Origin of the sequence: Acinetobacter sp. 1130196, from assembly GCF_000588095.1 — a bacterium.
Taxonomy (GTDB): domain Bacteria; phylum Pseudomonadota; class Gammaproteobacteria; order Pseudomonadales; family Moraxellaceae; genus Acinetobacter; species Acinetobacter nosocomialis.
The window spans coordinates 1-53429 of the sequence record NZ_JFWX01000026.1 but is presented as its reverse complement, the minus strand read 5'-3'; the positions used below and the strand labels follow the sequence as shown (position 1 = coordinate 53429).

Annotated in this window: 43 protein-coding genes, 4 tRNA genes and 5 pseudogenes; 28 read left to right on the top strand and 24 right to left on the bottom strand. The window is 38.5% G+C overall.

Features of this window, described 5'->3' with window-relative positions; all coding sequences use genetic code 11:
* Positions 1-4: 4 nt before the first annotated feature.
* The 3 genes and pseudogenes from J671_RS17335 (at position 5) to J671_RS17330 (ending at position 2865) form a co-directional block, all read left to right on the top strand.
* Positions 5-937 (top strand): IS5-like element ISAha3 family transposase, encoded by a 933-nt coding sequence (locus J671_RS17335; RefSeq protein ID WP_004812228.1) that lies wholly within the window; start codon positions 5-7, stop codon positions 935-937.
* Between the two features lie 51 nt (positions 938-988).
* Positions 989-1144 (top strand): annotated as a pseudogene (locus J671_RS25820) (hypothetical protein); the annotation flags it as partial.
* Positions 1141-2865, top strand: a complete 1725-nt coding sequence (locus J671_RS17330; RefSeq protein ID WP_031982961.1) for a CapA family protein — start codon at positions 1141-1143, stop codon at positions 2863-2865. The pseudogene J671_RS25820 and the gene J671_RS17330, both read left to right, overlap by 4 nt.
* On the opposite strand, the gene J671_RS17325 is transcribed toward J671_RS17330, so the two are convergent.
* Positions 2862-3578: a metalloprotease gene (locus tag J671_RS17325; RefSeq protein WP_022575206.1), complete on the bottom strand. Its 717-nt coding sequence runs from the start codon at positions 3576-3578 to the stop codon at positions 2862-2864. The two genes, J671_RS17330 and J671_RS17325, sit on opposite strands and share 4 nt — an antisense overlap.
* 79 nt (positions 3579-3657) lie before the next feature.
* On the opposite strand from J671_RS17325, the gene J671_RS17320 reads away from it, so the two are divergent.
* Both J671_RS17320 and J671_RS17315 read left to right on the top strand, forming a co-directional pair.
* A complete protein-coding gene (locus J671_RS17320; RefSeq protein ID WP_004707331.1) occupies positions 3658-3987 on the top strand; it encodes an MGMT family protein in 330 nt (109 codons plus the stop codon).
* A 25-nt stretch (positions 3988-4012) separates the two neighbouring features.
* Positions 4013-4759 (top strand): hypothetical protein, encoded by a 747-nt coding sequence (locus tag J671_RS17315; RefSeq protein WP_031982959.1) that lies wholly within the window; start codon positions 4013-4015, stop codon positions 4757-4759.
* 37 nt (positions 4760-4796) lie between these two features.
* Here J671_RS17315 and J671_RS17310 read toward each other — a convergent pair whose 3' ends face one another.
* The 3 genes from J671_RS17310 to J671_RS17300 form a co-directional block, all read right to left on the bottom strand.
* The gene (locus J671_RS17310; RefSeq protein ID WP_004885516.1) at positions 4797-5234 is read right to left on the bottom strand and encodes a universal stress protein; all 438 of its coding nucleotides are present in this window, start codon (positions 5232-5234) and stop codon (positions 4797-4799) included.
* Between the two features lie 122 nt (positions 5235-5356).
* On the bottom strand, positions 5357-5989 hold the full coding sequence (locus J671_RS17305; RefSeq protein WP_031982957.1) for a CatB-related O-acetyltransferase: 633 nt from the start codon (positions 5987-5989) through the stop codon (positions 5357-5359).
* Between the two features lie 114 nt (positions 5990-6103).
* Entirely contained in the window at positions 6104-6493 is a 390-nt protein-coding gene (locus J671_RS17300; protein WP_081404922.1) for a RidA family protein, read from the bottom strand.
* Positions 6494-6632: 139 nt separating this feature from the next.
* Between J671_RS17300 and J671_RS17295 the strand changes: the two are divergent.
* Positions 6633-7230: pseudogene (locus tag J671_RS17295) on the top strand (TetR/AcrR family transcriptional regulator); the annotation flags it as partial.
* A gap of 69 nt (positions 7231-7299) precedes the next feature.
* Here J671_RS17295 and greA read toward each other — a convergent pair.
* From greA to carA, 3 genes are all read right to left on the bottom strand, one after another.
* A complete protein-coding gene (gene greA, locus J671_RS17290; protein ID WP_002048557.1) occupies positions 7300-7776 on the bottom strand; it encodes a transcription elongation factor GreA in 477 nt (158 codons plus the stop codon).
* 88 nt (positions 7777-7864) lie between these two features.
* The gene (gene carB, locus J671_RS17285; protein ID WP_004707343.1) at positions 7865-11095 is read right to left on the bottom strand and encodes a carbamoyl-phosphate synthase large subunit; all 3231 of its coding nucleotides are present in this window, start codon (positions 11093-11095) and stop codon (positions 7865-7867) included.
* 14 nt (positions 11096-11109) lie between these two features.
* A complete protein-coding gene (gene carA / locus J671_RS17280; protein WP_000106446.1) occupies positions 11110-12249 on the bottom strand; it encodes a glutamine-hydrolyzing carbamoyl-phosphate synthase small subunit in 1140 nt (379 codons plus the stop codon).
* A gap of 313 nt (positions 12250-12562) precedes the next feature.
* Here carA and J671_RS17275 point away from each other — a divergent pair, with 313 nt between their 5' ends.
* A complete protein-coding gene (locus tag J671_RS17275) occupies positions 12563-13150 on the top strand; it encodes a flagellar basal body-associated protein FliL (protein ID WP_002048572.1) in 588 nt (195 codons plus the stop codon).
* A gap of 59 nt (positions 13151-13209) precedes the next feature.
* Here J671_RS17275 and J671_RS17270 read toward each other — a convergent pair whose 3' ends face one another.
* Both J671_RS17270 and J671_RS17265 read right to left on the bottom strand, forming a co-directional pair.
* The gene (locus J671_RS17270) at positions 13210-13746 is read right to left on the bottom strand and encodes a DOMON-like domain-containing protein (protein WP_004707346.1); all 537 of its coding nucleotides are present in this window, start codon (positions 13744-13746) and stop codon (positions 13210-13212) included.
* 14 nt (positions 13747-13760) lie between these two features.
* Entirely contained in the window at positions 13761-14084 is a 324-nt protein-coding gene (locus tag J671_RS17265) for a YhbY family RNA-binding protein (RefSeq protein ID WP_031982952.1), read from the bottom strand.
* A gap of 199 nt (positions 14085-14283) precedes the next feature.
* On the opposite strand from J671_RS17265, the gene rlmE reads away from it, so the two are divergent.
* The 4 genes from rlmE (at position 14284) to J671_RS17245 (ending at position 18393) form a co-directional block, all read left to right on the top strand.
* Entirely contained in the window at positions 14284-14934 is a 651-nt protein-coding gene (gene rlmE / locus J671_RS17260) for a 23S rRNA (uridine(2552)-2'-O)-methyltransferase RlmE (protein ID WP_000235573.1), read from the top strand.
* Between the two features lie 134 nt (positions 14935-15068).
* Positions 15069-16964: an ATP-dependent zinc metalloprotease FtsH gene (gene ftsH / locus J671_RS17255; protein WP_031982950.1), complete on the top strand. Its 1896-nt coding sequence runs from the start codon at positions 15069-15071 to the stop codon at positions 16962-16964.
* Between the two features lie 130 nt (positions 16965-17094).
* Entirely contained in the window at positions 17095-17946 is an 852-nt protein-coding gene (folP, locus tag J671_RS17250; protein ID WP_031982949.1) for a dihydropteroate synthase, read from the top strand.
* A 132-nt stretch (positions 17947-18078) separates the two neighbouring features.
* The gene (locus J671_RS17245) at positions 18079-18393 is read left to right on the top strand and encodes a DUF5713 family protein (RefSeq protein ID WP_004707350.1); all 315 of its coding nucleotides are present in this window, start codon (positions 18079-18081) and stop codon (positions 18391-18393) included.
* Here the strand turns inward: J671_RS17245 and J671_RS17240 are convergent, their stop codons facing one another.
* Together J671_RS17240 and J671_RS17235 are read right to left on the bottom strand one after the other, a co-directional pair.
* Complete coding sequence (locus tag J671_RS17240; RefSeq protein ID WP_200004095.1) at positions 18394-18735, bottom strand: hypothetical protein; 342 nt, start codon at positions 18733-18735, stop codon at positions 18394-18396. It abuts the gene before it with no gap.
* A 75-nt stretch (positions 18736-18810) separates the two neighbouring features.
* Positions 18811-18896, bottom strand: a tRNA-Leu gene (locus tag J671_RS17235).
* 196 nt (positions 18897-19092) lie between these two features.
* Here J671_RS17235 and J671_RS17230 point away from each other — a divergent pair.
* Positions 19093-20856, top strand: coding sequence for an alkaline phosphatase D family protein (locus J671_RS17230; protein ID WP_031982945.1), 1764 nt, complete (start codon positions 19093-19095; stop codon positions 20854-20856).
* Positions 20857-20958: 102 nt separating this feature from the next.
* On the opposite strand, the gene J671_RS17225 is transcribed toward J671_RS17230, so the two are convergent.
* Positions 20959-21044, bottom strand: a tRNA-Leu gene (locus J671_RS17225).
* Positions 21045-21055: 11 nt separating this feature from the next.
* Positions 21056-21129 (bottom strand) — tRNA-Cys (locus J671_RS17220).
* Between the two features lie 152 nt (positions 21130-21281).
* Here J671_RS17220 and folD point away from each other — a divergent pair.
* Together folD and J671_RS17210 are read left to right on the top strand one after the other, a co-directional pair.
* Positions 21282-22130: a bifunctional methylenetetrahydrofolate dehydrogenase/methenyltetrahydrofolate cyclohydrolase FolD gene (folD, locus tag J671_RS17215; RefSeq protein WP_001229846.1), complete on the top strand. Its 849-nt coding sequence runs from the start codon at positions 21282-21284 to the stop codon at positions 22128-22130.
* 233 nt (positions 22131-22363) lie between these two features.
* On the top strand, positions 22364-23032 hold the full coding sequence (locus tag J671_RS17210; RefSeq protein WP_001278008.1) for a class I SAM-dependent methyltransferase: 669 nt from the start codon (positions 22364-22366) through the stop codon (positions 23030-23032).
* Positions 23033-23053: 21 nt separating this feature from the next.
* Here J671_RS17210 and J671_RS17205 read toward each other — a convergent pair whose 3' ends face one another.
* Positions 23054-23476: a hypothetical protein gene (locus J671_RS17205; RefSeq protein ID WP_001043188.1), complete on the bottom strand. Its 423-nt coding sequence runs from the start codon at positions 23474-23476 to the stop codon at positions 23054-23056.
* Between the two features lie 114 nt (positions 23477-23590).
* A complete protein-coding gene (locus J671_RS17200) occupies positions 23591-24922 on the bottom strand; it encodes an MFS transporter (RefSeq protein WP_080593569.1) in 1332 nt (443 codons plus the stop codon).
* A 373-nt stretch (positions 24923-25295) separates the two neighbouring features.
* On the opposite strand from J671_RS17200, the pseudogene glpK reads away from it, so the two are divergent.
* Positions 25296-26804 (top strand): annotated as a pseudogene (gene glpK, locus J671_RS0104755) (glycerol kinase GlpK).
* Positions 26805-26957: 153 nt separating this feature from the next.
* Positions 26958-28475: a glycerol-3-phosphate dehydrogenase gene (glpD, locus tag J671_RS17195; RefSeq protein ID WP_031982944.1), complete on the top strand. Its 1518-nt coding sequence runs from the start codon at positions 26958-26960 to the stop codon at positions 28473-28475.
* Positions 28476-28516: 41 nt separating this feature from the next.
* Here glpD and J671_RS17190 read toward each other — a convergent pair whose 3' ends face one another.
* Complete coding sequence (locus tag J671_RS17190) at positions 28517-30349, bottom strand: phosphoenolpyruvate carboxykinase (GTP) (protein ID WP_004707365.1); 1833 nt, start codon at positions 30347-30349, stop codon at positions 28517-28519.
* 391 nt (positions 30350-30740) lie between these two features.
* Between J671_RS17190 and J671_RS17185 the strand changes: the two genes are divergently transcribed.
* The 4 genes from J671_RS17185 to groL all read left to right on the top strand — a co-directional run bounded on the left by J671_RS17185 (position 30741) and on the right by groL (position 34587).
* Positions 30741-31679, top strand: coding sequence for a diacylglycerol/lipid kinase family protein (locus tag J671_RS17185; RefSeq protein ID WP_004885536.1), 939 nt, complete (start codon positions 30741-30743; stop codon positions 31677-31679).
* Positions 31660-32418: a metallophosphoesterase family protein gene (locus tag J671_RS17180; RefSeq protein WP_002048510.1), complete on the top strand. Its 759-nt coding sequence runs from the start codon at positions 31660-31662 to the stop codon at positions 32416-32418. Before J671_RS17185 ends, J671_RS17180 begins: the two co-directional genes overlap by 20 nt.
* Positions 32419-32603: 185 nt before the next feature.
* Positions 32604-32894 carry a co-chaperone GroES gene (locus J671_RS17175; RefSeq protein ID WP_000065579.1) on the top strand — a complete coding sequence of 97 codons (291 nt, stop codon included), beginning with the start codon at positions 32604-32606 and terminating at the stop codon, positions 32892-32894.
* 58 nt (positions 32895-32952) lie between these two features.
* Entirely contained in the window at positions 32953-34587 is a 1635-nt protein-coding gene (gene groL, locus J671_RS17170) for a chaperonin GroEL (protein ID WP_002048605.1), read from the top strand.
* Positions 34588-34758: 171 nt separating this feature from the next.
* On the opposite strand, the gene J671_RS17165 is transcribed toward groL, so the two are convergent.
* Positions 34759-35133 carry a diacylglycerol kinase gene (locus J671_RS17165; RefSeq protein WP_004707370.1) on the bottom strand — a complete coding sequence of 125 codons (375 nt, stop codon included), beginning with the start codon at positions 35131-35133 and terminating at the stop codon, positions 34759-34761.
* 107 nt (positions 35134-35240) lie between these two features.
* Between J671_RS17165 and J671_RS17160 the strand changes: the two genes are divergently transcribed.
* Positions 35241-36203: an MBL fold metallo-hydrolase gene (locus tag J671_RS17160; RefSeq protein WP_031982943.1), complete on the top strand. Its 963-nt coding sequence runs from the start codon at positions 35241-35243 to the stop codon at positions 36201-36203.
* Between the two features lie 44 nt (positions 36204-36247).
* On the opposite strand, the gene J671_RS17155 is transcribed toward J671_RS17160, so the two are convergent.
* Positions 36248-37387, bottom strand: coding sequence for a glycerophosphodiester phosphodiesterase (locus J671_RS17155; protein ID WP_022575218.1), 1140 nt, complete (start codon positions 37385-37387; stop codon positions 36248-36250).
* Between the two features lie 264 nt (positions 37388-37651).
* Between J671_RS17155 and J671_RS17150 the strand changes: the two genes are divergently transcribed.
* Both J671_RS17150 and J671_RS17145 read left to right on the top strand, forming a co-directional pair.
* Positions 37652-40747 carry a multidrug efflux RND transporter permease subunit gene (locus J671_RS17150; protein ID WP_031982941.1) on the top strand — a complete coding sequence of 1032 codons (3096 nt, stop codon included), beginning with the start codon at positions 37652-37654 and terminating at the stop codon, positions 40745-40747.
* Positions 40748-40819: 72 nt separating this feature from the next.
* On the top strand, positions 40820-41398 hold the full coding sequence (locus tag J671_RS17145; protein ID WP_004707378.1) for a DUF4112 domain-containing protein: 579 nt from the start codon (positions 40820-40822) through the stop codon (positions 41396-41398).
* A gap of 39 nt (positions 41399-41437) precedes the next feature.
* Here the strand turns inward: J671_RS17145 and htpX are convergent, their stop codons facing one another.
* Both htpX and J671_RS17135 read right to left on the bottom strand, forming a co-directional pair.
* Positions 41438-42343 (bottom strand): protease HtpX, encoded by a 906-nt coding sequence (gene htpX / locus J671_RS17140; protein WP_002048489.1) that lies wholly within the window; start codon positions 42341-42343, stop codon positions 41438-41440.
* A gap of 257 nt (positions 42344-42600) precedes the next feature.
* Complete coding sequence (locus J671_RS17135) at positions 42601-43467, bottom strand: lytic transglycosylase domain-containing protein (RefSeq protein WP_031982940.1); 867 nt, start codon at positions 43465-43467, stop codon at positions 42601-42603.
* Positions 43468-43971: 504 nt separating this feature from the next.
* Between J671_RS17135 and ttcA the strand changes: the two genes are divergently transcribed.
* Both ttcA and J671_RS17125 read left to right on the top strand, forming a co-directional pair.
* A complete protein-coding gene (gene ttcA / locus J671_RS17130; RefSeq protein ID WP_031982939.1) occupies positions 43972-44877 on the top strand; it encodes a tRNA 2-thiocytidine(32) synthetase TtcA in 906 nt (301 codons plus the stop codon).
* Positions 44878-45085: 208 nt separating this feature from the next.
* The gene (locus J671_RS17125; protein ID WP_001110719.1) at positions 45086-45469 is read left to right on the top strand and encodes an SCP2 sterol-binding domain-containing protein; all 384 of its coding nucleotides are present in this window, start codon (positions 45086-45088) and stop codon (positions 45467-45469) included.
* A 91-nt stretch (positions 45470-45560) separates the two neighbouring features.
* On the opposite strand, the gene J671_RS17120 is transcribed toward J671_RS17125, so the two are convergent.
* The gene (locus J671_RS17120; protein ID WP_004707379.1) at positions 45561-46673 is read right to left on the bottom strand and encodes a transglycosylase SLT domain-containing protein; all 1113 of its coding nucleotides are present in this window, start codon (positions 46671-46673) and stop codon (positions 45561-45563) included.
* Between the two features lie 372 nt (positions 46674-47045).
* On the opposite strand from J671_RS17120, the gene greB reads away from it, so the two are divergent.
* Positions 47046-47540: a transcription elongation factor GreB gene (greB, locus tag J671_RS17115; protein WP_002048569.1), complete on the top strand. Its 495-nt coding sequence runs from the start codon at positions 47046-47048 to the stop codon at positions 47538-47540.
* An 89-nt stretch (positions 47541-47629) separates the two neighbouring features.
* A tRNA-Ser gene (locus tag J671_RS17110) sits at positions 47630-47719 on the top strand.
* A gap of 78 nt (positions 47720-47797) precedes the next feature.
* On the opposite strand, the pseudogene J671_RS17105 reads toward J671_RS17110, so the two are convergent.
* A pseudogene (locus J671_RS17105) lies at positions 47798-48317 on the bottom strand (SgcJ/EcaC family oxidoreductase).
* 618 nt (positions 48318-48935) lie between these two features.
* Here J671_RS17105 and posA point away from each other — a divergent pair.
* Positions 48936-52934 (top strand): delta-poly-L-ornithine synthetase PosA, encoded by a 3999-nt coding sequence (gene posA, locus J671_RS17100; RefSeq protein ID WP_031982937.1) that lies wholly within the window; start codon positions 48936-48938, stop codon positions 52932-52934.
* A gap of 71 nt (positions 52935-53005) precedes the next feature.
* Here posA and J671_RS26315 read toward each other — a convergent pair.
* Positions 53006-53086, bottom strand: a pseudogene (locus J671_RS26315) (GNAT family N-acetyltransferase); the annotation flags it as partial.
* 8 nt (positions 53087-53094) lie between these two features.
* A partial coding sequence (locus J671_RS25220) for an IS30 family transposase (protein WP_000295858.1) occupies positions 53095-53429 on the bottom strand: 335 nt, incomplete at its 5' end.

The window sequence follows — 53429 nt, the reverse complement described above, 5'->3', positions numbered from 1 at the left end:
CCAGATGAAGAAGCCTACACCTAAAATCTATCGTACAACCAATTGGTCCTCGTATAACCAAGCTTTAATCAAGCGAGGAAATATTTCAATCTGGTTTGATCCTAAGACGCAATGGTATGCACAACCACAAGGCAAGCAAGGACGAAATCAAACTTATTCCGATACAGCGATTCAATGCTGTTTAATGATCAAATCTCTATTCCGTCTTTCTTTACGTATGGTTACTGGCTTTGTTCAAAGCCTGATTAAACTCTGTGGCTTGAATTGGACAGCACCAGATTACTCCACCCTTTGTAGACGACAAAAGCATATTGATATTGCGATAAGCTATCAGAAAAGTCATGATGGGTTACACCTACTTGTCGACTCTACGGGTTTAAAGTTTTTAGGTGAAGGCGAATGGAAGCGTAAAAAACATCAGCCTGAATACCGTCGGCAATGGCGTAAACTGCATATTGGTATAGATGCTGAAACACTGCAAATACGTGCCGTTCAGCTTACTACAAATAATGTCAGTGATTCACAAGTACTAGGTGATTTACTGGATCAAATTCCACTAGATGAGCGAATAGATTCTGTCTATACCGATGGCGCGTACGACACGAAGTGCTGCAGAAAAGTGATTTCAGATCGTCAAGCACATGCAGTAATTCCACCCAGAAAGAATGCCAAGCCCTGGAAAGATTCTAAAATAAGTTCAATAGAACGAAATGAGTTACTTCAAACGGTTAAACATTTAGGCAGAACCCTATGGAAAAAATGGTCGGGTTATCACCGTCGTAGTTTGGTGGAAACCAAGATGCATTGCATCAAATTATTAGGTGATAGGCTGACGGCAAGACATTTTCAAAGTCAGGTCAATGAAATTCATGCGCGTGTGGCAGTTCTGAATAGATTTACGGAATTAGGTAGACCTCGCACCCAAGTTGTGTCTTAAATTTGAATGGATTGGGGAGAACTCAGCTTTTGAATGTTTATGCAACAAAGCCATCCGGAAATAGCGATGTACATGGCGCGTCCAGATAAAATATTAAATGCTTTTTATGTACGACATGATCGCTTTAGAGTAAGAATTGATGATCAGGAACATAACTTGTCTGGCTACATTGCCTACGTAAAAGATTTCGAAGGAGAGGAGATATGACTGATCCTCTATTTGAAATTAAGCTGCTAGCCGCTCTTGATCATGCCCAATTTGAAGAGGCAATTTGGACATTTGAAATTGATGGAGACATTTCTACTTTATTATTGATTGATTATGCATTAGAACAATTCCATCAAAAAAAAGTTCAAGCTGATAAAGTCTATCGGGTTTCTGAACAAAAAAATAAGAAAATTGGTGAACAATATTTGGGCTTGGAAAAAAATGAATCTTATACATTTGCCCAGCTTTTACAATTCTTAATTTTTACTCAGGCAAATGATGTTAAAGATGCCTTAAGCAATATACTGTTTGATTCCGTTGAGCAAGCTCAATTGATCTTGTCTAAAAGAGCGGAAAACTACAAATTAACTTTAAAAGCACCTAATCAATTAAAAAATCTATTTTTGTTGGCAAAAAATATTTATAGCTATCCAGCCGAGTTAAAGAACCTTTTCTTTATCAAAACACTTTTTTTTAAAAATAAAGTATATCAACCGATTACGCCTTTGCTTGCTCATCCAGTACTCACCTCGGTTTTATATCTCTCACATACCTTTAGACAGATTTATATCACTTATTCTGAACAGAATCAGAGCATTGGAATTTTCTCTTTTTTAGATGATATTCACCGTCTTGAGCATTTGGTTCCGTACTACCATTTTTTTCAAGAAAAGTATGTCGAGGCAAAAAAATGTTCTTCTCAAACAGGCATTATCAATATTCTGGGAGATACCTATTTCGGTGAAATGTACACTGAAAAGCGTAAGTCTAGAGGACAAACAGATGCTTTACAGCAGTATGGATATCACTATTCATTTGAAAAAATACAGCCATTTTTAGGTAAAAATGACATAAACATAGCTAACTTTGAAGCAGTCTTTTCTTTAGAAAATCAATCGCCGTTAAAAGATAAAAAGCCATTCATTCTAAAAGCCGACGCTAAAAAAACATTAGAAGAGTTTAAGAGCATTCATTTGAATTATTTGGTGTTGGCGAACAATCATCTGAAGGATTATGGCGATGAAGGAGTAGCCCATACATTACAACAGTTGGATCAGGCGAGTATTGCTTATATTGGCGCTGGACTGAACCAAAAAGTTGCTCACAATTACTTTGAAATAGCTTTTGAAGCTAAGCACTATGCGATTTTTAATGGTTATTGGCATAGAGACAGTGCTTATCTGGATTATGACTTTTATGCACTAGGTGCAAAAAGTGGAGTAGCTTGTTTAAATGGTGTTTTACTTGAACAAATAATGCGTTATAAGCAGAATCATCCAGAGCGCAAAATTATTGTTATTTGTCATTGGGGTATCGACTTTAAGCCTATTACAAAAGACCAAACTAAACTCGCGACTATTCTTACTCAAGCAGGAGCTGATCTTATAGTTGGTCATGGCGCTCATACTATTCAGCCAATCCAGATCATCAATCAAAAGCCTGTTGTGTTTGGTATTGGTAATGCTGTGTTTAATAGTGATGGAGAATATGAACAGCAAAATGCTTTGCCATTTGGTTGTATAGCCAAACTCGATTTGGCAAATGACTTACTTCGTCTTTATCCAATTTATACGGATAACTTAAAAACTTTTTGGCAACCGTATCCAGTAGATATTGAAGATTTCTCAAAGGCCAGTACTTATATGACATCTTTACTGACCCATGAGAATTACATGGCATCCCAAGATAACTTGGGGAGATATGTTGAAATTAAATTTTAAGAATATTGTTTATAAGTTGATAAGATGGTTTGAAGCTGTGTTTGAGTAAACCCCAAATTTCTTAAGCCGCCACTGCCTAATTTACACTCAGCACTGGCCATAATATTGGTGGGGGTGGTTTTAGTTGCATTAGGTACACATACATGTTTTAAGCCGAAAGCATGGCCCATTTCATGAATACTACCCGCTTGAATATTGTAATTTAATCGATTCCAGTCTAATAAAATAAAGGGTTTTCCATTATTACGGAATGTACGACTAGTAACATCATCAAATTCTAAGTTTTTTGAATACGCATCGTATATAAAGACTATGACCTCTTTACGTGCTGTTCGTTTAGGAAAGCATGCATTCACACTTGCAGGGATCGAGCCTATGGAAATAGGACGAGCTTGGTTTATTTCATTACCAAGTTCGCAATGCATTTTTGAAAAATCTTGGTAAGAAATATAACGGTTTAATTTGAAATTAAAGATTTTATTGCCTTGGTCATCTAAATAATATTTATTTAAGATGCGGACTTCTTTTCGCATTTGTGTAAGGTTATCAAAGCGTGCAGCAGAAGGATTGTCTGTAGTAAAAACGAAAGTAACTGGAACTACAGGTCTATTATTGGCAGGTTCCTCTGATAAATCTGGCGTTTGTAGAGGAGGGCGGGTCGTACAAGAAACACACAGAAGTGTCCCTGTAATCATCAGTAAGGTTTTTTTCATATTCATCGCAATGTCTCTGCATATTCTTTTAAAGAGATTTAAAGTAAATTTTTATATGATATGAACGATGTCAATTTTTATGGATTCCATTTTGACAACTCAGTATGAACTACATCGACAGATTTTAGAAGTGATTGCTCTAATTCCATATGGAAAAGTAGCAACTTACGGACAAATAGCACGTATGGCAGGGTTACCCAAACACGCCAGATTAGTAGGTTATGTTCTTAAGCATCTTGATGCAGATCATCAAGTTCCTTGGTACCGTGTTATTAACTCACAAGGTAAAATTAGCCTAAGTAAGTTTAATGAAAAAGGTGAAAATGTTCAGCAGTTAAAGCTTGAAGCTGAAGGAGTCTATTTGTTGAATGGCAAAGTGAACTTAAAGCAGTTCGCATGGCAACCTTAAAATTATTAATAGAGAACAAATACAAATGCAGAATTATAAATGGCAGAGTCTAGCCATATTATTACTAGGTTTAACAGTGCAATCGAGTTTTGCAGAGCAGGCTATTTCAGCTCAACCTTTTATAAATGTAAAAGTCTCATTACAAGATATACATTCGATTTGTCAGCAGTTAAGTCATAAATGTAGCGATGAAGCTAAGCTATGGAAAGCCAAAAACACACAAGATCAGATTTATTATTTAATAGATGGAACTCCACAACTTGCTGAAGTTAAAAAGCAAAATAATCAATATACAGTGCTGAATCAGTGGAATTTTAAAAATTATGAACATAGTAATAAAGAGCCACATTCTGATGATTTAGGCCCTAATGGACTCAAAATCTTTCCAGCACTATATCCACTCAATAAAAATGAGCATGCGATAGCAGTGCTAAACACATGGTTTACTGGTTATTCTGGAGGAGGACGCTTTGAGGAAAACGCTGATTTTATTGAGCTTAAGTCTAAAGGGCAGTATCAAGTTGCCTTAAAAGATATTAATTTTTCTTCGAGTAAAATGATTCGGGCATGTTTTTCAGAACGAGAGTATAAGAAGTCACAGCATTGCCATGATGAAACATGGATGACATTAAATATTAGGTTTAAAGATATCGGTCAATCTTACTATTTATGGCAGTTAAATTATAAAAATTATTCTTGGGATGCTTTTAAAAGTAAAAAAACAATAACAGTTGAGCAATCAAGAGAAGACGTTATTCCTTTTAAAAAATAGGTGCCTATCTGGCCGAATTGAGCCAGACAGGCATTTTTTAGCGAACAATTAAAACAGGAATATGGCTTTCACCTAAAACTTTTTGTGCAACACTTCCTAATACAAGTTTTCTTACGCCTGTACGGCCATGAGAGCCCATTATAATCAAGTCAGCATTAAGCTCTTGTGCAGCTTGAATAATTTCTTCATGCACAACGAAACCTTCAAGTAATTTGGTTTCTACGCTAAGACCTTCTTGTAAAAACTGTTGTTTGGCTTGTTCTAAAATATCAAGTAAGTATGTTCTAGTCCGCTCAATTAGTTCATTGGTTTGGCCAGTCTTTACATAAAGATCTGCAATAATTGGATCAAGTGCCATGACCTGTACGATAGTAATTTTACTATTTAATGCTTTGCCAAGTTTGATTGCTTCTTTCATCGCAACCATAGAAGTTTCAGAACCGTCAATTGGTACAAGAATATGTTGGTATAACATGAGAATGTTCCTTATTGTAATGATACTTATTTATTCAATACTTTATACTTCTTTTCTTACGATTTAAATTCGGCCACGTAATCATTTGTGATTTTTAAACAAGAAAAACTTGAGAATATATTTTACTTATCTCTTAAATTTTCAATATGGATTGTTAAAGCGTCAATATCATCAGTTTGCAAATATTCACGCATTTTTAAAACTTGTTTTTCATCTAAATCATAAAGTTTTAAAGCAAGTAGTTTGTCGATTTGTTCTTGAGGAAAACGGTATTTAATAACTTTTGCCGGAACTCCACCTACAATTGCATAGGGTGGGACGTCTTTTGTTACGATGGCTCCAGTTGCAATAACAGCACCTTCACCAATTTTTACACCTTGCATAATCATGGCACGGCTTCCAATCCAACAACCATCTGCAATGATGGTGTCGCCAGCTGCTAAAAAACTGCGGGTATCAAAAGGGAAAGTCGAAATCCAGTCTGGTCTATGAAGCTGATTACCACCCATCATAATCACACACTCAGCGCCAAAACATACAAAATTACCAATATAAAGCTGATCGATTGGTTTATCGGGAGTAGATGGTTTGTCGTGTAAATAGCGTACGACACAGCGTTCAAAACCTTGATCCCAATAGGCTGAGTAGTAAGAGTAATTACCTTTAATATGGATATTCGGATTTTTTACAGTTTTGGAAATAAATTCAAATTCGCACCAATGGCGGACAGGGGAGTTAATTAACTTTTCAGCCATAAGGAATATATAAAAAGGGAATAGGTCATTATACCGAATTGCGATTCAAGCTGAACCAATAATCTTAGTTCAGCTAGTGAATCGAATACTAAAGCACGTACTAATTTGTCTTCATTACTTATGAGGAATACGTGCAATGACTTTAATTTCAAAATCAAAACCTGCTAACCAAGTTACGCCAACAGCTGTCCAGTTGGGATAAGGCTTTTGTGTAAAGATTTGATTTTTAACCTTCATAATACTTTCAAACTGCCGTTCGGGATCCGTATGAAAGGTAGTGACATCAATAATATCATCGAAAGTGCAACCTGCTGCTTTTAATGTCTCTTCTAAGTTTTTAAAAGCTTGTGTTACCTGTTTTTCAAAATCAGGTACAGGCGAGCCATCTTCAAGGCTACCAACCTGCCCTGAAACAAAGAGTAAATCTTTCGATTGAATTGCGGCTGAATAGCCATGCTGTTGATATAAGGCATGACGATTTTGGGGAAATATTGCAGTTCTCATCAGGTTTGTTCTCCTTCAGTATTTAACTTCTAATCAATAAATGTCGGTTAATTTTCACATACGCCTCGTATGTAAACTTAATTGACATACGAGGCGTATGTCAATTAATATTTTTTGTGATGATTAGCTGGTGAAATATATGTCTGTTCGTGAAAGAAAAATGGCGGAAACCCGCAAAAAACTAATTGAAGTAGCACGTCATGCATTTGCGGAATATGGCTATACCGATACTTCAATGGATAAACTCACGGCCGAGGCAGGATTGACTCGTGGGGCGCTTTATCATCATTTTGGCGATAAGCGTGGTTTATTTGCAGCAGTTGTAGAACAAATTGATTCACAGATGGCCGAATATGCCCAGCAGCATCGAGAGCAGCTTGATGATCTTTGGGAAGGATTACTAGTTGAAGGGCAGACTTATATTCAAAATGCTTTGAAGCCTGAATTTCAGCGTATTGTGCTACGTGATGGCCCTGCAGTGTTGGGTGATCCGGCGCATTGGCCAAGTCAAAATAGATGTTTGCAGTCTACTCGTGAGTGCGTTGAACAGCTTTTGATAGAGGAACGAATTAAAATTGTAGATCCAGAAGCAGCAGCAGTGCTTTTAAATGGTGCTGCCATGAATGCAGCCTTATGGGTGGCTTCTAGTGAATATCCTGAACAGGTACTTCCTGAAGCATTAAATGCTTTTCAAATCTTTGCATCAGGTTTTTTAAAAGACGCATAGTGAATTTTTTACTATTTGTCTTAAATGTAAAAACCCCTCAATTGAGGGGTCTTATAGCCTAAGTATATCTAATTAAAAATTAAAGATATTCTACACTTACAACTTCGTATTCAACTTCGCCTTGAGGAGTGGTAATTTTTACTTCATCACCTTCATTTTTACCCAAAAGGCCACGTGCAATTGGTGAATTTACTGAAATTTTATTGATTTTAAAATCAGCCTCATCATCACCAACAATCTTATAAGTCTTACGTTCTTCAGTATCAAGGTTTTCAATCGTTACCGTAACACCGAATACAACACGACCGTTTTGTTCTAAGTCTTTAACATCGATGACTTGTGCAGCACCCAATTTCCCTTCGATATCTTGGATACGGCCTTCACAGAAACCTTGCTGTTCACGAGCAGCATGGTATTCTGCGTTTTCTTTTAAGTCCCCATGTTCACGTGCTTCAGCAATCGCTTGAGTAATACGTGGACGTTCAACAGATTTCAGATGTTGTAATTCTTTCTCTAAGGCGATTTTACCTTCAGGGGTCATTGGATAACGTTGCATTTCGGTCCCTCTTAAGTTGAAAAAAAAAAAAAAAAAAAAAAAAAAAACCCCCCCCCCCGAGAGGGGGGCGGGACTTATCGGAAAAAAATTAACCTACAGTTAAATCTTGCAAGCGGTATACATCCATTGGCAATTTCACAGCAAAGGCTTGGCAAACTGCTTCTGCACCATTGATAGTCGTTGTGTAATAAACTTTGCCTTGGAGGGCAGCACGACGAATCATTGCAGAATCATATTGAGCTTGTTTGCCTTCAGTAGTGTTGACAATAAGGTGTATTTCACCATTTTTCAAGCGGTCAACAATATGTGGACGTCCTTCAGTTACTTTATTTACAGATTCACATTCCAAACCTGCTTCTTTAAGTACTTTATACGTTCCACCTGTTGCTACCAGTTTGAAGCCATAAGCTACGAACTTTTTAGCGATATCAGCAATATATTTCTTATCAGATTCACGAACAGATAAGAAAGCAATCTTTTCTTCGCCTTCAGTTGGTAGACCAGGTAAACGATCATTTGAACCTAGAACGGCTTTATAGAACGCTTCGCCAAATGTCTTACCAACGCCCATTACTTCACCTGTAGATTTCATCTCAGGCCCAAGCATTGGGTCTACGCCTTGGAACTTAGCAAATGGGAAAACAGCTTCCTTCACAGCAAAGTGAGTTGGAATGATTTCTTTAGTAAAGCCTTGAGATTCAAGAGATTGCCCCGCCATACAACGAGCAGCTACTTTTGCTAAAGATTCACCAATACATTTCGATACGAACGGAACAGTACGTGATGCACGTGGGTTTACTTCAAGAACGTAAATATCATCGCCTTTAACTGCGAACTGAACGTTCATCAAACCAACTACACCAAGTTCTTTCGCCATAGCAACTGTTTGACGACGCATTTCATCCTGTACTTCTTTAGAAAGAGAGTAAGGAGGAATAGAACATGCAGAGTCACCAGAGTGAATACCAGCTTGTTCGATGTGCTGCATGATACCGCCGATTACGACATCTTTACCGTCAGATACGCAGTCAACGTCAACTTCAGTTGCATCATCAAGGAAGTGATCAAGAAGAACAGGCGCTTCATTAGAAGCCTGTACTGCTTCGCGAAGGTAACGTTTAAGTTCATCTTCGTTATATACGATTTCCATTGCACGACCACCTAATACATAAGATGGACGAACAACTAACGGATAACCAACTTTCGCAGCTTCAGAGATACCTTCTTCAGCAGATTTTACGATGCTGTTGTTTGGTTGGCGAAGCTGTAAACGTTGAATCATTTGTTGGAAACGTTCACGGTCTTCTGCGCGGTCAATGGCATCTGGAGAAGTACCGATAATAGGAGTACCAGCTTCTTCTAAAGCACGTGCTAACTTAAGTGGAGTCTGACCACCGTATTGTACAATTACGCCTTTTGGCTTCTCAGTACGTACGATTTCAAGAACATCTTCAAGTGTTACAGGTTCGAAGTATAAACGGTCAGATGTGTCATAGTCGGTAGAAACAGTTTCAGGGTTACAGTTCACCATGATTGTTTCATAACCGTCTTCACGCATTGCTAAAGCAGCGTGTACACAGCAGTAGTCAAATTCGATACCTTGACCAATACGGTTTGGACCACCACCAATTACCATGATCTTGTCACGGTTTGATGGATTTGCTTCGCACTCTTCATCGTAAGTTGAATACATATATGCAGTACCGGATTCAAACTCGGCAGCACATGTATCAACACGTTTGTAAACTGGATAAACACCCAAGTTCCAACGTTGCTTACGGAATTGCTTTTGAGAAATACCCATAAGGTTCGCAATACGAAGGTCAGATAAACCTTTACGTTTGAACGAACGGATATTTTCAGCAGTTAGATCACCAAAACCTAAAGTTTTTACTTGAGCTTCTGTCTTAACGATATCTTGAATTTGGATCAAGAACCAACGGTCAATCTTAGTTGCTTCAAATACGTCATCTAAAGAGAAACCATGACGGAATGCATCTGCTACGTACCAAATACGCTCAGGACCCGGAACTTTAAGCTCTTTTAAAATGGTTTCTTTTACGTTTGTTGCACCAGCTTCGATTTTTTCATCAAAACCGCTTACACCAACTTCAAGACCACGTAATGCTTTTTGTACAGATTCTTGGAAGTTACGGCCAATTGCCATGACTTCACCAACAGATTTCATCTGAGTGGTAAGAACTGGTTCTGCTTGTGGGAATTTCTCGAAGTTAAAACGAGGAATCTTTGTTACAACATAGTCGATTGATGGTTCAAAGCTCGCAGGAGTTACGCCGCCAGTGATGTCATTTTTCAATTCATCAAGGGTATAACCAACAGCTAGTTTCGCAGCAATTTTTGCAATCGGGAAACCAGTTGCTTTAGAAGCAAGAGCAGACGAACGAGATACACGAGGGTTCATCTCGATCACAACCATACGGCCGTCTTTCGGGTTAATACCGAACTGAACGTTAGAACCACCTGTCTCAACACCAATTTCACGAAGAACCGCAACTGAAGCATTACGCATCAATTGGTATTCTTTGTCAGTTAATGTTTGAGCTGGTGCTACAGTGATTGAGTCACCTGTGTGAACACCCATTGGGTCAAAGTTTTCGATCGCACATACGATAATACAGTTGTCGTTTTTGTCACGAACAACTTCCATTTCGTATTCTTTCCAGCCAATTAAAGATTCATCAATCAATAACTGGTGAGTAGGAGAGAGGTCGAAACCGCGTTCACAAATTTCAAGGAATTCTTCACGGTTATATGCAATACCGCCGCCTGAACCGCCCATTGTAAATGATGGACGGATAATTACTGGGAAACCAAAGCGAGATTGGATTTCCAAAGCTTCTTCCATGGTTTCAGCAATAGCAGCTTTTGGACATTCCAAACCGATTTTGCGCATAGCGATGTCGAAGAGTTTACGGTCTTCAGCTTTTTCAATCGCTTCTTTCGTTGCACCAATAAGTTCTACGTTGTATTTCGCTAATACGCCGTTTTCATCCAGTGCAAGTGCGCAGTTCAATGCAGTTTGTCCACCCATAGTTGGAAGGACTGCATCTGGACGCTCTTTTTCAATGATTTGAGCAACAGTTTGCCAAGTAATTGGCTCAATGTAAGTTGCATCCGCCATTGAAGGGTCAGTCATAATGGTCGCTGGGTTAGAGTTAACCAAAATAACACGATAGCCTTCTTCACGAAGTGCTTTACATGCTTGAGCACCTGAGTAGTCAAACTCACATGCCTGTCCAATCACAATCGGGCCAGCACCAATAATTAAGATGCTTTTAATATCCGTACGTTTAGGCATTATTCGCTCCGTAATTACTGTTTAGATGCTTCGATAAGTTCGATGAAGTGATCGAACAAAGGTGCACAATCATGTGGACCAGGGCTTGCTTCAGGGTGACCTTGGAAGCTGAAAGCTGGTTTGTCAGTACGGTGGATACCTTGTAAGGTGCCATCGAACAATGATTTATGCGTTGCTTTTAAGTTAGCCGGTAATGTCTCTGCATCTACAGCAAAACCATGGTTTTGAGAGGTGATCATCACTGTACCATCTTCAAGATTTTGTACAGGATGGTTCGCACCGTGGTGACCATGATTCATTTTTACAGTTTTTGCACCAGAAGCGAGTGCCAAGATTTGGTGTCCTAAACAGATACCAAATACAGGTAATGTTGTGGTTTCAACAATAGTTTTTACAGCTTCGATAGCGTAATCACAAGCAGCTGGGTCGCCAGGGCCGTTTGAAAGGAATACGCCATCTGGATTAAGTGCTAATACTTTTTCAGCCGGAGTTTCAGCAGGAACAACAGTGAGTTTGCAACCGCGGTCTGCAAGCATACGCAAGATGTTGGTTTTGACACCATAATCGTATGCAACCACGTGGTATTTTAACTCAGGTTGAGTAAAGCCTTTACCTAATACCCATGAACCTTCAGACCATTCAAAGCCTGTTGGATCACAGCACTCTTTTGCAAGGTCTAAACCATTTAAACCACCAAAAGCGCGAGCTTTAGCAATTGCTTCTTCTTCAGTAATATTTTCGCCGGCAAGGATGCAACCATTTTGTGCACCTTTATCACGTAAAATACGAGTAAGTTTACGTGTGTCAATATCAGCAATTGCAACAACATTGTGTGCTTGCAGATATTCACTTAATGATTGCTCAGAACGGAAGTTGCTGTGTAATAGTGGAAGGTCACGAATAATTAAACCATTCGCCCATACTTTATGGATACGACCAGATTCAACGTCTTCTTCGTTGCAACCAGTGTTACCAATATGAGGGTAAGTTAATGTCACAATTTGTTGTGCATAACTTGGGTCAGTCAAAATTTCTTGATAGCCTGTCATGGCTGTGTTAAAAACGACTTCTCCAGTCGTACTTCCCGTTGCGCCGATTGACGTTCCTTTAAAGATCGTTCCATCTGCGAGGGCTAAAATGGCGGGGGTGCTCAAACCAAAGCTCCTGAATTTCGGCTGTAAAAAAGCGAGTAGACCTAAAAAAGATAGGCAATGTTCTAAAAAAACATGCCCCTCCCTATCGGTCTGCCCGCTTGTAACTTAACAGCGCATTATACGCATGGAACCCTAAAAAGTCTATTTATTTTCGATTAAAAAATATAATTCCTTGCTTGCTTTTTGCAAAAAAACTCATCCGCTTGTCTGAAATTGATACTTTTAGCAAATTGTCTAACAATCTGGTGCCTGAAATAAGCCAATTCCACTTATTGTAATACTAGCTAAAAAATAAACAATATGAGGAAATAGCATGAGCAATAATCAAGTTTCAAAAGATATAGCTGAGAATGCTTCGTCTGTAGCAGAGACGGTTAAAGCCGAAGTAACTGAAGCAAAAGAAGCTGTAGCGAAAACAACAACTCGAGCTAAAAAAGCAGTGAGTACAAAAGCAACACAGGTAAAAGAAGTTGTAGCTGAAAAAACAGAACAGGTGAAAGAAGTCGCTCATGAAGCAACTTCGCAAGTTAAAGAAGCTATTGCAGAAACTCAAGAACAAGTTAAAGCTGTAATTACCGAGACTGAAGAAAAAATTGAGGCTGAAACTCAAGAATTGAATCAGAATATTCAAAACCAGTTTGCTCAGATTAAACAAGATATTTTACAACGTCTTGATGTGATTAAAGCTCAGTTCAATACTTCTCAAGAAGGACTAAATGAACTGAAAAATACATTAAAAGCTGAAATTAATGCATTAATTGAAGATTTAACGAAAGTGACTAAAGAACTTAAGGGTGACATTAGTCAAATTTCTTTAAAACATAAAGATTCTTTAAGTGAAAGTTTAAAACGCACTAAAAATAATGCGGTTGAGGCTTGGAACAAAGCAAGAGATCACTAAGAATTGAAGAATAAAATTCAATAAAAAAGCGAGAATTAATTTCTCGCTTTTTTATTTTTTTAAAACTGATGCAGCCAATCACGTTTATTGTGAAAATCAGCATTTTTGCCACTATGCTGCATTGCATAGTACTGCATACCATCTTTTGTTTTTAAAACAGCAGTTAAACCTAAATAAAGGTTTGCCCATTTCAAACGGTGCTGTTGCATAAACTGACCTAAATCAAGACTTACATTTAAACCATAATGGGTACGCTTGAGATGATTTAGTTCGATATCGTAAGCAACGAGGGGAGGCATGCTTTCTGGATATCGATATTCTTCAAACTGGTAGGTCTGCCATGCTTGAGAAGGGGAAAGGTTAATTTCCCGGTAGAAATCTTCATCATGCACGCCGATAAAAATTTCAAAACAAGTATCTTCCCACAAAAAATCTTGACGAGGATGAGCCGCGACTTCTTGGGGCCAGATAATAAGTTGGTTTGGATCACGAATCCAAAAACCCACATTTAATGTATGCGGGGCTTGCTGTTCAATTGCGCCAACAACAGAAACAGCATGAAAACGATCAAAAGCTGAAAGTTCGTAACTTGCCATAAGTAGTCAATAAGTTAGTTTGCTAAGTGAGCGTGACGAACGAGGTTAGATAAGTGTTGGTTTTGCTTAGCTGCTTTTTTGTAGAGTAAAACGATTTTACCAATTTTCTGCACAGCTTCAGCGCCAGTTGCTTCTACAATTGCATCAATTACAGCTGCGCGAGCTTCACGGTCTTCACCAGCAATTTTTACTTTGATGAGTTCATGATCATTTAAAGCACGAAGCGTTTCTTCGATTACAGCATCTGTTAAGCTTTGTCCACCAATCATGACAACCGGATTAAGCACGTGACCAATTTGACGTAAACGTTTACGTTCATGAATAGATAAAGCGGCCATTAAAAATACCTGATTTTAAAAACGACTTAGTATAGCAAAAAACTTAAAATCAAATGTACGAAAAACTGTATAAATAATCGATCAACATTATTGGAAAAAAACTGTAAAAGTTATTGAGATTACGTTACATCCGTACTGTAATGAGAGTAATTTTCACGTACAATGAGCAATCAGAAGTTTTTTTGATATTTAGTGAGTTATGGCAACACGCATCACAAACCAAAAATTGTCTAAAAGTAGTCGTGCGTGGATGAGGGAACATCTAGACGATCCTTTTGTAAAAAAAGCACAAAAGGAAGGATATCGTGCACGAGCAGCCTATAAACTTCTTGAAATTCAAGAAAAATATAAGTTGATCAAGCCAGGCATGACAGTGGTTGATTTGGGAGCAGCTCCTGGGAGTTGGTCGCAAATTGCTGGGAAACTTGTTGGTAGCAAGGGTTTAGTTATTGCTTCCGATATTTTACCTATGGATGCTTTGCCGGATGTCACTTTCTTACAAGGCGACTTCAGAGAAGAAGCTGTATTTGAAAAATTGTTAAATATTTTAAACGGAAGACAAGTAGACATTGTAATTTCTGATATGGCCCCCAATACATCAGGTAATAGGGCTGTTGATCAACCTCGACAGATTTACTTGTGTGAACTTGCTTTAGACTTTGCTCAGAAAGTCTTGGGTCCAAATGGACAGTTTGTTGTTAAAGTGTTCCAAGGCGCAGGATTTGATGAGTTTCGTAAACAAGTCGTTGATAGTTTTGATGTGTTAAAAACAGCAAAACCAGCAGCTTCTCGGGCACGATCTAAAGAAGTTTTTTTGGTTGGACAAGGGCGTAAGAAAGCATTGCAATAAAGTTTACTTGCCAAGCTCCTAAAAATTGTGCATTTTGTATCTTTTAGGTTATCCGCAAGCAAGACAATTGCTGTTTTTAAGACGATCGGCCAAGATTGGGCATGATCAAATTAGATCGATATGGGAATAAAGCTTTGAGCGATTACTTCAAGAATGCCGTATTGTGGCTAATAATACTGGGTGTTCTGATTTTAATTTTCAGTAATATCAGTGACCGCAATAAGCCTACTGCAATGAAATATTCAGATTTTGTTGCAGCGGTGAATGCTGGCCAAATTAAGCAAGTCACGATTGACGGTTTAAATATTAGTGGTGAAAAAACTAACGGATCTCAGTTTGAAACTGTTCGTCCGCAAGTTGAAGACACTGAACTTATGCCAAGCTTAAACAAGCAAAATGTTGTTGTAGAGGGCACAGCACCACAACGTCAAGGCATTTTGATGCAACTTCTCATTGCTAGTTTCCCTGTACTGTTAATCATTCTGTTATTTATGTTCTTTATGCGTAACATGGGTGGTGGTGCAGGCGGTAAAAATGGTCCGATGAGTTTTGGTAAATCGAAAGCGAAAATGCTTTCAGAAGACCAAATCAAAGTGACTTTTGCTGACGTTGCTGGTTGTGATGAAGCCAAACAAGAAGTTGTGGAAATTGTAGATTTCTTAAAAGATCCTGCAAAATTCAAACGCTTGGGCGCTACGATTCCACGTGGTATACTTATGGTTGGTCCTCCAGGTACTGGTAAAACGTTATTAGCCAAAGCAATTGCTGGTGAAGCAAAAGTTCCATTCTTTAGCATTTCTGGTTCTGACTTTGTTGAAATGTTTGTGGGTGTGGGTGCGTCCCGTGTCCGTGACATGTTTGAACAAGCAAAACGTCATGCACCATGTATCATTTTTATCGATGAGATTGATGCAGTAGGCCGTCACCGTGGTTCGGGTACAGGTGGTGGACATGATGAGCGTGAGCAAACCTTGAACCAAATGCTCGTAGAGATGGATGGTTTTGAAGGTAATGAAGGCGTAATCGTTATTGCTGCGACTAACCGTGTTGACGTATTGGATAAAGCATTATTACGTCCAGGACGTTTCGACCGTCAAGTTATGGTTGGTTTACCTGACATCCGTGGTCGTGAACAAATACTGAATGTGCATTTGAAAAAATTGCCTTCAGTTACTGGTGTAGATGTTAAAGTTTTATCTCGTGGTACCCCTGGTTTCTCTGGTGCTCAGCTGGCAAACCTTGTAAATGAAGCTGCTTTGTTTGCTGCTCGCCGTAATAAGAACACTGTCGATATGCATGACTTTGAAGATGCAAAAGACAAGATCTATATGGGTCCTGAACGTAAATCAATGGTTTTACGTGAAGAAGAGCGTCGTGCAACTGCTTACCATGAAGCTGGACATGCAATTGTTGCTGAGATTTTACCGGGTACTGACCCTGTGCATAAGGTAACAATTATGCCGCGTGGTTGGGCTTTAGGTGTAACTTGGCAGTTACCTGAACAAGATCAGATTAGCCACTATAAAGACAAAATGTTGAATGAAATTGCAATTTTGTTTGGTGGACGTATTGCTGAAGAAGTTTTCATTCAGCAACAATCGACTGGTGCTTCAAATGACTTCGAACGTGCTACAAAAATGGCTCGTGCGATGGTAACGAAGTACGGTATGTCTGACAAAATGGGTGTTATGGTTTACGAAGATGAAAACCAAAATGGATTCTTCGGTAACGTAGGTAGCCGTACAATTTCTGAAGCTACTCAACAGCAAGTTGATCAGGAAGTACGCCGTATTTTAGATGAACAGTATAAAGTTGCTCGTGATATCTTGGAAAATAATAAAGATATCGCACATGCAATGGTTAAAGCTTTGATGGAATGGGAAACTATTGATCGCGATCAAATCCGTGACATCATGGAGGGTCGTGAGCCTCAACCACCTAAAGTTTATATTGCTGAAAATCCGGTATCTGCGTTTGAACCACCAAAAGATGGTCCATCTACTCCACCGCCATTACCAGCAATGAATTAAGTTAATTAATAAAAAAGCCACAATCATGTGGCTTTTTTATTTGTCTTAAATTTCGATAAAGCTGAAAGAAATCGACAGCATGTAAAGCATACTTGTTAAAATAGCTGCTGATTTCGAACCGGAGCTTTTTATGCAGTTAATTTCTTTACCTAAGCAGATTTTACAGTGTGGACAGCTTCAATTAGATTTATCTCAGCCTCATGTCATGGGTATCTTAAATGTTACCCCAGATTCTTTTAGTGATGGCGGTAAGCATAACCAATTAGACCAAGCGGTTGATTATGCACTGAGTATGATTGAGCAAGGTGCGACTATTATTGATATTGGGGGAGAATCTACCAGACCTGGTGCCTCAGAAGTTGCAGTAGAAGAAGAGGTGCGCCGTGTGGTACCTGTTGTGGAAGCTTTATCTCATCATAATATTATTTTATCGATCGACACGAGCCAGCCAGAAGTTATTCGCGCAGCAAAAGCAGTAGGCGCACATATCTGGAATGATGTTCGCGCCTTAACACGTCCTAATGCTTTAAAAACCGCTGTAGAGCTAGATATCCCTGTGGTGATTATGCATATGCGTGGTGAGCCAACCACAATGAATCAGTTGGATCAATACGCTGATGTAACACTTGATGTGATGCAAGAGTTGCAACAACGTATTGATGAGGCTTTGGCTGTTGGGGTAAAAAAGCACAACATTATTGTTGACCCCGGATTTGGTTTTGCAAAAAATGCTCAGCAAAATTTAAAACTATTAAAAGAATTTTGGAAACTTAATGAATTGGGCTATCCAATTTTATCTGGTCTTTCTCGTAAACGGTTTATCGGGGAAGCTTTAAAAGGTGCTGCCGCTGATCAACGTGCTGTCGGAAGTGTTACTGGGCATTTGCTTAGTATTCAACAAGGAGCATCCATTGTCAGAGCACATGATGTAAAAGCAATGCATGACGCTATCTCGGTTTGGCAAGCTATGCAACAAGCTTGAAATTCCCTTGTATAAATAGACTAGGGTATGGGTGTCTTAAATAAAGTGGATGAGTGAGTCGGGTAAAAATCTCGTGATTTTTGTGAAAATATGTTATAAGCGGCAAGTTTTTGCTGTTGTGTAATCTTTTGTATGTTCGAAGACCTACTTCTCCCGATGTTTGATGATGAATATTATCCAGATATTTTGGTCGCTGAACTTAAGCAGCTCATTGAACAATTTGCTAAAAAAGTTCAAAAGCCTGCTTTAGCTGATCAAGATGTTTATCGATATGCTCATCAGACTATAAGTGAAATTAATGAAATGAAACCCCAGTTTGAAGATCTAGATTCATCGCTTGATGATAGTGCTGCTGATTATATTGCGGAGGCAATGATGATGGTGGTGCAAGATGCAGGATTTTTAGATCTTGAAATGGAAGAGCTGGTTATGAATCGAGAGTGGTAATTACTCTCGATTTTCAAAGCTTTCAAGTGCATCTAATAAATGACATGAAGACCCTAAATGAACTTCATCTATTTTCTCAACTTCCAATATTAAATTTCCATTCTGCTGTACTTTGACATCTGCTAATAAGCTTACCCAATATTTTTTCTCTTTCTGCTGTAATGCTTTTAATTGAGTAATCACATCTTGAGAAGCTTCAATTAAATAGTCATCTTGAGTGATAGAGCAGCGTATAAAATGCCAATATTTATTTTTAAATAGGATAGTGCCGTTAAAAATATCTCCAGCATTTATAGAAGGTATAAAGAGTAGAGAGGATATAAATATTAATATTCTTATCATGGGATCATTTTCATTAGGCATAAAAAAACCAGCTTACGCTGGATTCATTGTAGCACCAAATTCAATAGTTGAAAATGGTGCCCGGGGCCGGACTCGAACCGGCACGCTTTGAGGGCGGGGGATTTTAAATCCCCTGTGTCTACCTATTTCACCACCCGGGCATGTGCGCAATAATAGAGGACAAGTGCGCGATTGGCAAGAGAAAATCGGAGAGTTTGCTTTATTTTCAATCAGTTCTTATCGGTATTTATATAAATTAACCAATTTTTGTCATGATTTGTTCATCAAACTGAGATCAGCTGTTCATGTTATGTACTTAAGTTTAAGGCACTCATTGCTTAAAACTTAGAGAATTTTATGTCAGAGAAAATTTCACGCCGAGAATTAATTCAAAAAAGTCTATTCGGTTTTGGGGCTTTATCTATACCTATTGCTTTTACAGGTTGTAACGATGGCTCAGATGATGAAAGTCCAGAAATACAAGCAGATTTTCTTCATGGTGTCGCAAGCGGGGACCCACTACAAGATAAAGTTATTTTGTGGACACGAGTAACACCGACAGACTCTGGGGTGCGCTTAAAAGTTGTATGGGAAATTTCAACCGATAATCAGTTTAAACAAAATTTAAAGACGGGAATGGTTGAAACAAGCAAGACTGATGACTTTACAGTGAAAGTTGATGCAGCTGGGTTACAAGCAGATACGGTGTACTACTACCGTTTTAAATTTGGTAGTAAAGTCTCACCAGTAGGACAGACGAAAACATTACCAACTTCTACGAATAAAGTGAGCTTTGCAGTATGTTCTTGCTCGAATTATCCTGCGGGTTACTTTTATGTCTATCGGGAAATGGCTAAACAGAATGTCGATGTCATTATCCATTTGGGGGACTATATCTATGAATATGGTGCAGATGGTTATGCGGCGGAAGATGCGATAAAGCTTGGGCGTATGCTACCTGCTGATAATAATAAAGAAATTATTAAATTAGAGGATTATCGCAAACGTTATGCACTTTATCGTCAGGATAAAGATTTGCAAGCTGCTCATCAGCGTCATCCTTTTATTGTAATTTGGGATGATCACGAACTAGCGAATGATGCTTGGCGTGAGGGTGCGGAAAATCATCAAAGCGATGAAGGGTCTTTTTCAGATAGAAAATTAGCTGCTCTACAAGCTTATTTTGAATGGATGCCAATTCGCCCAGTCTCTAGTTCTGACCATTTAAATATTTATCGTCAGTTTAACTTTGGTTCACTTGTCCAATTAACCATGCTAGATACGCGTATTATTGCGCGTGATAAGCAGCTTGAATACAAAGACTATATGACAGCCTCTGGTTTGGATATTGCCAAATTTCAGGCAGATTTAACTAATCCAGCGCGTACTTTAATGGGTTATACGCAAAGAGATTGGCTGGTCGATAAATTAAAGCAATCTACAGCTACATGGAATGTTGTTGGGCAGCAAGTCTTGATGAGTAAAATGTGGATTCCAGCTGAGCTATTGGCATCTTTAGGGCAAATTACTTCAGGGGGAACTTCGCCTGAAACACTTGCTAAAATGAATACACAAATCACCGAGTTGGTTACTTTAAAACTTCGTTTGCAACAAAATGATCCAACATTAACAGCTCAAGAAAAAGCAAGAATTATGACGGTGGCACCATACAATTTAGATGCTTGGGATGGTTACTATGCTGAGAGAGAGTTTGTATATGACAAATTGGCAGAGTTTAATAAAAAGATCATTGTGTTAGCGGGGGATACTCATAACGCATGGGCATCTTATTTATATAGCCAGAAAGGAAAGTATATTGGAGTTGAATTGGCGACTAGTTCTGTATCGTCTCCAGGTTTAGAAAAATATTTAAGTATTCCACTGGCTCAACTGCAACAGTTTGAATTTGCTTTTACTACATTAATTGATGAATTGGCCTACTGTAATTTAAATCAACGAGGATACTTATTGGTTACTCTAGATCAGGCACAAGTTCATTCTGAGTGGAGATTTGTAGATTCAATTAAAAATACCGAATATCAGATAGATTCAAGCCGACAAAACGATATTGTATTGGATCTAAATTTGATGCCGTTAAAACAAGATCAAAAGACTGCTTGAAACTATAGAAAAGTAGAGGGTTGCTGAGGTAACCCTTTTTTTAGGCATAAAAAAACCAGCTTACGCTGGATTCTTTATGACACCATATTCAGTACTTGAAGATGGTGCCCGGGGCCGGACTCGAACCGGCACGCTTTGAGGGCGGGGGATTTTAAATCCCCTGTGTCTACCTATTTCACCACCCGGGCTTTACCAAATTTGGAGGCGGAGGTCGGAATCGAACCGGCGTCCACGGAGTTGCAGTCCGCTGCATGACCACTCTGCCACCCCGCCTACATTTGGTGATGCACATATTAGCAACCTTTACAAAAAAAACAATACTGTTTTGAGCGAAGATGCACATAAAAACAACATCTAGAATAAAATTGTCGAAATTATCATGTATTATTGGCACATTAAATTCATGTCTACCTTGGAGATGTGCTGTGGCATTGGTTTTAGACGGTCGTGCATTAGCAAAGCAAATTGAAGAAAATTTGTTGGTACGTGTTGAAGCTTTGAAAGCAAAAACAGGTCGTACCCCGATTTTAGCGACTATTTTGGTTGGAGATGATGGTGCTTCTGCAACTTATGTACGTATGAAAGGAAATGCCTGCCGTCGAGTAGGTATGGATTCATTAAAAATCGAATTACCACAAGAAACCACAACAGAACAATTATTAGCTGAAATCGAAAAGCTTAATGCCAATCCAGATGTTCACGGTATTCTTTTACAACATCCAGTTCCTGCACAAATTGATGAGCGTGCGTGTTTTGATGCGATCTCATTAGCAAAAGATGTAGATGGTGTAACTTGCCTTGGTTTTGGCCGTATGGCGATGGGTGAGGCTGCATATGGTTCAGCAACTCCTGCGGGTATCATGACAATTCTTAAAGAAAACAACATCGAAATTGCTGGTAAACACGCGGTTGTGGTTGGCCGTTCAGCAATTTTAGGTAAACCAATGGCAATGATGTTGTTACAAGCAAATGCAACAGTAACGATTTGTCATTCACGTACACAAAACTTACCTGAGCTTGTGAAACAGGCTGACATTATTGTTGGTGCTGTAGGTAAAGCTGAACTTATTCAAAAAGACTGGATTAAACAGGGTGCAGTTGTTGTAGATGCTGGTTTCCACCCACGTGATGGAGGCGGTGTAGGCGATATTCAATTACAAGGTATTGAAGAAATTGCTTCTGCTTATACACCAGTACCGGGTGGTGTTGGTCCAATGACCATTACTACTTTGATTCGCCAAACTGTAGAAGCTGCTGAAAAAGCTTTAGGTTAATTTAATTTATTCACGACGGCGTCCTACCGTTTAACGCAAATGTTAGGAGCTCGTATGTTACTTTTCTTTCGGGAAAAGTAACCAAAACCATTTGTCATCCGCAAAACTCGTCAGCTACTGGTTAGCTATAGATGAGTCGCAGAAACATTTTAGTTTAATGTAGTCCTACCTCGAACAATTGCGGATGACGTTAACGCGTATCAAATAGTAATTGTAAATTGTTGAGCTTATTTATGAGCTGCACCTTTCAACTGTCTAAAGCCCCTGAACATTTACTTCAAGCCCTACATGAAGTCATTCCTCATTGTGAATTAATGGCACAACAGTTGCCAGAAACTCCAATTTCTTTATGGTTGATTCCTCCAGTTTTTCCAACTGATCGTTTAGATGACGAAGTTATTCGCCGTATCTGGAATGACACGCCGTATTGGATTTTCTGTTGGGCATCAGGTTTGGCGATGGCTCAGTGGATACTTGCAGAGCCGCACCATGTTAAAGATAAAGTGGTGTTAGATTTCGGAGCAGGTTCTGGTGTAGTGGCAATTGCTGCGAAAATGGCAGGAGCAAAACGCGTAATCTGCTGTGATATTGATCAGGTTAGTCTAAATGCTTGCCGTGAAAATGCTTTACTTAATGATGTAGAGCTCGAATATCTGGATGATTTATATAAAGCTGAGCAGGTTGATGTTTTACTCGCTGCTGATGTGTTATATGACCAATGTAACCGCTTTTTCTTAGACGAATTTTTAAAATTTGCACCAGAAGTATGGGTAGCCGATAGCCGTGTTAAAAATTTTAGTCATCCAAAATATGAAAAAATTGAAGAAAGAAGTGCGACAACGTGGCCAGATTTGGATGAAGCAAAAGAATTTAGAAATGTAAGTTTTTATAAGACGCTGTAAAAGAACAGCGTCTTTTTTATGTTATGAACAAGTATAACGAACAACTTTCAATGTACTTGGGCGTGCTTCAAGTGCTTGGCGTGTCGCATAATCTTCACCATTATTTAAGCTAGGTGTATTTGATAAGCCAAAAGACGCGCGAGTTTCACCGAGTTGAATTCCATAATGCTCATCTTTAGCTGGATTAGGAATTTCGTTGATGCTTAAAATTGATAATTTATAAACTTTCTGGGCACCTAACACATTCTGACAAGCACGTTGTAATTTGCGCTCATCAAGTTGCTGGTTACTACGGCCAGCTAAAGTATAAGCTAGAGTCGCTGAAGTTTTAGTTTGGTTTTCAATCTGATAGCCAGTTGAACCATTATATTGTCGAGGCGTAGTCTGACAAGCAGTTAAAATAAACATACTACTTAATGCCAAACATAAAATACTTTTATTCATCAGTATCGTCCTTATTTTCTTATACGCAGTATCTCATAAAATAGAAGCGTTGTTTGTGGTTATTCACTAGTTTAGAGCTAACATCGGCTCATGATATTAGCTCTAATAAAAATATTAATGTTCTTTGATTTTTGAATGATGTTTGGTGTCTTTCATAAAGATATAAATCAGCAATGAAATGAAAATCATAATACTGACATAAATGAAATACCAAGATTCATGACCAGCTTCTTTAAAACTTAATGCGAAGAATTCGGCTGTTCCTCCAAATAAAGTGTTTGCAATTGCATAAGGGAGAGCTACGCCCAAAGCACGAATATGTGCTGGGAAAAGTTCAGCTTTCACGACAGCATTAATTGAAGTGTAGCCAGTCACCATGATCAGGCCCCCAAAGCATAACCAGAATGCAGTCCAGTAGTTATGCGTGTTTGCGAGAGCATCAAATAAAATATATGTGAATAAAACACCTGTTACCCCGAAGAAAATCATCAGTGGTTTACGCCCAATTCGATCTGATAATGCCCCCGCCAATGGCTGTAAACACATAAAAATAAATAATGCTAAAGTAGTAATTTGAGTCGCTTCAGGTTTGGTAAAACCAGATGTATTGACTAAATATTTTTGTAGATAGGTGGTGTAAGTATAAAAAGCGAGTGTACCACCAGCAGTTAAGAACAATACTGTAAAAGCTTCTTTAGGATAATGCTTAAATAAAGCAAACATTCCTGATTTTGGCTGATCTGTCTCTGTTTGAGCATTTTTAAAAGATTGTGTTTCTAATAGCCCACGGCGAATACGGAATACCACAATTGCTAAAAGTGCACCAATGAAAAAGGGAATACGCCATCCCCAGTCATGCAATTGCTGCTCGGTGAGTACCATTTGCAAGATGAGTAGTACACATAAAGCTGTAAGTTGTCCTGCAATTAAGGTGACATATTGGAAGCTTGAGAAAAAACCACGACGGTTCTTTTCAGCCATCTCACTTAAATATGTCGCACTTGCACCGTATTCACCACCTACACTTAAGCCTTGAATTAAACGTGCAATAACCAAAAGTAATGGTGCAAATACGCCAATACTTTCGTAGGAAGGGGTAACCGCAATGAGTAGAGAGCCAACACACATTAAGGTGACAGAAAGCGTAAGGCCAGCTTTACGTCCTTTACGGTCTGAATAAATCCCCATTATCCATGCGCCAATCGGACGCATAAGGAAGCCTACTGCAAAAATTGCAGCTGCTTGAAGAAGTTGAGCAGTTTGGCTCCCTTTTGGGAAAAAAGCATGAGCAAAATAGAGCGTAAATGCGGCATATACATACCAGTCGTACCATTCGACAAGGTTGCCAGCAGAACCGCCCAAAATTGATTTTAGACGGGTTTTTGTATCTAAATTAGAATGTGGAGGTGTTGCGGTAGAAGGTTGATCAACCATGAGTCGCTCCATGTTTCGCTTGGGTTGAATGCTATAGAAGAGAAGATTTATTCCGTTTTTACATATTATCTAGAGGAGTATTTCACTTTATTTTTTTTATGTCTGTAAAACAATGTTTATTATTTAAGCAAAGGAATAAGTTGAATATTTATGTGATTTCAAATTAGCCGATCAGTTCATTTTTATAAGCTTACTCGGATTTTTAGAATATTATTTTTTCCCAAGTAGTAAAAACCGATAAAGAATGAGTAATGTTTGGGCGAAGAAAACCTATATCCCTTAAAAATAATGATATATTCCAAAGAAAATTTTAAATAAATACAGTTAGGCATAATGTCTTTGCATTGTGGACTAGATGTGTGTGGATAATGAAAGGGACATTCAGATGTCAAATTGCCCAAAGAAATATATTGTTGCTTTTGATCAGGGCACAACAAGCTCAAGAGCAATTGTTTTAGATCATAATGCAAATGTTGTCAGTATTGCTCAAAGAGAGTTTACTCAGATTTACCCTCAGCCGGGCTGGGTTGAACATGATCCAATGGAAATTTGGGCAACTCAAAGCGCTGTGTGGGTAGAGGCTTTGGCTCAAGCAGGCATCAAGAGTGAGCAAGTTGCAGCAATTGGGATTACAAACCAGCGAGAAACCACCATTGTCTGAGATAAAAAAACAGGTAAGCCGATTTACAATGCGATTGTTTGGCAGAGCCGACAGACGACTGAAATTTGTAATCAATTGCATAAAGCAGGTTGGCAAGAATATATTCGTAAAACCACAGGCTTAGTGATTGATCCATATTTTTCGGCCACAAAAATTAAATGGATTTTAGATCACGTGGAAGGCAGCCGTGAGCGTGCTGAGCGAGGAGAGTTGTTGTTTGGTACGGTGGATACGTGGCTCATTTGGAAACTAACCAATGGCGCTGTTCATGTCACTGATTTTACCAATGCTTCACGGACTATGCTGTTTGATATCGAAAAGCTTGAATGGGATGAAAAACTTTTACAAGCTTTAGATATTCCTAGAGCAATGCTACCTGCGGTACGTAGTTCATCTGAGGTCTATGGGTATACACATACCATTAGTGGCCAAGAAGTAGGTATTCCTATTGCGGGAATCGCGGGTGATCAACAGGCTGCACTTTTTGGTCAAATGTGTGTTGAGTCAGGACAGGCTAAAAATACCTATGGTACAGGCTGCTTTCTACTCATGAACACAGGTAAGAAGATTGTTCGTTCAGAGCATGGATTACTGACCACTATTGCATGCGGTGCAAGCGGTGAAGTGAATTATGCTTTAGAAGGTGCCGTGTTTAATGGTGGCTCTTGTGTACAGTGGTTACGCGATGAATTAAAGGTTATTAAGAACGCTAAAGATTCTGAGCATTATGCAACACGAGTAAAAGACAGTAATGGTGTATATGTCGTTCCAGCTTTTACCGGATTGGGGGCACCGTATTGGGACCCGACAGCACGCGGAGCAATTTTTGGTCTGACGCGTGGGGCTAGTATTGAACATATTATTCGTGCAACTTTAGAGTCCATTGCTTTTCAAACTCGAGATGTTTTAGATGCTATGCAGCAAGATGCAGAAGAAGAACTTCGTACGCTCCGTGTTGATGGTGGCGTAACGGAAAATAACTTCTTGATGCAATTTCAGTCTGATATTTTAGCAACCCCTGTAGAACGTCCAATAATGAAAGAAACCACTGCTTTGGGCGCAGCTTTCCTTGCAGGTTTAGCAACGGGTTTCTGGCAAGATCTGCACGAGTTAAGAAATAAATCTGCCATAGAAAAAGTTTTTGAACCCAAAATGTCTGCTGAACAATCTGAGTTTATTTATAAGGGTTGGTTGAAAGCAGTGAAACGCAGTCAAAGTTGGGCTGAGGATTGATTTGTTCTTTAATGAGTTAAATTAAAAGTAGAGTAATTAATTAGCGGCTCAATGTTTATTTATTCAAAATTGATTATTCTACTTTTTTGATTGTTGTTTCATCAATTTGATGTTTTAATTTTTATAAGATCAACAATAAAAAGAATATGAGAAATGACAGTACAAACTAATGATTATTCAAAAGTATATGATATTGCTGTAATTGGTGGCGGTATTAATGGAGTGGGTATTGCCAACGATGCAGCAGGCCGTGGACTATCGGTATTTTTGTGTGAAAAAGATGATTTAGCCAGTCACACCTCATCTGCTAGCAGTAAATTAATTCATGGTGGTCTACGCTATTTAGAACATAAAGAATTCAGGTTAGTCAGAGAAGCATTAGCAGAGCGAGAAGTGTTGTTGGCGAAAGCGCCACATATTATTGCACCAATGCGTTTTATTATGCCTCATAGACCGCATTTGCGTCCTGCATGGTTAATTCGAGCGGGCCTATTTTTTTATGATCATTTGGGAAAACGAGAAAAATTATTAGGTTCAAATCTGATTTATTTCAAAGAAGATAGTCCCTTAAAACCAGCGATAACGCGTGGCTTTGAATATTCTGACTGTACTGTAGATGATGCACGTCTTGTGGTGTTAAATGCGCTACAAGCTAAAGAGCAGGGTGCCAAAGTCGTGACACGAACACGATGTGTTAAGGCTTATAAAGAACAAGAACTTTGGTATTTGGAACTACAAAGTGGAGCAGAGGTTTATCAGATACGTGCAAGAGCTTTAGTAAATGCAGCTGGTCCTTGGGTTGAAGAAATTATTAGTGAAAATCTAAATTTAAGATCTCCTTATCAAGTCCGATTGATCCAAGGAAGCCATATTGTTGTGCCAAAGCTATATGACTGTCATAAGGCTTTTATTATGCAAAACGAAGACCGACGGATCGTTTTTGCAATTCCTTATTTAGAAAAATATACCCTCATTGGTACAACAGATCAGGAATACACAGGTGATCCACAAAAGGTAGAGATTACTGATGTAGAAATAGATTACCTTTTGACAGTGACAAATTCACATTTTAAAAACCAGTTAACGCGAGCAGATATTGTAAGTCAGTACTCAGGTGTACGTGCTTTATGTGATGATGAGTCTGATAACCCTTCGGCAATTACCCGCGACTATACTTTGGCACTACAGACGGAAGATAAAACGGCACCATTGTTATCGGTATTTGGTGGCAAGATTACGACTTATCGGAAACTGGCTGAGACCGCTTTAGAGCATTTGTCTCCGTTCTTTAGTGAAATGGCAGAGGAGTGGACTGCCAATGAACCATTACCCGGTGCTGAGAACTGGACTACATTAGATGATTTAATCAACCAGATTCAATTAAGTGTAAATGGAGTTTCAGAATCCCTTGCCAAACGTTGGGCACATGCATATGGCACAAGAGTTTGGAACATGCTTCATGAACGAAATAGTATAGAACAATTGGGGCAAAATTTTGGTCATGATTTATTTGAATGTGAAGTTAAATATTTATGCGAATATGAGTGGGCAAATACTGCAGAAGACATACTCTGGCGAAGATCTAAATTAGGTTTGGCGTTTAATGAAAAACAGGTAAAAGTGTTAGAAGCTTACTTATCTGAACGTCGACTAAAAGATGATGCCGCATAATAAAAAAGGCCGCATAAAGCGGCCTTTTTTATATTTAGCAATTAGAAGCCAGTTTTTACAGCTTCAAGTAATGCTGCTTGACGTTCTTTTAATGCTTTTGGTAAGCGCTCGCCAAGTTTATTGAATAACTCAGTGTGGCTTTCAATTTCAGTAACCCACTGGTCTTTATCTTGAGTAGTGATAAGGTCAAATTGTTCTTTACTGAACTCAGTGCCTTTCCAGTTCAAGTCTTCATATGTTGGAACAAAACCGATTGGTGTTTCAACAGCGTTTGCACGACCTTCACAGCGGTCAATGATCCACTCAAGAACACGCATGTTTTGACCGAAACCAGGCCATACAAAGTTGCCTTCAGCATCACGACGGAACCAGTTTACGTTGAAGATTTTCGGTAATTTGTTGCCAGAAGCTTCAGCTTTCTCGCTTACTTTTGCACCAAGGCTTAACCAGTGGTCAAAGTAGTCAGCCATGTTATAGCCAGCAAATGGAAGCATCGCGAATGGGTCACGACGAACGATACCTTGTTGACCAACAGCAGCAGCAGTAGTTTCAGAACCCATAGTTGCCGCTTTATATACACCGTCAACCCAGTCAAAAGCTTCAGAAACTAAAGGAACTGTATCTGCACGACGACCACCGAAGATGAATGCAGAAATTGGAACACCTGCTGGGTTTTCCCAGTCAGCATCGATAGATGGACATTGACCAGCTGCAACAGTGAAACGAGCATTTGGATGTGCTGCTTTTTCGCCGTTTACGTGAGGTTGACCTTTCCAGTTTGTTAAGTTTGATGGAACTTCTTTAGAAAGACCTTCCCACCATACTTGACCATCTTCAGTTACTGCTACGTTTGTATAGATAACATCTTTATGAAGTGTTGCCATACAGTTCGGGTTAGTCTTGGTATTTGTACCAGGAGCTACACCGAAGAAACCAGCTTCAGGGTTAATCGCATATAAACGCCCGTCTTCACCTGGTTTGATCCAAGCAATATCGTCACCTACAGTTTCGATTTTCCAACCTTCATAACCTGCTGGTGGAATTAACATTGCAAAGTTTGTCTTACCACAAGCAGATGGGAATGCAGCAGCGATGTAGTGTTTTTCACCTTGAGGGTTAGTCACACCAAGAATAAGCATGTGTTCAGCTAACCAACCTTGTTCGCGTCCCATGACAGAAGCGATACGAAGAGCTAAACATTTTTTACCAAGTAATGCGTTACCGCCGTAACCAGAACCGAAAGACCAGATTTCACGAGTTTCTGGGTAATGAACGATATATTTCTCTGGGTTACAAGGCCATGCAACGTCTTTTTGACCTTCAGCAAGTGGAGCACCTACTGTGTGTACACAAGGAACAAATTCGCCGTCTGTACCTAATACATCATAAACAGCTTTACCCATACGTGCCATTTTGCGCATGCTAACAGCAACATAAGGAGAATCAGTTAACTCGATACCGATATGAGCAATATGGCTACCTAAAGGACCCATAGAGAAAGGAACAACGTACATCGTACGGCCTTTCATTGAACCTTCAAATAAACCATTTAATTTTTCACGCATAACAGCTGGATCTTCCCAGTTGTTTGTCGCACCAGCATCTTCTTTATTTTGAGAGCAGATGTAAGTACGATCTTCAACACGCGCAACGTCAGATGGGTCAGAATTTGCAAGATAAGAACCAGGATGTTTTTCTTGGTTTAATTTCTGCATGGTGCCGTTAGCGATCATCAAGTCGATTAGACGTTGATACTCTTCTTCGCTTCCGTCACACCATTCGATTTTTGCTGGTTTGGTTAAGTTTGCAATTTCTTCAACCCATGCTATAAGCTTAGGATGACGAACGAATTCTGGTGCGTTCACTGTGGTCATGGTGAGGCCTATTCAAAATATGTACAACGTACAAGTCTATTCATTGGGGTACAATGAAAGATCAAATAAAAAAGTGGCTGTATTAAAGCATAAAATCATAAAAAAAATAAGACTAAAGACTAACAATTAGATATTTGGAATTCCGATTGTTTTTATTTAAAAATCATTTGCTTATGATATTTTATATGGTTTTTGCTTTTATATTTTTATGTTATATGTGTGTTATTTACTTAAGTTATTTTATTTAAAATCAATAAATTAACTCTTAAATTTTTTTTGAGAATTATTATTGATTAAACAAATGAAGATCATTCAAAATTTACATAAAGAGACTTTTAATAGGTGATTTTATATACAAAATAGAATAAACATCTTACTTTACGATAATAAAATGCGGCCCTTGAAACCTCTTTCGATCATCTATAACGAAAAATCAGGATTTCACGCTTCAAAACATGAAGATGTTTATGAGCAACTGATGACTGTATTTACTGAACATGGTTTTGAAATACAAGTATTTGAATTAAATGAAAATACATTGTTCGATGATCTGATGAATAATGTTATTCATCGGCATTCACAAAACGAAAATATAGGGGTGGTTGTTGCAGCTGGTGGGGATGGCACATTAAATGCTGTTGCATCTAAACTTAAGAATACTTCTATTCCAATGGGAATCTTGCCTTTAGGTACTTTTAACTATGTCGCTAAAGTTTTAGATATTCCGCTAGATCTTTTAGAAGCAGCAGAAGTGATTGCTACAGGCATTCCTCGGTCAGTACATATAGCAGCAATCAATGATCATATTTATTTAAATAATGCTAGTTTAGGACTATATCCACTCTTTATCAAAAAGCGCGAACTCTACAATAAATATTTAGGAAGGCTTCCTTTACATGCCTATACATCAGCTTTAGATGTTTTGTTAAGAGAAAATAAGTCAATGAAGCTATCTATAACCGTAGATGGTAAAAAATATCCCGTTAAAGCACCTCTTATTTTCTTTGGGAATAATCAATTACAACTATGTGATATGAAACTTAGAATTGCAGAATGTGCAGCACAGGGACGAGTTGCTGGAGTTGTAATTACAAAAAGTGATAAGCTGAGTTTACTGAATATGCTTTGGCAGTGGATTCAAGGTAAAGTTGAAGATGCCCAAGATGTATATAGTTTTTGTGCAGATCATGTTGTAGTCGAATGTGCAAAAAAATCGAAACTTACAGTTGCTTTAGATGGTGAAATCATAGAGATGAAACCACCTTTAAATTTCACTGTAGAAAAAAATGCTTTAAATATAATGGTGCCGAATGTTATTACATCTGTCTGATTTACACTTTGGAACGGAAAAACAAGAGTGTTTAGAGGCAATTAGGCACTTCTGTATTCAGCAACAGCCTGAAGTAATTGTTGTAAGTGGAGATATTACTCAACGTGCCAAATACGAACAATTTTTTAAATGTCGGCAATATTTAGATAGTCTCAATATTCCTTATTTAGTGGTGCCAGGCAACCACGACATTCCTTTGTATCATGTCTGGAATCGTTTTTTTTCTCCATTTACTCGTTATCGATATTTTTTTGGTGAACTGGAGCCAACTTTAGAAACCGAACATTTTTATATTGTTGGTGTAAATAGCATACGCCGTCGTTACCATACGCGTGGTCATATTTCGATTGAACAAATTCAAGATACTTATGAGCGTTTACAAAAAGGGCCTAAAGATAAATTAAAGCTAGTGGTTTTCCATCAACCTTTTTATACACCACCCGATAATAAGCATGGAATAAAGGATTGTCCGGTTTTAGGAAAAATCGCCTTAGAGAAGTGGAGTACAACTGGATTATTCGGAATGCTGCATGGTCATCTTCATAAAACGGCTATATATGATTTAACTCAAATTTACCATCTGGAAATAGATCATCCTATTTATGATATTCATGCGGGTACAGCAACTTCTACTCGTTTATATCATCATAATCCAAATAGCTTTAATACGGTTTCAAATACAGGAAAGATTCAGCATTATTGGTTTAATGAACAGCAGGCTGAATTCACTACAGATTGATTTGGCTTAGATGAGATTAAATATTTGATTGTTTAAAAAATATTCAAAAAACAGAAAAATTTTTCTTATTTCCCCTTGAAGCCATTTTTTTCATCCCCACAAAAGTGACATCTAAATATTTTGTTATTGCTCTGGATTAAAGCAATAACGATTAATCAAAAAGACTAAGTCTGATGGAGTTAATTATGAGCAACATTCGTCCATTACATGATCGCGTTGTGATTCGTCGCGTAGAAGAAGAAACCAAAACTGCTGGCGGTATTTTATTGCCAGGTTCTGCTGCTGAAAAGCCATCTCAAGGTGAAGTAATTGCAGTAGGTAATGGTCAAATCACTGATAACGGCGTACGTGCTTTGGATGTTAAAGTTGGTGACAAGGTGTTATTTGGTACTTATGCAGGTACAACAGTTAAAGTAAACGGTGAAGAACTCTTAATTATGAAAGAGTCAGACATCTTAGCTGTATTAGAAGGCTAATCGATCCATAACTCAATTCATTATCAGATTCAGTATTTAAAAAGATTCGGAGTTTAATATGTCAGCTAAAGACGTAAAATTTGGTGATTCAGCTCGCTCAAAAATGATTGCAGGGGTAAACGTACTTGCAGATGCGGTTAAAGTGACTTTAGGTCCTAAAGGCCGTAACGTTGTAATCGACCGTTCTTTCGGTGCGCCGCACATCACTAAAGACGGTGTAACTGTTGCTAAAGAAATTTCATTAAAAGACAAGTTTGAAAACATGGGTGCTCAACTTGTACGTGAAGTTTCAAGCAAAACTAACGACATCGCTGGTGACGGTACAACAACTGCGACTGTACTTGCTCAAGCAATTTTAAATGAAGGTATCAAATCAGTAACTGCTGGTATGAACCCAATGGATTTAAAACGCGGTATCGACATTGCAGTAAAAACTGTAGTTGAAAATATCCGTTCTATTGCTAAGCCAGCTGATGATTTCAAAGCAATTGAACAAGTGGGTTCTATCTCTGCTAACTCTGATACTACTGTTGGTAAACTTATCGCTCAAGCGATGGAAAAAGTAGGTAAAGAAGGCGTAATCACTGTAGAAGAAGGCTCTGGCTTTGAAGACGCATTAGACGTTGTAGAAGGTATGCAGTTTGACCGTGGTTATATCTCTCCATACTTTGCTAACAAGCAAGATACTTTGACTGCTGAACTTGAAAATCCGTTCATCCTTCTTGTTGATAAAAAAATCAGCAACATTCGTGAATTGATTTCTGTTTTAGAAGCAGTTGCTAAAACTGGTAAACCACTTCTTATCATCGCTGAAGATGTTGAAGGTGAAGCGCTTGCAACTCTTGTTGTAAACAACATGCGCGGTATTATCAAGGTATGTGCTGTTAAAGCTCCTGGTTTCGGTGACCGCCGTAAAGCAATGCTTCAAGACATCGCGATCTTGACTGGCGCAACTGTTATTTCTGAAGAAGTTGGTATGTCTTTAGAACAAGCGACTCTTCAAGATTTAGGTACAGCGCACAAAATCACTGTTTCTAAAGAAAATACAGTTATTGTTGATGGTGCTGGTGATGCTGCTGCTATCGCTGAGCGTGTTCAACAAATCCGTGCTCAAATCGAAGAATCTACTTCAGAGTATGACCGTGAAAAATTACAAGAACGCGTTGCTAAATTGGCAGGCGGTGTTGCTGTAATTAAAATCGGTGCAGCAACTGAAGTTGAAATGAAAGAGAAGAAAGACCGCGTTGACGACGCTCTTCACGCAACTCGTGCAGCAGTTGAAGAAGGTGTTGTTGCTGGTGGTGGTGTTGCGCTTGTACGTGCCGTAAATGCGCTTGAAGGCTTAAAAGGTGCTAACGAAGATCAAACTGCAGGTATCAACATTTTACGTCGTGCGATCGAAGCTCCACTTCGTCAAATCGTTGCGAACGCTGGTGATGAGCCATCTGTAGTAATCAATGCAGTTAAGAAAGGTGAAGGTAACTTCGGTTATAACGCTGCAACTGGTGAATATGGCGATATGTTAGAAATGGGTATCCTTGACCCAGCTAAAGTAACTCGTTCTGCACTTGAGCACGCTGCTTCTGTTGCTGGCTTAATGTTGACTACAGAATGTATGATTACTGACATTCCTGAAGACAAACCAGCTGCTCCAGACATGGGCGGTATGGGTGGAATGGGCGGCATGATGTAATAAACATCAACGTCTAAATAAAAAAATCCCTGCATTTGCAGGGATTTTTTTATTTCTTATATAAATTAAGAAAAAGTTAAGTTGATATTCTTAAACTTATAGTCAGGAACAGTAGCTGTAGTTCCTCTTTTTTGTTACACCATGCTTATCCTCTTATAAGCATGGTTTTTTTTAACCTAATAAAATGATAAGCCATGTTACTGCAATAATTGAAAGCGCGACAAATTGAGCAGCACTTCCCATATCTTTAGCATTTTTAGAGAGTTGGTGTTTTTCAAGTGATACACGGTCAACTACCGCTTCAATCGCAGAATTGAATAGTTCTACAATAATTGCAAATAAACACACAACCACCATAAGTGCATGTTCACCGCGAGTTACATCTAGAAAAAAGCTAGTAGGGATAAGCACAATATTAATTAAAACAATTTGTCGGAAAGCGGCTTCATTTTTATAAGCTGCTTTAAATCCTGAAATTGAATAACCTGTCGCATTCAAGATGCGCTTTAGTCCGCTTTTGCCTTTGTAGGGAGAATAACTATTCATTCACTTATATTTTTAACACTTTTCATGCATTATATATCGCGGCCCTTAAAAAAAATATTAAATCTTTTTTAAAGATTTTGACTTTATAACTTGATAGAGAAGAAGAGATGAAAAAATTATTTGTAGCATTAGGACTTGTCATGGGTGGGTTACATGTAAGCTATGCAGAGCCTGCCTCAGCTCAACAAGTACCGGGATATTATAAGCATCAATTTGGTAATTACCGCATCACCTCATTACTTGACGGTACCATCTATTTAGACCCTAAGTTATTTAAAAATTTGAGTCAGGCTGAGAAGACTAAAATTTTAACAAAATACGCCGCTGTTAATGAGAAAGGGGTTCAAACTTCGGTAAATGCATTCTTGGTAGATGACGGTAAAAGTTTAACTCTTGTTGATAGTGGTGCTTCAAGTTGTTTTGGCCCACAGTTGGGTTCAATTGCTAAAAATCTTGAATTGGCAGGCTATCAACTTGCTAACGTGAAAACGGTTTTATTAACCCATCTACATCCAGACCATGTTTGTGGTATTGCTCAAAATGGAAAAGCTGTATTTCCTAATGCAACTATTTATGCACATGAACGTGAAGCTGACTATTGGTTAAATCCAGCTTCTGAAAAAACTGTACCTGCAGATAAAAAAGAAAACTATTTAGGAACGGTTAAAAATATAAAAGCTGCGCTTGCACCGTATCAAGCGAAAAAAGCTTTCAAGACTTTTAAAGATGGCGATGTCATTCAAGGTTTTGAAGTAATCAATACACAAGGGCATACACCGGGTCACCATAGCTTCCGATTAAAGAGTAAAGGTCAACAAATTGTCTTTGTAGGAGACATTGTTCACTCACATTCTTTGCAGTTTGATGCTCCAAAAACCGGTGTAGATTTTGATGTAAATTCTGAGCAGGCAATTAACACTCGTTTGAAAATGTTTGCTGAAATCTCAAATAAACAGCAATGGGTAGCTGCTCCACATTTGCCATTCCCAGGAATTGGCCATGTGTATAAAGTAAATGCAGAGCAATACCAATGGATTCCTCTATATTTTAATAACAGTCTTGATAAGTAAAAAAAACAGGGCATTGAATGCCCTGTTTTTTATTAAGTCTTTAACTATTTAGTTGCTTTCTCAAAATTATTGACTGCTTCACGGCCGAGTGCTGGGTCATCTGTAAAGACGCCATCTACACCTGCTTTGAAATATGCTTCAAACTCTTTTAGAGCACCTGTCGGGCAACGCTCGGCAGGTTTGTCGCTACATTTTAAAGGCTGTGGTAAAAAGTTATTTTCTGGACGGAAAGTATATGGGTGTACTTTTAAGCCAGCGGCATGTGCATCGCTAATAAATGAAGTAGTTTGTACTGAACCATCATTATTGAAATTGAGAATATAGTTTTTGCTTGGGCCTACACCATTTGCATATTTAGCAACATCTTTTAAGCTTTGCGCTGTAGCTAAATCACCATATGTTTTAGAAACACCAGATTCAACAAAGTCTGCTGGTCGAGAGGTTTTTGCATCATATAACTGAATGATTTGTGCATGTTTAAGTGTTTTATGTAGATCAAGTTGATCTTTTAAATACTTTAAATTGCTGACTTCGAACGATTGCAAATAGATAGGGGCAATATCACGTGTATATTGATATTTGGCAAGAGTTTTAAGAAGTGTGTCTTCCATGGCCAAATTTTTGTTTTTAAAATAAGTTGGATGTTTGGTTTCAATATATAAGCCAATAATCTTTCCGGTTTTTTTATAATTTGCTTCGGCAAGTTCAATGACTTGTTCAAGTGTTGGAATTGAATACAGATCGTTATAAGCCGTATTTGCTGGTCGGAACTCAGGAATACGTTCACGTGCTTTAACTTGTTGTAATTCATTTAAAGTGAGGTCTTCCGTAAACCAACCCGTTAAATTGACACCATCAATATTTTTTGTGGTTTTACGGTCTGCAAATTGGGCAAGAGTACTGATATTGGTAGTACCACCAATTTCGTTTTCATGACGAGTAACCAATACACCGTCTTTTGTTGAAACCAGATCAGGTTCAATAAAGTCAGCACCATCATCAATCGCTTTTTGATATGAAGCCAAAGTATGTTCAGGACGTAAAGCGCTAGCGCCGCGGTGTCCAATCACTAAAATTTTAGGAAGTTGATATTCTGGTGTAGTTGGGGTTGTTTCGGTTTTATCATCGTCATTGCAACCGACCAAGCCAATTAAACTTAAACATAAAAGTGCTTTTCTAAACATAATTCTACTCATATTGTTTTAGTTGAAACGACTCAAGTATTAGGATTTAGTTTGACGTGATCATGAAGAATTCATGAATTTTAAGTGACACTATTTAACTGGTTCTTTATTGCTTTGTTGGAAATAGTGAATCACGCTTTGTTTTTGTCTTAATTACATTTATTGTTTTAATTCCACTTGTCTTTTTTACACCGCTCGTTGATGATCACAAGGTCTCAAAGCGGCATTTACTCCTGTTAATTAACGACATCATACCGAGCAGCCATGCTATCTAAATTTTTTATTCAGCGCCCCATTTTTGCCAATGTACTGGCGATCATTGTCATGGCTTTTGGTATTTTTTCGGTGATGCACTTGCCCGTAGAACGGTATCCCGATATTGCACCCCCGAAAATTACAGTGTCGGCAAGTTATAGCGGAGCAGATGCACAAACGGTTGAGCAAAGTGTTACCCAAATTTTAGAACAACAAATACAAGGGATTGATCACTTACTCTATTTTAGCTCATCAAGTGATTCATCAGGACGTAGCCGAATTACCATTAGTTTCGATAATGGAACCAACCCCGATACTGCTCAGGTCCAAGTCCAAAATAGTATTAGTGGTGTCATACGCCGTTTACCAGATGAAGTACAACGTCAAGGGGTGACAGTCAGTAAGTCACTAGGCGATACCTTTATGGTAATTGGTTTATACGACTCGACTGGTAAAACCGGAAATATTGAGCTGTCGGACTATTTAACTACACATGTCGTTGATAACTTAAACCGTATTGAAGGGGTGGGTGAAACGGATGTGTTCGGTTCGCAATATGCGATGCGTATCTGGTTAAATCCAGACAAGTTAAAGCAATATAATTTAATGCCAAGTGATGTGGCTAATGCAATCACTGCTCAAAATACCCAAGTTGCTGCAGGTGCAATCGGTGATTTACCAGTCATTGATGGTCAATATCTAAATACAAAAGTGACGGCAGGTTCTCGACTAAAGACTGTTGATGATTTTAAAAATATTGTCGTAAAGTCAGATAAAACGGCGAGTTATGTTTATTTAAAAGATATTGCAAGAGTTGAGCTTGGCGCAGAAAACTATCAGTCTTTCAACACGATTAATGGTTATCCTGCTGCGGGTGTAAGTATATCTTTGTCCTCGGGCGCAAATGCTATTCAAACTTCTAAGCTCATCCATCAAACCTTAGATCAGCTCGCCGCTAAATTACCAGCAGGCTATAAAATCGTTTATCCACGAGATAATACGCCGTTTGTTCAAGAGTCGATTAAGGAAGTTGTAAAGACGCTTGTAGAAGCCATTATTTTGGTAATTTTGGTGATGTTCCTGTTTTTGCAAAGCTGGCGTGCAACACTCATTCCGAGTATTACCGTTCCGGTTGTGATTTTGGGAACTTTTGCAGTCTTATATGTGCTTGGTTTTAGTATTAACACATTAACGTTATTTGCTCTGGTACTTGCTATCGGCTTGTTGGTTGATGATGCGATTGTGGTAGTTGAAAACGTTGAGCGGCTCATGCATGAACAGCACTTAACTCCAAAAGAAGCAGCAATTGAGTCAATGGGTGAAATTAGCGGTGCATTAGTCGGCATTACATTGGTTTTAACTGCTGTTTTTATTCCAATGTCTTTTTTAGGTGGTTCAATTGGCGTGATTTACCGTCAGTTTTCCATTACTTTAGTTGCTGCTATGGCATTATCGCTTACGGTTGCACTCATTTTAACGCCTGCATTGTGTGCATTAATTTTAAAACCTAATCCTGAACCTATGCGCTGGGCAGTGTGGTTTAACCAAAAAATTGATCAACTTAAAAATAAATATATCAAGCTTGTTCAGACGAGTATTCATTACAGTAAATCGGTTATTGTGATTTTTGTGGCGCTGATTGCAGTTTTTATGCTCTTCTACAGTGGTTTAAAAAGCGGCTTTATTCCTAAAGAAGACCAAGGTATTTTAAGTGTGCAAATTAAGCTGGTAGACAGTGCTCCAATTTCTGAAAGTCAGAAAATTGGTGAACAAGTGCGCCAATACTTTCTCACTAAAGAAGATAAAAATGTTGATCTGGTTTTAATTCGTTACGGTCGAAATAATGCCGGGACAGGACAAAATTTAGCGCAAGGCTTTATTGCTTTAAAACCTTGGGATGTACGTACGGCGAAAGAGGACTCGGCTGACGCTATACAAAAGCGTGCAATGAAATATTTCAGAAATTTTAGTAATGCTCAAATTAACGTGACCTTACCTCCTTCGGTAAATGGTTTGGGGCAGACTGATGGCTTGGATTTCTGGATTCAAGATTTAAATGGACAAGGGCAAAACTTCTTAGATGGTATGTTCCGTCAGTTACAGGCTCAAAATAAAAACTATTCAACGTTTGAAAACTTTGATAAGCAGTCTACCAATAGTAAAGCAAATCTGAATATCAAAATTGACCAGAAACAGGCTTTGGCAAATGGTTTGGAACTCTCTGCAATTAATAACACTTTGTCGAGTGCATGGGGCGGAACTTACGTAAACGACTTTATTGATCGGGGACGTATTAAACGTGTCATGATTCAAGGCGATGCCGAGTTCAGATCTAAACCTGAAGATTTATATAATTGGTCTGTGCGTAATAATCAAAATGAAATGGTGCCTTTTAGTTCGTTTGCTAACTTTAGCTGGGGTGGGGCACCAGAAATTGTAAAACGCTATATGGGATATAGTGCTTTACAGTTACAGGCTGATGTTGCCGGTGGTAGCAGTTCTGGTCAGGCTATGAAAGATGTTGAACAACTCGTCAACCAGCAAAAAGATATTGGTTTGGCTTGGACTGGTCTGTCTTTTGAAGAACAGAAGTCGACCAATCAGGCGGTATGGTTATATCTGATTTCGGCAGGTTTTATTTTCTTATGTTTAGCTGCTTTGTATGAGAGCTTAAGTATTCCTGCTGCCGTGATGACTTCTATTCCGCTAGGTGTAGGAGGAAGTGTCATTTTCTCTTATATCTTTGGTTTACCAAATGACGTGTATTTCCAAATTGCACTTCTAACCACGATTGGATTGTCATGTAAAAACGCAATTTTAATTGTTGAGTTTGCTGCATTAGCCCAAGAGAAAGGAAAGAATGCTATTCAGGCCGCTTTAGAAGGCGCAAGCTTGCGTTTAAGACCGATTTTAATGACTTCTTTAGCCTTTGGTGCAGGTGTGATTCCACTTGTATTTGCACAAGGCGCTGGTGCGGTGAGCCGCCAAGAAATTGGTATTAGTATTTTAGGTGGCGTAATGTTTGGTACTGTACTGGTTCTATTCTTTATTCCAGTTATGTATGTGTTATTGCGTTCATTGTTTAAATCGAAAGCTTCAAGTTAAAAGCAAACAATTTAAAAACAGGCATTAAATCAAGTATATTAAGTTTAACTTCTCTTCATATATTTGATTTAGATGCCTCAAGAAAAAAAACTAACACAGCAGCAGGTCATCGCACTGGAACGGGACCTTGCCAAGTTTGCAACCATGATGGATAGCGCCGTCCGTATTCCTTTTACAAAGCAGGGTATTGGTGCCGATGCTGCTTTAAGTACTATTCCAATTGCTGGCGATGTTGCGGGTTTTGTCCTGACTTGCTACGCCATATATAAAGCCAAGCAAATTGGTGTGCCACAGCACAAGCTTACTCCCGTCATAAAATTGGCTGTAGTCGATGCTGTGGTGGGGTGTGTACCAGTTGCAGGAACTATTTTCGATATTTTTATACGTCCTAGTAGAAAAGCATTAGATGTGGTTCATACCCATATTCGTGAAGAATATGCGATTCAAAGTGATATACATGTTATTCATCCGTATTTACATGAAAAGCTTGAAAAGAAACAGCAACACTCAGCCTTCTGGCGTAATCCTGTTGTGAGTTGGCTATGGCTACATATACCGGATTTATTAGGGGTATTGGTGCTTGTTCTGATTGGTTTAGCAATGTGGTGGGGGATTAGTTTTCTTTGGGGACTGGCCCATCATTCAGCCTAATAAAAAAGCCTCCAACTGGAGGCTTTTTTATTTACTGTGTTATGGGCAATCTAACTGATGTAGAGCTGCGACACGCTGTTCAATCGTTGGGTGAGTTTGGAACAAAGCAGCTAAGCTGAAACCTTGTTCTTTACCTTCCGCAATCGCGAACGCTTTCATTTCTTTTGGCATTTGGTCTGGTAACTCTGTTTCAGCTTGCAAACGTAATAAAGCAGAAATCATTGCTTGTTTACCAGCTAAACGTGCACCGGCTTCATCTGCACGGTATTCACGGTAACGAGAGAACCACATTACAATAGCAGAAGCTAGAATACCGAACACGATATCTAAAACCATCGTAATGAGGAAGTACCCCATACCAGGTGCTTCATTGTCTTGACGACCAAAAACATTACGGTCGATAAAATCACCTACTACACGAGCAAAGAACATAACAAAGGCGTTTACAACACCTTGGATGAGTGCCAAGGTAACCATGTCACCATTTGCAACGTGACCAATCTCGTGCGCAAGCACGGCACGTAGCTCATCTTTGTTCATACGCTCAAGTAGACCGCTTGAAACGGCAACTAACGCATCATTTTTATTCCAGCCTGTTGCGAAAGCATTAGACTGATATGAAGGGAAGATACCAACTTCTGGCATATTAATACCAGCACGTTGAGAAAGTTCAGCGACTGTTTGCAATAACCAGCTTTCAGCTTGGTTACGAGGAGCATTTGGGTCAATCAGTTCTGTACCAGTAGTTTTCTTAGCCATCCATTTGGACATAAATAGAGAGACTAAAGAGCCCACCATACCAAACACAAAACAGATGACTAAAAGGTTGCCTAGATTTAAGCCACCCGCGCCATGGTAACTACCGACACCGAAGAGTGACAAAATAATGCCAGCTACAACCAGTACCGCGAGGTTGGTAAGCAAAAACAAACCAATCCGCATCATTGAGAAAATCCTCTTATAAATAAAATATTATCTGATTTATAAATTATAAATCACTCAGCTAATATGCGGCGCTTGGGGGAAAAATTCAAGGAAAAAATAAGGAATCGATACATTCTTTCCGGTATACGAATGTATTCAAATTAAACAAGTTATTTATAAGGCCCGTCTAAATACTAGGGTCGGGGTAATAGATCATTACAATTTTTAGACGATGGGCCTTATTAAAGCATGAGCTGCAAAGTATGCGGTTTTTAATTTTACTCAATTCTGATATGGGCAATTGCCGTTGCATTATTGGTGACATAAGTCCCTGTTGGTGCATCGGTATAGGTGCCATCAGACAATGTCACGATTTGGCGTGCAGAAGAATATTTAACAGGTTTAGCCGATACTTGTTGAGTTGTGGTGGTTTGGGTCAACTCTGGCTGATTTACAGTCTGGGTAGAAATATTTGAATTACTAAAAGATGAAAGGCTTACACCAGAAGAATATAAGTTTTGATATCGACTTGTGACTCGTCGTACATAATCTTGGGTTTCACGGAATGGCGGAATGCCGCCGTATTTATCCACGTTCCCTTCACCTGCATTATAAGCCGCAAGAGCCATTTGCGTATTGCCGTTAAATCGTTTGAGCAACCAACTTAGATATTTAGCACCAGCAAAGATATTTTGCTGAGGATCATAAGCATTAGATACGTTAAAACGGCGAGCAGTAGCTGGCATGAGTTGCATTAAACCTTGCGCACCCACAGGAGAGTGAGCATTCACATTAAAACCAGATTCGGTATGCATGACTGCCTTAATTAGACCTTCGGATACACCATGCTGTTGTGCTGCCTGTTTAATAATATGGTCAAAAGCATTTTTATTTTTGCTATAGCTTGGTAGAACAGAAGCTTCTGAAGTGCCCCAGTTTGTATAACTATGAATATTACTATCGGGGTAGTAAGTCACCTTTACTTTCTTGAGTGAATGGTCATAGCTTTTACGGTTAGTAAGTAAAGTGCTGCCATTTTTGTCTTGGTAAATGTACATTTGACCCGCTAAAGTCGGTGTTATACCTACCGAAAAAGTGGTCATCCCCAGTAAACACGAAAAAAGATATTGAACCGAATTTTTCATTTTATGTTATTCACAATTTTAAGGTATTCGTAACTAGTCAAAGAGTTTATCAAAAAATATTACAGAAAGAAGTTTTGTGTAATTTTTTTTATTTTTGCTCTTTTAAAAAATCAAGCTGTTTTGTTCGAATGATCATCAAAAAAAATTAAAAAAAATTTTTAAAATGATTCTATTGACTTGTCTAACTATTTGAAAATTAAAGGCAAAAATCATTGGTTAAAAAATGATCAATTTAAATAAAACCCTTAACAGAAGGTGAAAACAGTTTGTCAAGTATTAAGAAATCCACAATTTTATCCACAGGTTTTGTGGAAAACTGTGGAAAAGTCCAAAAAGTAAGCATTTTGCGCAAAAAATGAACTCGTCGGTCAAAATGGAGCACTGCTTTTGCATCATGCCTGAGCATTATGACGACTTCAAGAATTGAAACTATTCTTTTGATGCGATTCCCGTCCGAATCATATAAAATTGCGCGGTATTTTTATTTATGGGTATATCTCGTCTATGTACGCGCCAGTTGAGTCCAACGAAGGATTTAATTTTAAGCCTGAACTTCCAACAAGCTCGGCCTATTATCGTTTGCTTAAGAAGCTTCGCCGTCAAGTTGGACATGCCATCCGTGACTTCAACATGATTGAAGATGGTGACAAGGTCATGGTGTGTGTGTCTGGTGGTAAAGACAGTTATACCTTGCTCGACATTTTGTTGCAGTTCAAACGTATTGCACCAATCAACTTTGATATTGTTGCGGTTAACCTTGACCAAAAACAGCCGGACTTTCCAGAAGATGTGTTACCACGCTATATGGAAGAAAATAACATTCCATATTACATTTTGGAAAAAGACACTTATACCATTACCAAGCGTTTAACACCTGAAGGTAAAACATACTGTGCAGTGTGTTCACGTTTGCGCCGTGGTTCGCTTTATGGCTTTGCTCAAGAAATTGGTGCCACTAAAGTTGCGTTAGGCCATCATCGTGATGACATCATTGCAACTTTCTTCTTGAACTTATTCCATGGCGGTAGCTTAAAAGCAATGCCACCTAAGCTTTTGTCTTCGGATAAGAAAAATATTTTGATTCGTCCTTTAGCTTATGTTGAAGAAAAAGACATTATCAAATATGCCGAATTACGTAAGTTCCCAATTATCCCGTGTAACCTTTGTGGTTCACAAGAGAACTTACAACGTGCCATGCTTAATGAAATGTTACGTGAGTGGGATAAACAATATCCGAAACGTTTACACAGTATTTTTGGTGCGTTACAAAACGTGTCTCCGTCTCAGTTAGCAGACCGTGATTTGTTTGATTTCGAAGCGCTAGATTCTCAGCGCGAGATCGACTTTAAAGACCCTGAAGAACTTAAAAAACGTTTAGATGTCGTGAACTTAAGTTTTGCTGCTGAATAAAACAATTAAGTAAGTCAATTAAAGGCATTTTATAAACAAGTGCCTTTAATGTATCAAAATACTAAAAAATGAATGTTCCGTACAAAAAGTCATAGCCCAACCTTAAAATTACATGCTATAACAACGCACAAGCAGAAGTGCTTCATATGATGTTGTCTGGATAGGCAACTAACTAGAGAAATTGAACAAATAAATTTGAGGAAGAATCATGCCTGCATTTTTAACTGATGATTGGTTTGCGACTGTCGAAAAATTAACTGCTGAAGCAGGTGATCTTAATTTGCCACCAGCTCTTGCGAATTTGGCAATTAATTTAGTAGTTACAGATGCTTCTGGAAATACCGAATTAGCGTTAGATGGGGGTAAAATCCAAAAAGGTTTGTCTTCAAATGCCAAAACAACTTTAAACATGGATGCTGAAACTTTACGTAAAGTATTCCTAGAGTTTGATATGGCTGCAGCTATGCAAGCATTCATGACTGGTAAAATTAAAGTTCAAGGCGACATGTCTCAGTTAATGGCTTTACAAACAGCTAAACCAAGCCAAGAACAAAAAGATTTGTTCAAGAAAGTATTAGAACAAACAGCTTAATTCTAAAAGAATTCATATAAAAAGCTTACCCCAAGAGGTAAGCTTTTTATTGATACAAACAATGAATTTATCAACTTTTAAAACAATAAAACTAGATATTGATTCGTGTTTGAGCCGTTTTAATATGCTCAAGATAAGCACGGATACGAGTCACATACTGTACCGCTTGTTTGTATCGACCATTTCGCATTTGATTGCGTTGTAAATAGTCATAGAGATTAACCCATTGGTTTGGGTCTTTTCCTTGGGTTTGTAAGCGCTTCTGGATCTGGTTGACTGCTCCCGGACCCATATTGTAGGCCACAAGGGCATACCAGTTACGATCTGGGTAGGGAATATCACCATACTCACTTAGCATGAGATCATAATATTTCGCACCGCCCTGAATGCTTTGCGCTGGATCGCTACGGTTACTTACACCCATTGCCCGAGCTGTACTGTTGGTTAACATCATTAACCCGCGTACGCCTGTTGGTGAAACAGACTCTGGCTTAAGATACGATTCTTGATAGCTCATTGCTGCAAGCAAATGCCAATCTAAATCATACTTGGCCGCGCTTTGTTTAAAGCTGGCTTTGTAAATAGGTAGACGTGTACTTATATCACGTTGAATCGTCGACCAAGACTCAGGTTTTACAACGTTACGGTTGTAAAATGAAGCCAGTTGTTGAGTCAGACCATTTTGCTTGCTTTGACAAACAAAACCACTGGCTGTTTGTGTAAGAGGATCATCTGCTTGTTTAAACACCCAGCTTAAATCGGGATTTAATCCATTTTTTTGCAAATTTACGATGTCACCACAACTTGCAGAAAAAGACATTAAACCTTTGTTCTCGATTGAGCTTAAGCTCGCGGTCGTCATGGCAAGATTTGCTTTACCTTGCTGGACCCACTTGAGTGCGGTGGCGTTATCTGCCACGATTTTGAAGTCCAACTTTACATTTAAGCTTTGTGCATAGTTACGAGCCAAGTCATAACCGAAGCCATGTAAAAATTGATCTTCTTTAAAAACAGTAGTTGGGCTTTCTACAGCAACTACGGTTAATGTGTTGGTGTTAACTACAGTATTGTACTGTAGGGTTTTTCCTGCATTAATACTATGAAAGGGAAAAAACATAGTGCTGAGTGCAAGAACTTTCAATGGGAGAGAAGAAAATAAAGAGCTAAGGCCAAGCCTCGACCCAGAACTTGAATTACTGTGCATGTTGTCTCCGCTACAGATAATTTATGCCCTAAAAGCCAGACAAAAAGCTGCCATAACTTTTAAAAGTTGATAAATTCAATAAGGGGTGGGCAGTCATGACGTCATTCAAAATGACATGAAATGAAAAAAATAAACTATGTAGAAAATCTACAAAGTTTTTGGTTGGGTTAAAAAATACTCAACATTTAAGATGCGCGCATCATAATCTTCAAAAAAAAGATTGTCAAATTTTGAACAATTAAATATTCGATATATCAACATAACAACATGAATTTATTAAGGAAGAAAATTTATACACTTCTGATATGAGTAAATAGGGTATAAAATGCTACATCTTGTAAGCAGTATGTTGTTCATCAGTGGTTTTTTATCATGAAATCTAACTTAATCACTCGGTCAGGACATGACAAATTAGTTGCTGAATTAAAACAACTTTGGCATGAAGAACGACCAGAAATCACAAAGAAAGTGAATTGGGCGGCAAGCCTTGGCGACCGCAGTGAAAATGCCGATTATCAGTACAATAAGCAGCTGCTTAGAAAAATTGATCGACGGGTACGCTATTTAGGAAAACGTTTAGAAGAGTTAAAAATTGTCGATTATGCTCCCGAGCAAGAAGGCAAAGTTTACTTTGGCGCTTGGGTCGAAATTGAAAATGAAGAAGGTGAACAAAAAACTTTACGTATCGTAGGGATTGATGAAATTTATGATCATCATCCTCAACATATCTCGATTGAGTCGCCAATGGCACGTGCACTCTTGAGTAAACAAGTCGATGATGAGGTTGAAGTGCACACTCCTTTAGGTAAAAAGCTTTGGTATATCAATGCAATTCGTTATGAAAAGCCTAAAAATGATGAAATTTAAATAGATTTGTTTTTATTTTGAGCGTTTGAATTAAAAATTAAATAAAAGATTTGCCAACTTGCATTTTTGTTTATATTATAACGCTCGTTGGAAGCGTGGCAGAGCGGTTTAATGCACCGGTCTTGAAAACCGACGAGGGTGTGAGTCCTCCGTGAGTTCGAATCTCACCGCTTCCGCCAAAATTCTTAAAAGCCCTTGTTAATGACAAGGGCTTTTTTTATGTCTATAAATTACTTAAAAAATTATATTGCTCTGTTTCATAAATTTCTAAGTATGATCTCTCCTGTGCGTGGGTTCGTTAAAGTCACATTTTCTAGCGCCTGAATACACCAAGAGTTATTTTCCTTAACAAGGACGGTGAGAAGGAGGGTATCAATTTGATGGGGACCCTGGGGATGAGCTAAGCCTGCGGTTAGACGACTCCAAAAATGTGAAATACAGATATCATTAGTTAAAGAGGTGACGTCTATGAGTTCATTCTCTAGTGTTGAATCGCTATAGATGGTGTCATGAATAGGCTGGTGAAGAGCAATAATTTCATCAATGCCTTTAACGTAATGACCGAAACGATTAACAAAAGTCGCATCTTGATGAAAAAGCGCTGCAAAGGCCTTCATATCATGATTATTCCAAGCGGCTTGAAATGCTAGGGGAATGTCTTCTGGGTTTATTATGTGTTGACTCATATGATCCCTACTATTTAAGTTCTTAAGTCTATTTTCAATGTATTATAAATGAAGGGACTTCGACCTGCTTAAACGTAACAGCAGCTCTCATTCTTCATATGTTTGAGATTCTATATAAACAAACAATACTTGCAGCGCAAAATAGGGAGTGTTCCCTCATAACTAAACGATATTAAACATATGTAAGCTTGAGTTAAGCAATCGCAAAGGTTTTTTAGAAAAATACAGATAAAAATATAAGATAAATAGAAATGACTCATAATGACTTTAATATATTGTTAATAATTAAATACCCTCTAAAAATTTAAATAGAATTTTCCATTTTAGGACTTTTTAAATGTTCACAATGAATCAATTAAGTTTAAAATATGGAGAATTTGTATATCGGATAGCATTTATTAGTTTTATTAAAATTAGAGTTATATAAATCTTGTGAATTATAGGTTTTTACTTGGCTGTTTTTGTACGTTTTTCATCCTGATGAGTGTGGTGAAATTAAAATATTGTAGCTAAGAGCTTAATTTTTTTAGAAAAAATGAGCCTAAACAATCGGAATTTATATATTATTAAATAGACTTTAAAACTAAAACTTTAATCTTGATTTAAGTTCAATTATTTAATTTATGACATATCTTGATTTCTTTAATGGGTCACAAAAACAAACATGACTTCATTTGAGCCAAATCAGAAAATTAAAGAGAGTATAAAAATGAACCAGTTTGTAACAAACACGAATAATATTATTCGTGGAAAGTATCATCCGGAATTTTTGCAGCATGAAGTCTTGGCCGATATTTTTGTCCATACTGCACAAACTCTTCCTGATAAGACGGCTTTAATTGAAGCAGATAAAACGTTGAGTTATGGTGAGTTATATCAGCAAGCTTTAATCATGGCTCAGCATTTGACGATAAGAGGGGTAAAACCAGGTCATATTGTTGGGTTATGGTTGCCTCGTGGTATTGAGCTTTTAAAAGCTCAGTTGGCAATTTGTTTAAGTGGTGCAGCATGGCTTCCATTTGATATGGATACGCCGGCTGACCGTATAGCAGTTTGTCTTGAAGATGCCGAAGCTGTAGGAATGATTACTACAGATGAATGGTATGCACATTTAGATGAAGTACCACAAACAAAGTGGACCAATACTGAATTGCAAAAGCCGCTTAGTGAAAATATCCCTTTAGCTAAAACGACCCCAGAACAACCTGCGTATATCATTTATACATCCGGTTCAACAGGTAAGCCGAAAGGGATCGTGATTACCCAAAGAAATATTTGCCACTTTTTACGTAGTGAAAATAATGTTTTGGGTATTGAAGAGCAAGATAAAGTCTATCAAGGCTTTTCTGTTGCTTTTGACATGTCGTTTGAAGAGATCTGGCTTTCTTACTTGGTTGGTGCAACATTGTGGATTGCACCTAAGTCACTTGTGAGTGACCCTGAACGTTTATGCCAAACATTAAAGCAAGAAAACATTACCGTATTACATGCTGTACCGACTTTACTTGCTTTATTCCCAGAAGATGTACCTAACTTAAGAATTATTAACTTAGGTGGGGAAATGTGCCCGGATTCACTGGTTGACCGTTGGGCATTGCCTCATCACAAAATGTTTAATACGTATGGTCCAACTGAGACTACGGTTACGGCAAGTCTTGAGGCATTGGAGCGTGGCAAACTTGTTACCATTGGTAAGCCTTTACCAAACTATGGCATGTTGGTCATAAACGCTGAAAGAGAATTACTACCCCAAGGTGAAACAGGTGAGCTCTGTATTTTCGGGCCAAGTGTGGCAGAAGGATATTTAGGCAGACCTGATTTAACGGCTGATAAGTTTATTCAAAACCCTTGGGCAGAAGGTCCAGATGAACAATCGCTCTATCGTACTGGTGACTTGGCTAAAATTGATGAATTTGGACAAGTACATTGCTTGGGACGTGCCGACGATCAGGTAAAAATTCGTGGTTTCCGTGTTGAACTCGGTGAGATCGAAGCTGCGCTTTGCGATATTGAAGGTATTGGTACTGCGGCAGTTATACTTCGTCCTGAAGACGGTATTGACCAGCTCATTGCGTTTATTGCACCAGAAATTGATGCAAAGAAAGCAATCGAAATTAAAGAGATTCGCCATAATCTCAGCCAACGATTACCACCTTATATGGTGCCAAACCGTTTTGAAATTATTGAAGAAGTTCCGCGTTTATTGTCAGGAAAAATTGACCGTAAGGCTTTAAAAGCACGACCACTTACGAGTGTGATTGACCGTAGTGAATCTGACCAACCACAGAACCCGGCCGAAGAAGTTTTATTTGGTATTTTAAATCGCTTGTTTCCAAACATGCCGATTAAACTCGACTCAGATTTCTTTGATGACCTAGGTGGGCATTCACTTCTAGCGGCGGTTTTAATTTCGAACCTACGTGAACATCCGGAATATAGCCACTTAACTATTCAAAACTTATATCAAGCGAGAAGGGTTGGGGCAATTGCTGCACTCATGCTAGAGCAACCAACGCCTACTGTATTTGATAGCCAGATTGGACAAGATAACCCTCGTAATCAAACTTATAAGTGGTTATGTGGTATTGCTCAGTTTATTACTATTCCAGTTTTAATTTCGATTAACATTTTGCAGTGGTTAGCGCCATTCTTTACCTATCATTATTTTACCGGTGGAACACGAGATAGTATTCCAAATGCAATCGCGATGTCTTTATTGGTTTATATCAGCGTAATTATTGCCAGTTTTGTGGTTTCAATTACGGTAAAACGACTATTAATGATGGGCGTTGGTGCAGGGCAATATCCATTATGGGGATTAACCTATTTCCGTTGGTGGTTAGCAGACCGTATTAGCAACATTTCACCAGTCTATCTTTTATCAGGCTCGACTTTACTTAACTTATATTTGAAAGCGCTTGGTGCGAAAATCGGCCATGATGTCACCATTAGTTCAGTGCATATTCGTATGCCGTCTTTACTTACTGTTGAAGATGGGGTGAGCATTGGCTCTCAAGTAAACTTAGAGAATGCCAAAGTCGAACATGGTCACTTGGTGTTAGGTTCAATTCACTTAAAAGAAGACAGTTATGTGGGCTCTTATGCTGTATTAGAAGAAAATACAGTGTTGGAAAAACAAGCTCATGTAAATGCCTTAACTTCAATTGAATATGACACAGTGGTACCAGCTGGAGAAATCTGGGATGGTACACCTGCGAAGAAAATTGGGCATGTAGATGATCACGATAAATTACCAGAGCGTCCAAAATTATCGTTTATTCGTAAAATTGCAGAATATGCATATTATGGAATTAGTGCGTTAATTATTGCGTGTTTGTTCTTTATTCCAATTTTCCCAAGCTTCCTGTTGGTCGACTGGTTAGATGCAAACGTATTTAATATTAACCCGAATGAACATTTACAAATCGCACTGTACTACTTCATTTTAGCGATCCCAGCTAGTGCAATGATGATGATGATTACTGCTGTGATCTCTTCAGTCATTCGTAAAGTTGCATTGCCTCGTCTTGAAACAGGAAGGTATGCGGTTCATGGCGGTACGTATTACCGTAAATGGTTTGCGTCTCAAATCTTGGAAACAAGCTTACAAACCTTGCATGGCTTGTTTGCGACCATTTATGCGCCAACATGGTTCCGTATGCTCGGTGCAAAAGTAGGTAAAAATACTGAAATTTCTACCGCAAACGGTGTTATTCCAGAAATGCTGACTTTGGGTGAAGAAAGCTTTATTGCCGATGCTGTAATGCTAGGTGATGAAGAAATCAAAGGCGGCTGGATGACTTTGAAATCGACGACTATCGGTAACCGTAGTTTTGTCGGAAACAGTGCTTATATTGCTGATGGTACTGTGTTGCCTGACAATGTCTTGATTGGTGTGCAATCTAAGACACCTGATAACGTTGAAATGTACGATGGTCAAACTTGGTTTGGTTCACCACCGTTATTGCTGCCTGCACGTGAAGCTGCTGAGAAATATCCAGATCATTTAACATTCTTACCAAGTATCAAACGCCGTTTAATGCGTGGTTTTATTGAAGGTCTTCGTGTTGTATTCCCTGCCGCTCTTGCGATTGGTGTAGGTTATATGATCGTGCTTGAGATTATTGATGTTATTAACAAATACAACATTCCAACTGGTTTGTTAGCTTTAACGCTTGCTGGTTTGCTCTATGGTGTAGGCTGCTTCGTTATTGTTGCGTTATTGAAGTGGATTTTGATTGGTCGTTATGAGCCACGTTCAGCTCCTATGTGGACTATGTTTGTATGGTTGAGCGAAGGGATTACAAGCTTATATGAGTCAGTTGCGATTCCTAACTTCTTAAACTACTTAAGAGGAACGCCAATGTTGCCATTCTTCTTGCGTATTTTAGGTGTTCGTATTGGTAAAGACGTCTATATGGATACGGCTGATATTACAGAGTTTGACTGTGTAAGCATTGGTGACCGTGCTGAGTTTAATAGCTTCTCGGGTCCACAAACTCACTTGTTTGAAGACCGTATTATGAAAATCGGACAAGTGAATATTGGTAACGATGTTGTGGTAAATACACGTAGTATTATTTTGTATAATGCAAACGTGAGTAACCATGCTGTGCTAGGCCCATTAACATTAGTCATGAAAGGTGAAAATATTCCGGCTAAATCTGCTTGGATTGGTTCACCGGCTGTGCCTTGGGTTCATAAATAATAAATTGTTGAATTGAAAAAAAGCCTCTGTAGAAACAGAGGCTTTTTACTATGTGTTGTAAGCGAACTTATTTATTCAGTTGCCATAAATGCTTCATGATAAGTAACTTCTCCTGAAGGAATATGATTGCTGAAACTTATAGCTTGAAAGTATGGCGAATTCAAACATGAGGTGCGACAGTTTCAAAAGCCATATGATAATCAACAAGCTGAGCAAATTTCTCTAATGGTGTAAGCCAATCTAACGCCTTTCTAGGACGAGTATTCAGTGACATGGCAACTTGATTTAAATAATGCTGATCTGCCTGATTTAAATCAATCCCTTTAGGTAAATATTGCCTAATTAAACCATTCATATTTTCGCATGTGCCTTTTTGCCAAGGTGAATGTGGGTCACAGAAATATACATCTATGCCTAAATCTTCTTCGAGTATTTTATGTTCTGACATCTCGCGTCCACGGTCATAGGTCAACGTTTTACGCAGTTCTGCAGGTA

What these genes read in the sequence shown, in the direction of transcription:
- J671_RS17335 (WP_004812228.1), top strand. Translation starts at nt 5, where the DNA reads ATGAAGAAGCCTACACCTAAAATCTATCGTACAACCAATTGGTCCTCG.
- J671_RS17330 (WP_031982961.1), top strand. Translation starts at nt 1,141, where the DNA reads ATGACTGATCCTCTATTTGAAATTAAGCTGCTAGCCGCTCTTGATCAT.
- J671_RS17325 (WP_022575206.1), bottom strand. Translation starts at nt 3,578, where the DNA reads ATGAAAAAAACCTTACTGATGATTACAGGGACACTTCTGTGTGTTTCT.
- J671_RS17320 (WP_004707331.1), top strand. Translation starts at nt 3,658, where the DNA reads ATGGATTCCATTTTGACAACTCAGTATGAACTACATCGACAGATTTTA.
- J671_RS17315 (WP_031982959.1), top strand. Translation starts at nt 4,013, where the DNA reads ATGCAGAATTATAAATGGCAGAGTCTAGCCATATTATTACTAGGTTTA.
- J671_RS17310 (WP_004885516.1), bottom strand. Translation starts at nt 5,234, where the DNA reads ATGTTATACCAACATATTCTTGTACCAATTGACGGTTCTGAAACTTCT.
- J671_RS17305 (WP_031982957.1), bottom strand. Translation starts at nt 5,989, where the DNA reads ATGGCTGAAAAGTTAATTAACTCCCCTGTCCGCCATTGGTGCGAATTT.
- J671_RS17300 (WP_081404922.1), bottom strand. Translation starts at nt 6,493, where the DNA reads ATGAGAACTGCAATATTTCCCCAAAATCGTCATGCCTTATATCAACAG.
- greA (WP_002048557.1), bottom strand. Translation starts at nt 7,776, where the DNA reads ATGCAACGTTATCCAATGACCCCTGAAGGTAAAATCGCCTTAGAGAAA.
- carB (WP_004707343.1), bottom strand. Translation starts at nt 11,095, where the DNA reads ATGCCTAAACGTACGGATATTAAAAGCATCTTAATTATTGGTGCTGGC.
- J671_RS17275 (WP_002048572.1), top strand. Translation starts at nt 12,563, where the DNA reads ATGAGCAATAATCAAGTTTCAAAAGATATAGCTGAGAATGCTTCGTCT.
- J671_RS17270 (WP_004707346.1), bottom strand. Translation starts at nt 13,746, where the DNA reads ATGGCAAGTTACGAACTTTCAGCTTTTGATCGTTTTCATGCTGTTTCT.
- J671_RS17265 (WP_031982952.1), bottom strand. Translation starts at nt 14,084, where the DNA reads ATGGCCGCTTTATCTATTCATGAACGTAAACGTTTACGTCAAATTGGT.
- rlmE (WP_000235573.1), top strand. Translation starts at nt 14,284, where the DNA reads ATGGCAACACGCATCACAAACCAAAAATTGTCTAAAAGTAGTCGTGCG.
- folP (WP_031982949.1), top strand. Translation starts at nt 17,095, where the DNA reads ATGCAGTTAATTTCTTTACCTAAGCAGATTTTACAGTGTGGACAGCTT.
- J671_RS17245 (WP_004707350.1), top strand. Translation starts at nt 18,079, where the DNA reads ATGTTCGAAGACCTACTTCTCCCGATGTTTGATGATGAATATTATCCA.
- J671_RS17240 (WP_200004095.1), bottom strand. Translation starts at nt 18,735, where the DNA reads ATGATAAGAATATTAATATTTATATCCTCTCTACTCTTTATACCTTCT.
- J671_RS17230 (WP_031982945.1), top strand. Translation starts at nt 19,093, where the DNA reads ATGTCAGAGAAAATTTCACGCCGAGAATTAATTCAAAAAAGTCTATTC.
- J671_RS17210 (WP_001278008.1), top strand. Translation starts at nt 22,364, where the DNA reads ATGAGCTGCACCTTTCAACTGTCTAAAGCCCCTGAACATTTACTTCAA.
- J671_RS17205 (WP_001043188.1), bottom strand. Translation starts at nt 23,476, where the DNA reads ATGAATAAAAGTATTTTATGTTTGGCATTAAGTAGTATGTTTATTTTA.
- J671_RS17200 (WP_080593569.1), bottom strand. Translation starts at nt 24,922, where the DNA reads ATGGAGCGACTCATGGTTGATCAACCTTCTACCGCAACACCTCCACAT.
- glpD (WP_031982944.1), top strand. Translation starts at nt 26,958, where the DNA reads ATGACAGTACAAACTAATGATTATTCAAAAGTATATGATATTGCTGTA.
- J671_RS17190 (WP_004707365.1), bottom strand. Translation starts at nt 30,349, where the DNA reads ATGACCACAGTGAACGCACCAGAATTCGTTCGTCATCCTAAGCTTATA.
- J671_RS17185 (WP_004885536.1), top strand. Translation starts at nt 30,741, where the DNA reads ATGCGGCCCTTGAAACCTCTTTCGATCATCTATAACGAAAAATCAGGA.
- J671_RS17180 (WP_002048510.1), top strand. Translation starts at nt 31,660, where the DNA reads ATGTTATTACATCTGTCTGATTTACACTTTGGAACGGAAAAACAAGAG.
- J671_RS17175 (WP_000065579.1), top strand. Translation starts at nt 32,604, where the DNA reads ATGAGCAACATTCGTCCATTACATGATCGCGTTGTGATTCGTCGCGTA.
- groL (WP_002048605.1), top strand. Translation starts at nt 32,953, where the DNA reads ATGTCAGCTAAAGACGTAAAATTTGGTGATTCAGCTCGCTCAAAAATG.
- J671_RS17165 (WP_004707370.1), bottom strand. Translation starts at nt 35,133, where the DNA reads ATGAATAGTTATTCTCCCTACAAAGGCAAAAGCGGACTAAAGCGCATC.
- J671_RS17160 (WP_031982943.1), top strand. Translation starts at nt 35,241, where the DNA reads ATGAAAAAATTATTTGTAGCATTAGGACTTGTCATGGGTGGGTTACAT.
- J671_RS17155 (WP_022575218.1), bottom strand. Translation starts at nt 37,387, where the DNA reads ATGTTTAGAAAAGCACTTTTATGTTTAAGTTTAATTGGCTTGGTCGGT.
- J671_RS17150 (WP_031982941.1), top strand. Translation starts at nt 37,652, where the DNA reads ATGCTATCTAAATTTTTTATTCAGCGCCCCATTTTTGCCAATGTACTG.
- J671_RS17145 (WP_004707378.1), top strand. Translation starts at nt 40,820, where the DNA reads ATGCCTCAAGAAAAAAAACTAACACAGCAGCAGGTCATCGCACTGGAA.
- htpX (WP_002048489.1), bottom strand. Translation starts at nt 42,343, where the DNA reads ATGATGCGGATTGGTTTGTTTTTGCTTACCAACCTCGCGGTACTGGTT.
- J671_RS17135 (WP_031982940.1), bottom strand. Translation starts at nt 43,467, where the DNA reads ATGAAAAATTCGGTTCAATATCTTTTTTCGTGTTTACTGGGGATGACC.
- ttcA (WP_031982939.1), top strand. Translation starts at nt 43,972, where the DNA reads ATGTACGCGCCAGTTGAGTCCAACGAAGGATTTAATTTTAAGCCTGAA.
- J671_RS17125 (WP_001110719.1), top strand. Translation starts at nt 45,086, where the DNA reads ATGCCTGCATTTTTAACTGATGATTGGTTTGCGACTGTCGAAAAATTA.
- J671_RS17120 (WP_004707379.1), bottom strand. Translation starts at nt 46,673, where the DNA reads ATGCACAGTAATTCAAGTTCTGGGTCGAGGCTTGGCCTTAGCTCTTTA.
- greB (WP_002048569.1), top strand. Translation starts at nt 47,046, where the DNA reads ATGAAATCTAACTTAATCACTCGGTCAGGACATGACAAATTAGTTGCT.
- posA (WP_031982937.1), top strand. Translation starts at nt 48,936, where the DNA reads ATGAACCAGTTTGTAACAAACACGAATAATATTATTCGTGGAAAGTAT.